This window comes from Stutzerimonas stutzeri (genome assembly GCF_000952685.1).
GTDB lineage: Bacteria > Pseudomonadota > Gammaproteobacteria > Pseudomonadales > Pseudomonadaceae > Stutzerimonas > Stutzerimonas stutzeri_E.
Genome location: NZ_JYHV01000001.1, coordinates 1 through 55790, shown reverse-complemented (window position 1 = coordinate 55790; position 55790 = coordinate 1). Strand labels below are relative to the sequence as shown.

The 55790-nt window shown below is 62.5% G+C and carries 56 protein-coding genes (1 of these 56 running past the window's edge); 26 read left to right on the top strand and 30 right to left on the bottom strand.

Annotated elements, in window-relative coordinates; all coding sequences use genetic code 11:
• The 3 genes from UF78_RS00275 to pnuC form a co-directional block, all read right to left on the bottom strand.
• Positions 1–439, bottom strand: partial view of an AAA family ATPase gene (locus tag UF78_RS00275; protein ID WP_045160011.1) — the 5' portion only. It extends 86 nt beyond the left edge of the window; the window shows 439 of its 525 coding nt (coding positions 1–439); its start codon is at positions 437–439; its stop codon lies beyond the left edge, outside the window.
• Positions 440–515: 76 nt separating this feature from the next.
• Positions 516–2351, bottom strand: a complete 1836-nt coding sequence (locus tag UF78_RS00270) for an ABC transporter ATP-binding protein (RefSeq protein WP_045160010.1) — start codon at positions 2349–2351, stop codon at positions 516–518.
• A gap of 268 nt (positions 2352–2619) precedes the next feature.
• Complete coding sequence (gene pnuC, locus UF78_RS00265; RefSeq protein ID WP_045160038.1) at positions 2620–3183, bottom strand: nicotinamide riboside transporter PnuC; 564 nt, start codon at positions 3181–3183, stop codon at positions 2620–2622.
• 164 nt (positions 3184–3347) lie between these two features.
• Between pnuC and UF78_RS00260 the strand changes: the two genes are divergently transcribed.
• From UF78_RS00260 to rbsD, 8 genes are all read left to right on the top strand, one after another.
• Positions 3348–3758, top strand: coding sequence for a hypothetical protein (locus UF78_RS00260; protein ID WP_045160009.1), 411 nt, complete (start codon positions 3348–3350; stop codon positions 3756–3758).
• 280 nt (positions 3759–4038) lie between these two features.
• The gene (locus tag UF78_RS00255) at positions 4039–5208 is read left to right on the top strand and encodes a patatin-like phospholipase family protein (protein ID WP_045160008.1); all 1170 of its coding nucleotides are present in this window, start codon (positions 4039–4041) and stop codon (positions 5206–5208) included.
• Between the two features lie 158 nt (positions 5209–5366).
• Entirely contained in the window at positions 5367–6323 is a 957-nt protein-coding gene (locus tag UF78_RS00250; RefSeq protein WP_045160006.1) for a sugar ABC transporter substrate-binding protein, read from the top strand.
• Complete coding sequence (locus UF78_RS00245; RefSeq protein WP_045160005.1) at positions 6320–7888, top strand: sugar ABC transporter ATP-binding protein; 1569 nt, start codon at positions 6320–6322, stop codon at positions 7886–7888. Before UF78_RS00250 ends, UF78_RS00245 begins: the two co-directional genes overlap by 4 nt.
• The gene (locus tag UF78_RS00240; protein WP_045160004.1) at positions 7885–8868 is read left to right on the top strand and encodes an ABC transporter permease; all 984 of its coding nucleotides are present in this window, start codon (positions 7885–7887) and stop codon (positions 8866–8868) included. The genes UF78_RS00245 and UF78_RS00240 overlap by 4 nt, the downstream gene beginning before the upstream one ends.
• 6 nt (positions 8869–8874) lie before the next feature.
• The gene (locus UF78_RS00235; protein WP_045160003.1) at positions 8875–9873 is read left to right on the top strand and encodes a LacI family DNA-binding transcriptional regulator; all 999 of its coding nucleotides are present in this window, start codon (positions 8875–8877) and stop codon (positions 9871–9873) included.
• Positions 9874–9937: 64 nt separating this feature from the next.
• Positions 9938–10846 (top strand): ribokinase, encoded by a 909-nt coding sequence (gene rbsK, locus UF78_RS00230; protein ID WP_045160002.1) that lies wholly within the window; start codon positions 9938–9940, stop codon positions 10844–10846.
• Positions 10843–11247 (top strand): D-ribose pyranase, encoded by a 405-nt coding sequence (gene rbsD, locus UF78_RS00225; RefSeq protein ID WP_045160001.1) that lies wholly within the window; start codon positions 10843–10845, stop codon positions 11245–11247. Before rbsK ends, rbsD begins: the two co-directional genes overlap by 4 nt.
• Positions 11248–11386: 139 nt before the next feature.
• On the opposite strand, the gene UF78_RS00220 is transcribed toward rbsD, so the two are convergent.
• The 7 genes from UF78_RS00220 to UF78_RS00195 all read right to left on the bottom strand — a co-directional run bounded on the left by UF78_RS00220 (position 11387) and on the right by UF78_RS00195 (position 16628).
• Entirely contained in the window at positions 11387–12076 is a 690-nt protein-coding gene (locus UF78_RS00220) for a class I SAM-dependent methyltransferase (protein WP_045160000.1), read from the bottom strand.
• 445 nt (positions 12077–12521) lie between these two features.
• Entirely contained in the window at positions 12522–13010 is a 489-nt protein-coding gene (locus tag UF78_RS00215; RefSeq protein WP_230623556.1) for a GNAT family N-acetyltransferase, read from the bottom strand.
• A 210-nt stretch (positions 13011–13220) separates the two neighbouring features.
• A complete protein-coding gene (locus tag UF78_RS22780) occupies positions 13221–13670 on the bottom strand; it encodes a hypothetical protein (RefSeq protein WP_155397576.1) in 450 nt (149 codons plus the stop codon).
• Positions 13671–13770: 100 nt separating this feature from the next.
• Positions 13771–14079: a hypothetical protein gene (locus UF78_RS00210; RefSeq protein WP_045159998.1), complete on the bottom strand. Its 309-nt coding sequence runs from the start codon at positions 14077–14079 to the stop codon at positions 13771–13773.
• 97 nt (positions 14080–14176) lie between these two features.
• Positions 14177–14593: a DUF4279 domain-containing protein gene (locus tag UF78_RS23255; protein WP_080890523.1), complete on the bottom strand. Its 417-nt coding sequence runs from the start codon at positions 14591–14593 to the stop codon at positions 14177–14179.
• Positions 14594–15234: 641 nt separating this feature from the next.
• Entirely contained in the window at positions 15235–16233 is a 999-nt protein-coding gene (locus tag UF78_RS00200; RefSeq protein WP_045159996.1) for an NAD(P)H-quinone oxidoreductase, read from the bottom strand.
• Positions 16234–16433: 200 nt separating this feature from the next.
• Positions 16434–16628: a DUF2934 domain-containing protein gene (locus UF78_RS00195; protein ID WP_045159995.1), complete on the bottom strand. Its 195-nt coding sequence runs from the start codon at positions 16626–16628 to the stop codon at positions 16434–16436.
• Positions 16629–16878: 250 nt separating this feature from the next.
• Here UF78_RS00195 and UF78_RS00190 point away from each other — a divergent pair, with 250 nt between their 5' ends.
• Entirely contained in the window at positions 16879–17691 is an 813-nt protein-coding gene (locus UF78_RS00190; protein ID WP_045159994.1) for an AraC family transcriptional regulator, read from the top strand.
• A 93-nt stretch (positions 17692–17784) separates the two neighbouring features.
• A complete protein-coding gene (locus UF78_RS00185; protein ID WP_045159992.1) occupies positions 17785–18171 on the top strand; it encodes a cupin domain-containing protein in 387 nt (128 codons plus the stop codon).
• Between the two features lie 51 nt (positions 18172–18222).
• On the opposite strand, the gene treS is transcribed toward UF78_RS00185, so the two are convergent.
• Positions 18223–20292, bottom strand: coding sequence for a maltose alpha-D-glucosyltransferase (gene treS / locus UF78_RS00180; RefSeq protein WP_045159991.1), 2070 nt, complete (start codon positions 20290–20292; stop codon positions 18223–18225).
• Positions 20293–20635: 343 nt separating this feature from the next.
• The gene (pbpG, locus tag UF78_RS00175) at positions 20636–21580 is read right to left on the bottom strand and encodes a D-alanyl-D-alanine endopeptidase (RefSeq protein ID WP_045160037.1); all 945 of its coding nucleotides are present in this window, start codon (positions 21578–21580) and stop codon (positions 20636–20638) included.
• Positions 21581–22032: 452 nt separating this feature from the next.
• Here pbpG and UF78_RS00170 point away from each other — a divergent pair, with 452 nt between their 5' ends.
• Together UF78_RS00170 and UF78_RS00165 are read left to right on the top strand one after the other, a co-directional pair.
• Positions 22033–22344 (top strand): glycine zipper domain-containing protein, encoded by a 312-nt coding sequence (locus UF78_RS00170; RefSeq protein ID WP_045159990.1) that lies wholly within the window; start codon positions 22033–22035, stop codon positions 22342–22344.
• A gap of 15 nt (positions 22345–22359) precedes the next feature.
• On the top strand, positions 22360–22971 hold the full coding sequence (locus tag UF78_RS00165; RefSeq protein WP_045159989.1) for an NAD(P)-dependent oxidoreductase: 612 nt from the start codon (positions 22360–22362) through the stop codon (positions 22969–22971).
• A 7-nt stretch (positions 22972–22978) separates the two neighbouring features.
• On the opposite strand, the gene aroE is transcribed toward UF78_RS00165, so the two are convergent.
• Together aroE and hemF are read right to left on the bottom strand one after the other, a co-directional pair.
• Positions 22979–23797, bottom strand: a complete 819-nt coding sequence (aroE, locus tag UF78_RS00160) for a shikimate dehydrogenase (protein WP_045159988.1) — start codon at positions 23795–23797, stop codon at positions 22979–22981.
• 46 nt (positions 23798–23843) lie between these two features.
• Entirely contained in the window at positions 23844–24761 is a 918-nt protein-coding gene (gene hemF / locus UF78_RS00155; RefSeq protein ID WP_045159987.1) for an oxygen-dependent coproporphyrinogen oxidase, read from the bottom strand.
• 155 nt (positions 24762–24916) lie between these two features.
• On the opposite strand from hemF, the gene UF78_RS00150 reads away from it, so the two are divergent.
• Entirely contained in the window at positions 24917–25894 is a 978-nt protein-coding gene (locus tag UF78_RS00150) for a quinone oxidoreductase family protein (protein WP_045159986.1), read from the top strand.
• A 20-nt stretch (positions 25895–25914) separates the two neighbouring features.
• On the opposite strand, the gene UF78_RS00145 is transcribed toward UF78_RS00150, so the two are convergent.
• The 3 genes from UF78_RS00145 to UF78_RS00135 all read right to left on the bottom strand — a co-directional run bounded on the left by UF78_RS00145 (position 25915) and on the right by UF78_RS00135 (position 28927).
• Positions 25915–26472 (bottom strand): L-threonylcarbamoyladenylate synthase, encoded by a 558-nt coding sequence (locus UF78_RS00145; protein ID WP_045159985.1) that lies wholly within the window; start codon positions 26470–26472, stop codon positions 25915–25917.
• A gap of 63 nt (positions 26473–26535) precedes the next feature.
• Entirely contained in the window at positions 26536–27627 is a 1092-nt protein-coding gene (gene dprA / locus UF78_RS00140) for a DNA-processing protein DprA (RefSeq protein ID WP_045159984.1), read from the bottom strand.
• A 274-nt stretch (positions 27628–27901) separates the two neighbouring features.
• Positions 27902–28927, bottom strand: a complete 1026-nt coding sequence (locus UF78_RS00135) for a LysM peptidoglycan-binding domain-containing protein (RefSeq protein ID WP_045159983.1) — start codon at positions 28925–28927, stop codon at positions 27902–27904.
• A gap of 148 nt (positions 28928–29075) precedes the next feature.
• Here UF78_RS00135 and def point away from each other — a divergent pair, with 148 nt between their 5' ends.
• The 4 genes from def (at position 29076) to trkA (ending at position 33338) form a co-directional block, all read left to right on the top strand.
• Positions 29076–29582, top strand: a complete 507-nt coding sequence (gene def / locus UF78_RS00130) for a peptide deformylase (protein ID WP_045159982.1) — start codon at positions 29076–29078, stop codon at positions 29580–29582.
• A gap of 42 nt (positions 29583–29624) precedes the next feature.
• Positions 29625–30569, top strand: a complete 945-nt coding sequence (fmt, locus tag UF78_RS00125) for a methionyl-tRNA formyltransferase (RefSeq protein ID WP_045159981.1) — start codon at positions 29625–29627, stop codon at positions 30567–30569.
• Between the two features lie 5 nt (positions 30570–30574).
• The gene (gene rsmB / locus UF78_RS00120) at positions 30575–31897 is read left to right on the top strand and encodes a 16S rRNA (cytosine(967)-C(5))-methyltransferase RsmB (protein WP_045160036.1); all 1323 of its coding nucleotides are present in this window, start codon (positions 30575–30577) and stop codon (positions 31895–31897) included.
• A gap of 67 nt (positions 31898–31964) precedes the next feature.
• Positions 31965–33338 (top strand): Trk system potassium transporter TrkA, encoded by a 1374-nt coding sequence (trkA, locus tag UF78_RS00115; RefSeq protein ID WP_045159979.1) that lies wholly within the window; start codon positions 31965–31967, stop codon positions 33336–33338.
• Between the two features lie 2 nt (positions 33339–33340).
• On the opposite strand, the gene UF78_RS00110 is transcribed toward trkA, so the two are convergent.
• The 9 genes from UF78_RS00110 to UF78_RS00070 all read right to left on the bottom strand — a co-directional run bounded on the left by UF78_RS00110 (position 33341) and on the right by UF78_RS00070 (position 44189).
• On the bottom strand, positions 33341–34720 hold the full coding sequence (locus UF78_RS00110) for an aspartate aminotransferase family protein (RefSeq protein ID WP_045159978.1): 1380 nt from the start codon (positions 34718–34720) through the stop codon (positions 33341–33343).
• Positions 34721–35214: 494 nt separating this feature from the next.
• Positions 35215–36678 carry an NAD-dependent succinate-semialdehyde dehydrogenase gene (locus tag UF78_RS00105; RefSeq protein WP_045159977.1) on the bottom strand — a complete coding sequence of 488 codons (1464 nt, stop codon included), beginning with the start codon at positions 36676–36678 and terminating at the stop codon, positions 35215–35217.
• A gap of 219 nt (positions 36679–36897) precedes the next feature.
• Positions 36898–37551, bottom strand: coding sequence for a 7-cyano-7-deazaguanine/7-aminomethyl-7-deazaguanine transporter (locus UF78_RS00100; RefSeq protein WP_045159976.1), 654 nt, complete (start codon positions 37549–37551; stop codon positions 36898–36900).
• 111 nt (positions 37552–37662) lie between these two features.
• Positions 37663–38169 carry an Lrp/AsnC family transcriptional regulator gene (locus UF78_RS00095; RefSeq protein WP_045159975.1) on the bottom strand — a complete coding sequence of 169 codons (507 nt, stop codon included), beginning with the start codon at positions 38167–38169 and terminating at the stop codon, positions 37663–37665.
• A gap of 117 nt (positions 38170–38286) precedes the next feature.
• The gene (gene doeB / locus UF78_RS00090; protein WP_045159974.1) at positions 38287–39291 is read right to left on the bottom strand and encodes a N(2)-acetyl-L-2,4-diaminobutanoate deacetylase DoeB; all 1005 of its coding nucleotides are present in this window, start codon (positions 39289–39291) and stop codon (positions 38287–38289) included.
• 3 nt (positions 39292–39294) lie between these two features.
• On the bottom strand, positions 39295–40485 hold the full coding sequence (gene doeA / locus UF78_RS00085; RefSeq protein WP_045159973.1) for an ectoine hydrolase DoeA: 1191 nt from the start codon (positions 40483–40485) through the stop codon (positions 39295–39297).
• Positions 40486–40586: 101 nt separating this feature from the next.
• A complete protein-coding gene (locus UF78_RS00080) occupies positions 40587–41570 on the bottom strand; it encodes a cyclodeaminase (protein WP_045159971.1) in 984 nt (327 codons plus the stop codon).
• A 60-nt stretch (positions 41571–41630) separates the two neighbouring features.
• Positions 41631–42602 carry a hydroxyectoine utilization dehydratase EutB gene (gene eutB / locus UF78_RS00075; protein WP_045159970.1) on the bottom strand — a complete coding sequence of 324 codons (972 nt, stop codon included), beginning with the start codon at positions 42600–42602 and terminating at the stop codon, positions 41631–41633.
• A 177-nt stretch (positions 42603–42779) separates the two neighbouring features.
• Positions 42780–44189, bottom strand: a complete 1410-nt coding sequence (locus UF78_RS00070) for a PLP-dependent aminotransferase family protein (RefSeq protein ID WP_045159969.1) — start codon at positions 44187–44189, stop codon at positions 42780–42782.
• A gap of 245 nt (positions 44190–44434) precedes the next feature.
• On the opposite strand from UF78_RS00070, the gene ehuB reads away from it, so the two are divergent.
• The 5 genes from ehuB (at position 44435) to UF78_RS00045 (ending at position 47906) form a co-directional block, all read left to right on the top strand.
• Positions 44435–45286 carry an ectoine/hydroxyectoine ABC transporter substrate-binding protein EhuB gene (gene ehuB, locus UF78_RS00065; RefSeq protein ID WP_045160035.1) on the top strand — a complete coding sequence of 284 codons (852 nt, stop codon included), beginning with the start codon at positions 44435–44437 and terminating at the stop codon, positions 45284–45286.
• An 82-nt stretch (positions 45287–45368) separates the two neighbouring features.
• Positions 45369–46028 (top strand): ectoine/hydroxyectoine ABC transporter permease subunit EhuC, encoded by a 660-nt coding sequence (ehuC, locus tag UF78_RS00060; RefSeq protein ID WP_045159968.1) that lies wholly within the window; start codon positions 45369–45371, stop codon positions 46026–46028.
• Positions 46025–46684: an ectoine/hydroxyectoine ABC transporter permease subunit EhuD gene (gene ehuD, locus UF78_RS00055; RefSeq protein WP_045159967.1), complete on the top strand. Its 660-nt coding sequence runs from the start codon at positions 46025–46027 to the stop codon at positions 46682–46684. The genes ehuC and ehuD overlap by 4 nt, the downstream gene beginning before the upstream one ends.
• A gap of 56 nt (positions 46685–46740) precedes the next feature.
• Entirely contained in the window at positions 46741–47520 is a 780-nt protein-coding gene (gene ehuA, locus UF78_RS00050) for an ectoine/hydroxyectoine ABC transporter ATP-binding protein EhuA (RefSeq protein ID WP_045160034.1), read from the top strand.
• Between the two features lie 68 nt (positions 47521–47588).
• Positions 47589–47906, top strand: a complete 318-nt coding sequence (locus UF78_RS00045; protein ID WP_045159966.1) for a tetratricopeptide repeat protein — start codon at positions 47589–47591, stop codon at positions 47904–47906.
• 40 nt (positions 47907–47946) lie between these two features.
• On the opposite strand, the gene UF78_RS00040 is transcribed toward UF78_RS00045, so the two are convergent.
• From UF78_RS00040 to UF78_RS00030, 3 genes are all read right to left on the bottom strand, one after another.
• Complete coding sequence (locus UF78_RS00040) at positions 47947–48213, bottom strand: PilZ domain-containing protein (RefSeq protein ID WP_045159965.1); 267 nt, start codon at positions 48211–48213, stop codon at positions 47947–47949.
• Positions 48214–48242: 29 nt separating this feature from the next.
• On the bottom strand, positions 48243–49130 hold the full coding sequence (locus tag UF78_RS00035) for a lysophospholipid acyltransferase (RefSeq protein ID WP_045159964.1): 888 nt from the start codon (positions 49128–49130) through the stop codon (positions 48243–48245).
• Between the two features lie 75 nt (positions 49131–49205).
• Positions 49206–49772 carry a DNA-3-methyladenine glycosylase I gene (locus tag UF78_RS00030; protein WP_045159963.1) on the bottom strand — a complete coding sequence of 189 codons (567 nt, stop codon included), beginning with the start codon at positions 49770–49772 and terminating at the stop codon, positions 49206–49208.
• A 136-nt stretch (positions 49773–49908) separates the two neighbouring features.
• Here UF78_RS00030 and glyQ point away from each other — a divergent pair, with 136 nt between their 5' ends.
• Genes glyQ through UF78_RS00010 form a run of 4 tightly spaced genes read left to right on the top strand, consistent with a single transcriptional unit; the run spans position 49909 to position 54188 of the window.
• Positions 49909–50856 (top strand): glycine--tRNA ligase subunit alpha, encoded by a 948-nt coding sequence (gene glyQ / locus UF78_RS00025; protein ID WP_045159962.1) that lies wholly within the window; start codon positions 49909–49911, stop codon positions 50854–50856.
• On the top strand, positions 50853–52907 hold the full coding sequence (gene glyS, locus UF78_RS00020; protein ID WP_045159961.1) for a glycine--tRNA ligase subunit beta: 2055 nt from the start codon (positions 50853–50855) through the stop codon (positions 52905–52907). Before glyQ ends, glyS begins: the two co-directional genes overlap by 4 nt.
• A gap of 4 nt (positions 52908–52911) precedes the next feature.
• Positions 52912–53454 (top strand): D-glycero-beta-D-manno-heptose 1,7-bisphosphate 7-phosphatase, encoded by a 543-nt coding sequence (gmhB, locus tag UF78_RS00015; RefSeq protein ID WP_045159960.1) that lies wholly within the window; start codon positions 52912–52914, stop codon positions 53452–53454.
• On the top strand, positions 53451–54188 hold the full coding sequence (locus UF78_RS00010) for a lysophospholipid acyltransferase family protein (RefSeq protein WP_045159958.1): 738 nt from the start codon (positions 53451–53453) through the stop codon (positions 54186–54188). Before gmhB ends, UF78_RS00010 begins: the two co-directional genes overlap by 4 nt.
• A gap of 69 nt (positions 54189–54257) precedes the next feature.
• Here UF78_RS00010 and ahpF read toward each other — a convergent pair.
• Positions 54258–55790, bottom strand: a 1533-nt coding sequence (gene ahpF / locus UF78_RS00005) for an alkyl hydroperoxide reductase subunit F (RefSeq protein WP_080890648.1), incomplete at its 5' end; no start/stop codon positions are given.

Here is a 55790-nt window from a genome sequence, read left to right as displayed (position 1 = left end):
GATGCTGCTGGAGCCAGCTGCGGCAGGCGTCATGAAAGATCCATCGCTGGGCGGCGTCCGGTTGGCAACGCTGGCCGTCCGCGTGCCACTCGGCGCCTTCGGGCGAAAGCAGGAGATGCTGGTTGTAGCGGCGCGCCAATAGTTCGGCTTCCAGCCACGCCGGGCAGCTGCCGAACAGCGTCTGGCTCCAGACCATGTTGCTCAGCAGGTGCGTATCGAGGACTAGCAGGCAGGGCCGCTGGATGCGCGCCGCGTCTTCCCAGGCCAGTTGGCCGCGGGCGATGGCCGGGATGTCAGCCAGGCAGGTGTCGCGCTGTTCGGAGTCGATGAAATGCCGGACGTACTCGCCCACCACCACCCCGCCGAAGCGCTGCTGCAGTCGCGCGGCGAGCCAGCTTTTGCCGGTCGATTCGGCTCCGGTGAGTACCAGCACCTTCATTGGCCCGCTCCCCTCGGCTGCCTGGCGTTTTCCCTGTTCATCCGTGAAGTCTTTCCCTCCGCCGTTACCCGTCCGTTCAATCCACGCCCACGAAGCCACCGGTCTGATGCTGCCATAGGCGCGCATAGAGGCCGCCGCGCTCGATCAGCTCGGTGTGGGTGCCGGTCTCGATTACCTGGCCCTTGTCGATCACCACCAGCCGATCCATGCGCGCGATGGTCGACAACCGGTGCGCGATGGCGATCACCGTCTTGCCTTCCATCAGGGTGTCCAGGCTCTCCTGAATCGCCGCTTCGACTTCCGAATCCAGCGCCGAGGTGGCTTCATCGAGCACCAAGATCGGTGCATCTTTCAGCAGCACCCGGGCGATGGCGATGCGCTGGCGTTGCCCACCGGAGAGTTTGACGCCCCGCTCACCGACCATGGCGTCGAAGCCCAGACCGCCCTGGCTGTCGTCCAGCGTGCCGATGAAGGCATCCGCCCGGGCCTTGCGGGCAGCGGCCCAGAGCTGATCGTCGCTGGCTTCGGGCTTGCCGTAGCGCAGGTTGTCGCGGATCGAGCGGTGCAGCAGCGAGGTGTCCTGGGTGACCACGCCGATGTTGGCGCGCAAGCTTTCCTGACCGACCTCGGCGACGTTCTGGCCGTCGATGAGGATCCGCCCGCTTTCCAGGTCATAGAGGCGCAGCAGCAGGTTGACCAATGTGGACTTGCCCGCGCCGGACGGCCCGACCAGGCCGATCTTCTCGCCGGGACGGATATCGATGCTCAGCCCGCTGATCACCCCGCCGCGCTTGCCGTAGTGGAAATGCACATCGTCGAAGCGCACACCGCCCTGCTCCACCTGCAGCGGTTGGGCGTCTTCACGGTCGAGCACATCACGGGGTCGAACGATGCTCTTCATACCGTCCTGCACGGTGCCGACGTTTTCGAAGATGCCGTTGACCACCCACATGATCCATTCGGCCATGTTGTTGATGCGGATCACCAGGCCCAGCGCCAGGGCGATGGCACCGGTGCTGATTAGCGCCTCGCTCCAGAGCCACAGCGCCAGCGCGCCGGTGCCGACGATCAACAGGCCATTCATGCAGGTAATCGCGAAATCCAGGCTGGTGATGATGCGCGACTGTAGACGGAATTTGCCGAGCAGCTCCTGCATGGCCTCGCGGGCGTAGCTTTCTTCCTCCCGGGAGTGGGCGAATAGCTTGAGCGTGGCGACGTTGCTGTAGCCATCCACCACCCGTCCCATCACCTTGGAGCGCGCAGCGGACGCCGCCGCCGAACGCGCGCGGATACGCGGCACGAAGTACCAGAGTGCGGCGCTGTAGCCGACGATCCACAGCAGCAAGGGCACGATCAAACGCAGATCGGCGGCGGCGAACAGGTACAGCGCGCTGCCGGCATAGACCACCACGTGCCACAGCGCGTCGATCACCTGCATGGCCGAATCACGCAGCGACGGGCCGGTCTGCATCACGCGCTGGGCGATGCGCCCGGCAAAATCGTTCTGGAAGAAATTCAGGCTCTGCTTGAGCACATAACGATGATTCTGCCAGCGGATCAGGTTGGTCAGCCCAGGGTTGATCGCCTGATGAGTGAGCAGGTTGTGCAGGCCGAACACCAGGGGGCGGATGATCAGCGCCACGGCCGCCATCCACAGCAGCTCGTTACGATGCTCGGCAAAGAATGTCCGCGCATCGCTGGTCGCCTGGGCCATGTCGATCAACTGCCCGAGAAAGCTGAACAGCGCCACTTCGATCACCGCCGCCGCGAAGCCAATCACCAACACCGCGATCATCAGCGGCCACACCTGCTTCAGGTAGTGGGCATAGAACCGCAGCATGCCGCTGGGTGGTGCTACATCGGGGCTTGGCTTGAAAACATCGATCAGGTTTTCGAAACGGCTGAACAACATGGGGCACGGTCTGCTCTGGCGAGTGGGCGGGCGTATTGCGTGTTGCGGTCGGCAGATGGAATAGCGCAGCAAGGGGCGGTAGTTGTGTTTCGGTGGTGCCCATATGCTCTGGCGCGTGGGTTACAGCCGGAGGTTGGCAGTATGGGAGGCACGTGGCGCCTTAACAATGACAGCGGGACCACTGGCCTGTTCGGCCAAGCAATGTCGACGGCAGTCGGTATTACGGCCACCCAGCGCCACCCGGCCTGCCAATTCGGCGCCGCGGGCCTCATTGCACCGCGAACTTCGACTGCCGCCACTCATGCAGGCCCATCACCGCCAGCACAGTGAATAACCCGTACAACCCCGCAGTGAACCAGTATTCCTGAAACACGAAGAACGCCACAAAGAGCACGTCCACTGCGATCCACAGCACCCAGCACTGCCACCGCTTGAGTGCCATCCACAGCTGCGCCAGCAGGCTGAACGCCGTCAACGCAGCGTCCGGCCAGGCACAAGCCGCTTCGGTAGCCATGGTCATCAACAAACCCAGCCCGACACTGCCGAGCGCCGCCACGGCAAGGCCCACACCCATCTCCATCGCCGTCGAGCCCACCACGGGCCGGCCACCGCCCTGCCCGCCGCCCCACGTCCACTGCCACCAGCCATACAACTGCATGGCGGCAAATACTCCGTTGAGCAACACCTGCGAATACAACCGCGCTTCGAAGAAGAACCAGGCATACAGCAGTACCATCACCAATCCGATGGGCCAGCACAGCGGGTTCTGACGCACGGTGAGCCAGACGGCGAGCACGCCGAGGGTGGAGGCGATCAGTTCGAGGGTAGTCATGGGCTGATGAAAGAAAACGGGGTGCGCATGATACGGCAAGCGGTGGCCACTGATGCGGTACCGGGCCAGATACAAACGAGGCGGAGACTTCCGCGTGTTTTCCGATCTGCTACGCGAACCCCTGCCACCTGGCACGCCCGCCATCACCCTGCCGAAACGCTGACATGAACAAAGCCATTCTCGCTGTATGCAGCCTTCTCGCCGCGCTCGCCCTGCTCTTTGGCTGGAGCCTGAGCGATGCGCTGAGCGCGCCGCCGTCGGTTTCGCAAGTCAGCCCGCAAGGTGGCCATTTGATCGAAAGCGTGCCGGTACAGGGCCTGCTGGCCCCTGGCGGAGGGCTGTCATATTTGCGCATCGTCGACCGTACGGATCGGTCGAAGGTATTTCGCAGCCCACTCTTTACCACGCGCTCAGTGGACATGCGGGCAAGCGAGGACAGCCAAAGCCTGGGCGTGACCTGGATCGCCTTCGACAAGCGCACCCAGGGCTTCACCCTGAGCATCCCTCAATGGCGCCCGGCCTGGCGCAACATCCTCTTCAGCAATACGCCCTACGAGGTCGTGCCGAACGGCTGAGCCACAAGAGAGGGAAGTTAAATTGAATGCAACAGGGTTGTATTCCATGCCGCGCGCCATGTCACATAGCCATGTCTGCTTGCAATACCCAACCCGATGGGCCAGCACAGGCGGTTCTGCCGCACGGTAAGCCAAACGGCGAGAACGCCAAGGTACAGATGCACGGCCGACCGGCTTCAAGCCATTCGCGGTCTCAATCGTCATGTGATAAGTACCCCGGACCAAATCATTAGTTCTGGCGAGCCCAAGCGCTACCGGAAACCCCGAACTGGAATCGATGATGGCCGAGGACACTGTGAACAACCCCGGTACCACTGGGCTCATCCTCTCGGGTGGCGGCGCGCGAGCGGCCTATCAGGTGGGCGTGCTGTCGGCGATTGCCGATCTGCTACCCGAGTCCTCAGACAACCCGTTCCCGGTGATCGTCGGCACCTCGGCGGGCTCGATCAATGCCGTCAGCCTGGCATGCGGCGCCCTGCATTTTCGCGAGGCAGTGGGGCGGCTGAGCTCCGTGTGGCGCAGTTTTCATACCGATCAGGTGTACCGCAGTGACTGGCCGGGTGTGTTGCACCAGGCCAGCCGTTTTCTCGGCCGCAGCGTGCTGGGTATCGGCAAGCAAGTGCCGGTTGCGCTGCTCGACAGTTCGCCGCTGGCCAAGCTGCTTGAGCGCGAGCTGGATTTTTCCGGTATCGCCGCGGCTATGCGACATCGGCAACTGCGCGCGATAGCGGTGACAGCATTCGGCTACGAGTCGGCCGAGGCGGTGACCTTCTATCAGGGACATGCTGCGATCGACCCATGGCTGCGCCATCGTCGGGTGGGTGTGCCGACCCGCCTGGCAATACCCCATCTGCTGGCCAGCACGGCCATCCCGCTGATCTTCGAGCCGGTGAAAATCAACCGTGAGTATTTTGGCGATGGCGCGGTACGCCAGACCGCACCGATCAGCCCCGCCCTGCACCTGGGCGCAACGCGTGTGCTGGTGGTCGGGGTCAGTGGCAACCCGGTGGGAGCTCAGGCCAAAACAGCGCCGATACCCAGGCCTGCCGGCACCATGCCAAGCCTGGCGCAGATCTCAGGGCACATGCTCAACAGCACGTTCATCGACAACGTCGAGACTGATATCGAGCTGCTGGAGCGCCTCAACCTACTGGGACGACTGGTGCCTATCGAACAGCGCAAGCGCGCCTATGGCCTGACGCCCGTCGAGGTGCTGGTAATTTCTCCCAGCCAACCGCTGGACAAGATCGCCGCTCGCCATCGGCGAGAGATGCCCGCGGCTCTGAGGCTATTCCTGCGTGGTTCGGGCGGCACGCGCGAAGGCGGCGGCGGGCTGTTGAGTTACTTGTTGTTCGAGCCCGGCTACTGCAGCGAGCTGATTGAACTGGGTTACCGGGATGCCATGGGCAAGAAATCCGAGCTCAAGGCCTTTCTAAAGCTCGATGTTTAGCGCACTTCCTAGCCCGCTGCTTCGCTAAGCACTCGCAGTTCTATTAACGACGAGTGGTGGCGCTACCTAATTTGACAAAATCCAGGCTATTTCATAGTTTTACATACACGCAAACGTTTGCGTATCCAAAATAATGACAATAACCGTGGAGTTTTCCCATGTTCGGTCTCTGTCCTGCCCGTCTCTGCGCCGCCATTGCTCTCGGTGCCGCCGCCCTAGTCAGTCTCTCCAGTGCTCAAGCTGCCGAAGGTGAAATGCCTCAGGTGGCACTGGTCATGAAATCCCTCGCCAATGAGTTCTTCCGCACCATGGAAGACGGCGCCAAGGCCTATCAGAAAGAGAACCCGGACCAGTTCACCCTGATCGCCAACGGCATCAAGGACGAGACCGATACTTCTGCGCAGATCCGCATCGTCGAGCAGATGATCGTCGCCAAGGTCGATGCGCTGGTCATCGCGCCAGCCGACTCCAAAGCCCTGGTGTCCGTGATCAAGAAGGCCAGCGATGCCGGGATCAAGGTCGTCAATATCGATAACCGTCTCGATCCGGACGTGGTGAAAAGCAAGGGCCTGAATGTGCCCTTCGTCGGCCCGGACAATCGCAAAGGCGCGCGTCTGGTCGGTGAATATCTGGCCAAGAACAAGCTGAAAGCGGGCGATGAGGTCGGCATTATCGAAGGTGTGTCGACCACTACCAATGCTCAGCAACGCACCGCAGGCTTCAAGGATGCGATGGAAGCCGCCGGCATGAAGGTCGTCAGCGTGCAGTCGGGCAACTGGGAAATCGATCGCGGCAACGCCGTGGCCTCCGCCATGCTGAACGAGTACCCGAACCTCAAGGCGTTGCTGGCTGGTAACGACAGCATGGCGCTCGGCGCGGTATCGGCGGTGCGCGCGGCCGGCAAGCAAGGCCAGGTACAGGTGGTCGGCTATGACAACATCAACGCCATCAAGCCCATGCTCGAGGACGGTCGTGTACTCGCCACCGCCGATCAGTTCGCCGCGCAGCAAGCCGTGTTCGGTATCGAAGCGGCGCTCAAGCTGGTCAAGGGCGAATCCACCGATGCCAAAGACGGCGTCATCGAAACCCCTGTCGAACTCGTGACCAAGCCGTGAGCCAAGCGGTAGCCGGTGGCGAGACCGTTCTCGCCGCCAGCAGCATCGGCAAGACCTATGCTCAGCCGGTGCTAGGCGGAATCGACCTGCAATTGCGCGCCGGCGAGGTGCTGGCACTGACCGGTGAGAACGGCGCCGGAAAGAGCACGCTGTCGAAGATCCTCTGCGGGCTGGAGCAGCCCACCACCGGCTCGCTGAGCTTTCTCGGCCAACCCTATGCCCCGGCGAGCCGTCGCGAAGCCGAGCGTCTTGGCGTACGCATGGTGCTGCAGGAGCTCAACCTGCTGCCGACACTGACCGTGGCGGAAAACCTGTTTCTCGACAATCTGCCCAGCCGTGGCGGCTGGATCGCCCGTGGTCGTTTGCGTGAGATGGCGCGCCAGGCCATGGCGCAGGTCGGGCTGGAGTCGGTGGATCCGGATACGCCGGTCGCGGCCCTGGGAGTCGGTCATCAGCAGATGGTCGAAATCGCCCGCAATCTGATCGGCGATTGCCGTGTGCTGGTGCTCGACGAGCCCACGGCCATGCTGACCGCCCGCGAGGTGGACCTGCTGTTCGCGCAGATCCAGCGGCTGCGCGAAGCCGGCGTCGCCATTATGTACATCTCTCATCGCCTGGAAGAACTGGCAAAAGTGGCGCAGCGCGTCGCCGTGCTGCGTGACGGTCAACTGGTGGCGGTGGAAGCCATCGACCGCTACAGCAGCGACGAGCTCGTCACCCTGATGGTCGGCCGCGATGTCGGCGAAGCCATCGACCTGGGCGAACGCCCGATCGGCGCGCCCTTGTTGCAAGTCGATAATCTCACCCGCCGCGGCAAGGTGGAGGATGTGTCGCTCACTGTGCGCGCCGGGGAAATCTACGGCATCTCCGGGCTGATCGGCGCGGGTCGCACCGAGTTGCTTCGCCTGATCTATGGTGCCGATCGCGCCGACAGCGGGCAGGTCTCGCTCGGTAACCCGCCCGTGCCGGTCCAGGTGCGCTCCCCCGCCGAAGCTGTACGCCACGGCATCGCGCTGATCACCGAAGACCGCAAGGGCGAAGGCCTGCTGCTGAGCCAGCCCATCGCCGCCAACCTGGCACTGGGCAACATGCCGGCCGTCTCACGCAACGGGCTGATGCGGCCAGCCGCGGAACGGGCCCTTGCCCAGCGGCAGATAGATTCCATGCGTATTCGCTGCAACGGCCCCCATCAGGCCGTGGTCGAGCTGTCCGGCGGTAATCAGCAGAAGGTCGTCATTGGCCGCTGGCTGGAGCGCGATTGCCGCGTGCTGCTGTTCGACGAGCCCACCCGTGGCATCGACGTCGGCGCCAAGTTTGAGATTTACCGCCTGCTCGGCGACCTGGCGCGCCAGGGCAAAGCGCTGGTGGTGGTGTCCAGCGACCTGCGCGAACTGATGCTGATCTGCGACCGTATCGGCGTGTTGTCCGCCGGCCGCCTCATTGAAACCTTTGACCGCGACGACTGGAGTCAGGACCGTCTGCTGGCTGCCGCATTCGCAGGCTACCGCAGCCGCGAAGCCATGCTCGGCGATGTCGCGCCCCCGTTACAGGAGCTTTCCCAATGACCGCTTCGTCCGCCACGCCTGCCGCCAAGCGCAGCGGCACGCACCAGGGCCTGGGCACTTACCTGGGCCTCGCTGGCGCGCTGTTGGCGATGATCGTGCTGTTCTCGTCCTTGAGCAGTCACTTCCTGTCCTACGCCACCTTCACCACCCTGGCCAACCAGATCCCCGATCTGATGGTGCTGTCGGTGGGCATGACCCTGATCCTGATCATTGGCGGCATCGACCTGTCGGTGGGTTCGGTACTTGCTCTGGCGGCGGCTGTGGTCAGCGTGGCGATGCTTGGCTTTGGCTGGGGCATCGTGCCGTCGGCGCTGCTCGGCATGGCCTGCGCCGCATTGGCCGGCACCGTGACCGGCACTATCACTGTCGCTTGGGGCATCCCCTCCTTCATCGTCTCCCTCGGTGTGTTGGAGATGGCGCGCGGCCTCGCCTACCAGCTTACCGACTCACGCACCGCCTACATCGGCGACGCCTATGCCTGGCTGTCGACGCCATTCGCGGCGGGTATTTCCCCCGCGTTCATCATCGCGCTGCTGGTGATCGTCGCGGCGCACCTGCTGCTGACCCGCAGCGTGTTCGGCCGCTACCTGGTGGCCATCGGCACCAACGAAGAGGCCGTGCGCCTGGCGGGCATCAACCCTAAGCCGTACAAGGTCTCAGTGTTCGCGCTGATGGGCCTGCTTGCTGGCCTGGCCGCACTCTTCCAGATCTCCCGCCTGGAAGCGGCCGATCCGAATGCCGGCTCCGGCCTGGAGCTGCAGGTGATCGCTGCCGTGGTGATCGGCGGCACCAGCCTGATGGGCGGGCGCGGTTCGGTGATCAGCACCTTTTTCGGCGTGTTGATCATTTCCGTACTGGCGGCCGGGCTGGCGCAGATTGGCGCCACTGAACCGACCAAACGCATCATCACCGGTGCGGTGATCGTGGTGGCGGTGATCCTCGATACCTACCGCAGCCATCGCGCCAAGCGCAGGGGCTGAAGGTTCATGGCCACCATCAAGGACGTCGCCGCGCGCGCCGGCATTTCCTACACCACCGTTTCCCACGTGGTGAACGGCACACGGCCGGTAAGCGACCCGGTGCGGGAAAAGGTCGAAGCCGCCATATCCGAGCTGGGCTATGTGCCCAGCGGCGTGGCGCGCTCGTTACGCGCACGCGCAACCGGCACCCTTGGGTTGCTCGTGCCGAACGCCAGCAACCCCTATTTCGCCGAACTGGCACGGGGCATCGAGGACCATGCCGAGCGCAACGGCTACAGCGTGATCCTGTGCAACTCCGATGACGATATCGACAAGCAGCTACGCTACCTGCGGGTGCTGGTGGAGCGTCGTATCGACGGTCTGATCGTCGCCACCGTGGCCAGCGACACGGCGTTCGCTCAGGCGCTCGCCGGTTTGAAAGTGCCGCTGATGCTGGTCGACCGCTCCCTCGATGGCGTCACGGCTGACCGCGTGCAGGTCGACCATGAACGCGGCGGCTTTCTCGCCACGCAGCACCTGCTCGAGCTGGGCCATCGCCGTATCGCCTGCATCGGGGGGCCGGCCAGCACGCAAGTCGTGCAGCTACGTGCGGCGGGGTATCGCCGCGCCCTGGCAGGCGCCCGCGTGGAACCGCTTCCCGTAGTGGACTGCGCCTTCACCAGCCCCGCGGGATATTCCGCTGCCCTGGCCCTGCTTGCGGGTAAAGCGCCGCCGACCGCGATCTTCGCCGGCAACGACATGATCGCCTTGGGTGTGCTGCGTGCCGCGGCGGAACGAGGCGTTCGCGTGCCGGAGCAGCTATCGGTGGTGGGTTTCGACGATATCGAAGTCAGCCGCTACCTGTATCCGGCCCTGACCACGGTCGGCCAATCCATCGGCCAGCTTGGTGAAACGGCGGCCGCGCGCCTGCTCGCGCGCATCCGCGAGCCCGAGCTGAGCGCCGCACATCAACTCGTCGAACCCACCCTGGTGCTGCGTGAATCCAGCGCGGCACCAGCGGCTTGAACGGCGCCACCGGTTGAAGAGCCATGAGCCGTCTGCGTATCGCCGCGAAAGAGGAACAACAGCAATGCAAGCAAAGGTAGTTGTGGTGGGCAGCCTGAACATGGACCTGATCGTTCGGACCCCTCGCCTTCCCGTCGGTGGCGAAACCCTCGCCGGCCACGGTTTCGCCACGGCGCCCGGCGGCAAGGGCGCCAACCAGGCTGTCGCCGCCGCGCGCCTGGGCGCCGATGTCGCGATGATCGGTTGTGTTGGCGATGACGCCTACGGCGCTGATCTGCGCGCGGGCTTGATGGCCGAAGGCATCGATTGCAGCGCGGTCATGAGTGCGCCCGGCGTCCCCACCGGCATTGCCACGATTCTGGTGGACGATGCCGGCCAGAACGCCATCATCATCGCCGCGGGCGGTAACGGGGAATTGACGCCGGAGCGTCTGGCCGCTCACGATGCATTGCTGCAGGCAGCCGATATCGTCATCGCGCAGCTGGAAGTGCCGCTGCCGACCGTCGAGACCACGCTGTACCGGGCCCATGAACTGGGCCGCACGGTCATCCTCAACCCGGCGCCGGCCACCGGCCCCCTGCCCGCTCACTGGTACGGCCTGGTGGATTACCTGATCCCCAATGAAAGCGAGGCCGCGTTGCTCACGGAAATTAAGGTCGACTCGCCGCAAAGCGCGCTGCTCGCAGCACACAAGCTGTTGAGGCGTGGCGCAAGACGCGTACTGATCACCCTTGGCAGTCAAGGCGTGCTCTACGCCGATGCCACACGTCATCTTCATCTGCCCGTCGACCCGGTTGTGGCAATCGACACCACCGCGGCCGGCGATACCTTCGTCGGTGGCTTCGCCGCGGCCCTGGCGGCCGGACAGCCACTGGAAGCGGCCATCGGCCTCGGTCAGCGAGCGGCTGCGCTGGCCGTCACCCGTCCGGGTGCGCAACCCTCCATCCCCTACCGCCATGAGCTGCCCACATGAAGAAGACACCCCTGCTCAACGCCGCCCTCTCCGCCGCCATCGCCCGACTCGGGCATGGCGACATCATCGTCATCGGCGACGCAGGCATGCCGGTTCCGCCCGGCACACCCTGCATCGACCTGGCGCTGACCGCCGGCGTGCCGGATTTCGCCACCACCTTGCAGGTCGTGCTCAGCGAAATGCAGGTGCAGGGTCATCTACTGGCCCGCGAAACCCTGGAGGTCGCGCCTTCGGGGCTCGGCGCCATCGAGGCGCTGTACGCCGCCGGCGAACTGGGCGAGCGCCAGCTGGTCAGCCATGACGAACTCAAGGCCGCATGCGCCAAGGCTCGTGTGCAGATACGCACCGGAGAATGCCGGCCCTACAGCAATATCGGCCTAATCGCAGGCGTGACGTTCTGAAGATCTATCGGTGCCACGTCAGAATCGCCCAACGCTCACACCCCATCTGGTCGGGCTTTGATAAAAGACGTGTGCCGGGCAAAACAAGTCGGCCGCTTCAAGCGGTGGTGTGCCCGGCTAGTTACACGAGCCTGGCCCCCTACTCCCCGGCGGCGACCGCAATCCAGCCACGAAATGAAAACGCGGCATAAAACAGCGCGACATCACTGAACCCCGTCTCACGGAGCAGTGCTTCATCCTCCTCCGGCGCGAGCAACGGCAGCCGCTCGTTCATCGCCTTACCCGTAGCTTCCGCTTTTGCCCAATCGATGCCGCTGTGGTCGCCGAAAGCGACCGAGCGTGTCATCCAGCGCTCAGGGTCTGGATCGGGCGCCGAGTGATGAGCGATCACAAGGTGCGCGCCCACTTTCAGGCGACGACGGATTTCCCGCAGCGTGTGCAACCGCTCGCTTCGGTCGAGGAAATGCAGCGTGAGAAGGCAAGTGGCGCCATCGAAAGGGCCAGCCGGTGCCTGATCAACAGTGCCCTCCAAGAGCTCGACGCGATGCGCAAACGGCAGGACGGCCTGGCGCGCAAGGTCCAGCATGGCAGACGCTGGATCGACGCCTGTGAAGCGCCAGCCGGGCCGAGCCTCGGCCATGGCCTTCGTTTCCAACCCGCCGCCCGCCCCGATAACGAGAATGTGCGTCTCGTTTGGCGCGTGCTCGGATAACAGCAAGGTCGTCATGCGATGGAGATCGGTCAGTCCAGGCACCTTACGCGGCGTGTCCTGCGCATAGGTCGCGACTGCAGCCTTATTTGCAAAGGGCGATCGGTTGTCCTGGCTCATGGCCGTTTACCGAAACTTAACTTCGAGCATATCTGGTCATGCATAGTGCTTCCTTGAGCGTATAACGGCTTGTTGGCTAACGTGCTGAGGCTGCCCAGTTCGCGGCGTATAATTCAAGACTGCCTTATTTTTAGTATCTTTTGAAGTTACTTTAACAGACGTTTTAGCAAATATCGCTCTGGTCGGTGCCGCCGCGCACAGGAGCAGGCAGACACTGACCGCATGGAAAGATCGGAAAACGGAACAGGTGCGCTCGTGAAGCGAGCCATTGCCAGAAATAGCCCTGCCCCCTTTCCGTTTCGCTTGTCAGCTTCCAGGGCGTCGCGCCCATCCCTGACGTATTTTGAGCACTTACCAGCTTCGCCTCTGCGGTAAATAGACAGTACTCTGCGATACCCCTATACATAAGTCGGATTAACAAAAGTGTTCCGTAACAAACAAACGACTAGCAGCTTTCTCTTTCATTACCCTCCTTGGTCCCCAAATAACGCAGCGTGAGGCGCAGCATGTCGAAGTGCTGTATGCCATCCTCAAAAAGAGGCTCGGGATAGTGTTTGATAAAAAAATCGTGGTCAACGCGTGTCACCCGGAAGCCGTGCCGCTGATAGAACGCGAGCTGATAGCCAAACGTGCCGGTGCCCACCTCTAGCTGCCGCGCGCCGCGTGCGCGGTAGAACTCGATGACCCATTTCAAGAGCGCTGCGCCATGACCCGCCCGCTGATGGTCGGGGTGAATGGCGATGCTCATCAACTCGTACGTCTCGTTGATAAGCGGCTGCACGACGCAGGCCCCAACCACGCATTCGCCCGCCAGCACAACGAAGCACTTCGACAGTGAAAGATAAGAACGTATTTTGTCTTCAGAGGGGTCTGCCAACAGCAACAACTGCATGGGAGCCTTTGATGCCGGGATTTCTTTAATCAGTAGCGACATACTGCTATCAGCCGTCTAACCATGCCGTTATGTGTGTACTGCGGTTTGGTGAGTGAACATCAACGCTCCTGCGATAAATGAGAAAGGGGGACAGATCTATTTAGCGCACAGAAAGATGTGCGAAATAAATAAATCTGCCCCTTTTCTTATCAAAGGGCGGGCTTTAGCCCGTCCCAGTGAGCGAAGCGAACGGTTTGAACCCTAGTTAGATTAAACATTGCCGCCATCGTTAATTTTAAGCGCTTTTGCGATAGCTTCTCTGAGCGCTGTTATTTCTTCGATGTGTTGTTTTGGCGATACTGGGCTTTGGTTAAATTTTGCTAGCTTTAAGTGCTCGCCCCTACGTCCACTTAGGTGCAAAGACCTACTTGCGTAACTTTCGACTTGTGTATAAATTCTTGAAAGAATTGAAAGATCGATATCCTGCTGACGCCGAAACGCGTACGCTTTTCGGTAAACATATCTTAAAGTTTTTCGTCGTGCGTCTACCAAGGCTGCTACTGGCCTCGCCAACATAAAATCGTTAAAGATTAATACCACAGCGACTGCAACTGCGGCTCCAGCTAATTTCAATATAACTGTAAATAATGCTGCTGAATAAAATGCTTGCAGCAGCCACTGCCGGGAATCTACAGGGAACTCGATGATTTCTTCAGCCATGCGAATTAACTAACGTTTGGTTAAGGGGCAGGCTTTAGCCCGTCCCAGTGAGCGAAGCGAACGATTTGAACCATTTGTTAGGCGGTTGATGAAGAGATTTTTATTCATAGGCCTCTTCGGTCGTACCAAATGCATATTCATGGAATTGAGGGCCGTTAGGCTCAATAACAAATGATGGCTGTTCAGCATCGTCTGTGAAAGCGACAAATGGCCTGTAACTGCCACCCTTGTACTCGATCTCGCCTTGGTCAAAGAGCATTGATAAGTCGAAGCTAAATTCACCGCAGATTGATTTGGCGATTTCGTTGGGTACGTTGTGCTTCTTTAGCGTGTCTCGCAATATGGCGATCCACTGTCTTTGGAAATCACCACAAAGAGATTCAAGTTTCTCGTACGCTGCGTCGTCCATGTACTTTTCCTTTGTGTGCCTAACGTTTGGTTAAGGGGCTGCGGAACGCAGTCCCGAACGAGCGAAGCGAGTGACTTGAACCAGTTGTTAGGCGCACCTAGGTTCCCTCGCGTGCGTCAGACCATAGATTGTAAAAATCAAAATCTACAGCCAAGTGAAATTGTGCGAGACCGTAAACAATATCTTGCTCAAATGTGAGGCCAGGGTATCCGTCATGGAAAAATCCAACGAGTTGCATGCAGCCTGAATGCTCTTTAGATACCGCTGAGAATGCGGCTGCGTTGCTTTGTAGCTGAGAGAGTACGTCATGGATATGTGCCTCGATAGGCTCTGACTCAGCAAGCCTTGACCTCAGAGACCAGTGGCTAAATTTACGCTCGAACTTACGAATAGGGTGAACATCACCCTTGCGCCATGCCTCACTTGGCTGAGTGCTCACAGCGGTCGTGATCTCGTCAGGATCAAATTGACCATGTAGTGAGAAATATGCGTACTGTCGGTTGGGTTCTGACATGGTGTGCCTAACATTTGGTTAAGGGGCGAGCTTTAGCCCGCCCCAGTGAACGAAGTGATCGGCTTGAACCGGTTGTTAGGCCAGGTTGTCATTATGAACCATAGGGTTCCGTATGGCCTTTATCGTCTTGAAGTGCCGGATCGCTACTCGAAAAAGCAAACGGACAACGCTCCCTGTTGAATAAACTAAAATAGCGGCTCCGATGACTACCGAGCCAGAAATTATTCCTTCTTCAACATGATTTAGCTCGTTATTCAGATATGCGAATAAAACAGCCCATAATGTAAACCAGATAACCAGCCAAGCGGCGATGAATATCTTCCTCCACGGTGCTAGGAGTGGATACGCCACTAATACAAGCGCTATGAACCAAGCTATGCCGCTCTCCATCTATTTCCGCCTAACTATAATTAGACACCAGTTGGTGTATAAGACGCCGGACGGGCGTGCTGTATAATATCCCACCATCGCCAGGCTGAGCTGCTCTAACACAAGTGCTGCGGCGTTATCGGCGCCCGTTCGGCGTGTTATCTCCCATTCAGCTCACCAGTTGATTGCACGAGATTCTGCGTACATCAGAGTTGCGAAACACCGCAAGCGTTGCTCCTGCGGTGCGGGCGTTTGCACCTGACCGCGAAGGATTACGGAGCAACCTTCAGCATGATCTTGCCGATGTGCTTGCTGCTTTCCATCAGCCGGTGCGCTTCGGCGGCTTGTTCGAGGGGGAAGGTGGCGTGGATCACGGGGTGGCAATGGCCTTGGTCCAGTAGCGGCCAGACCTTGTCGTGCAGCGCTTTGGCGATGGCTGCCTTTTCTTCACGGCTGCGTGGGCGCAGGGTCGAGCCGGTGAAGGTGAGGCGTTTACGCATGATCGGCGAAGTGTCGAGTTCGACGCGGCTGCCTTTGAGAAAGGCGATTTGCACCAGGCGGCCTTCCACGGCGAGGGATTTGATATTGCGAGGAATGTAGTCGCCGCCGACCATGTCGAGGATGACGTTGACGCCGTCGCCATCGGTGGCCTGCTTCAGCACGTCGACGAAATCTTCTTCGTGGTAGTTGATCACCCGATCCGCGCCGGCGCGGCGGCAGGCGCCGGCCTTTTCGCTGCTGCCGACGGTGGTGTAAACGGTGGCACCGAACTGTTTGGCCAGTTGAATTGCTGTCAGGCCGATGCCGCTGGAGCCACCATGCACCAGGAAGGATTCACCGGGCTGCAGGGCACCGCGCTCGAACACGTTGCTCCAGACGGTGAAGTAGGTTTCCGGTAGCGCGGCCGCTTCCAGCAGTGACAGCCCGGCGGGCACCGGCAGGCAATGTTCGGCCGGGGCTACGCAATATTCAGCGTAACCACCTCCCGGTGTCAGCGCGCAGACCTGATCGCCCAGTTTCCAGCCGTTCACTTCGTTGCCGAGCGCGACGATTTCCCCTGAGACTTCCAGGCCGAGCAGGGGCGACGCATCCGGCGGAGGCGGGTAGCTGCCGGAGCGCTGGAATACGTCCGGCCGGTTGATCCCGGCGTAAGCCACCCGTATCAGCACATCGTGCGGGCCAGGCTCGGGGACCGCTCCTTCGGCCAGCCTCAGGCATTCGGCGTCGCCGCCTGGACGATGCTCTACATGACGCATGGTTTGTTCACTCATGGATTGCCATTCCTTTCAAAGACCAGATAGCGCATTCGCCTTAACGAAGGCAGCTCGTCGGACACGGTAGTGCCCAGCAGCCACAGCGCCAACCCCCAGGTGGGGTCGGCGTGGCCTCAGGGGTTTCGGTGAGATGACGGCCGGCCTGCGCGGATGCGGTCAAGATAACGGCAGACCGGCGTCTACTTCGATGGGTGATTTCATTCCTCCGTCCGTTTCGGCATCGGGATGGCGACGCTGCTTTCCACGCTGCCGGCCAACGGGTCGCCTTCCTTGTAGAAGGGTTCGATCTCGTCACGGGCCCGCATCCAGTATTCGACATCCTGTCCCTCGGGGCGGCCAGCGGCCTCCCAGAGCTGATAGGCCCGTTCGCGTATGCGTTGCTCGTCGCTCATGTCTGTCACCTCTCTGATTGAACCGGCTCCAGCCGGATATGCAGGGCCGTCTTGGACGGAGCTCCTGTTCAGGAGAGGCGGCCGGTTCGAGGTTGGTTCCAGCTTTTCCTGTCGTGGCCGACGAATCGACCTGCGCTGGCAGCTAACGAGAATGGAAGCTGCTTGCCGCTGGTGAAAGCAGACGAGCCGCAAGACCTAGGCCACCTCGATGGGTATATTTCAGCCTTGGCTCTCAGGATGGCCTTGTTCGATGAGCACGACCCGCACCGACCGCGACTGGCTTGCCCGCGCCACTCCATCGATGAAGATGGAGCGCATCGAGGCCTATTTTCGCGGGCACGGCTATACGCCCCATCGACACGACACCTACGCCATCGGCCATACACTTGCGGGCGTGCAGAGCTTCCATTATCGGCAGTCGAAACGGCATAGCCTGCCGGGCGGCACCATCGTGCTGCATCCAGACGAGATCCACGATGGCGAGGCGGGCACCCGGGCCGGATTCCATTACCGAATGCTGTACATCGAGCCGTCGTTGATCCAGAAGGTGCTGGGAGGCGAGCCGTTGCCTTTCATCGCTGGCGGGCTGTCACGGGATCCTCGGCTGTTTTCAGCCACCCGACGCTTGCTGTACAGCCTGGACAACGCCCTAGATCCACTGGAAGAAGATGATGCGATCTATGACCTGGCCCAGGCACTCAGGCTCGCCGCCGGCACGCATCGCGGCCGTCGTGCGATCGATTATCCCGCGGCGGAGCGGGCACGCACGTTCATCCATGACGCCCTGGAGAAGGCCATCACGCTGGATGATCTGGAGCGGGCAAGCGGTCGCGATCGCTGGAGCCTGTCGCGGGACTTCCGTGCGCTGTATGGCACCAGCCCGTATCGCTACGTCACCCAGCGGCGCCTGGCAGCGGTGCGCACTCGGCTGCTGGCCGGCCAATCGCTGAGCGACGCGGCGCTGACCAGCGGGTTTTTCGATCAAAGCCACATGACCCGTCTGTACACCCAAACCTTCGGCATCTCGCCTGCACGCTGGCTGAAGATGCTTGCGAGCCGGTAGCGGCCGCAGACGGAACTTGCACGATCATGCAAGACGGGCGTCGGAGGCAACACTAACGTAGTCGCCTACTCCGCAACGAGAGCGAGCCACGCCATGACATCCCAAGCGACACCCACCCGCTATACCTCCATCAATTTCGCCGAAAAATACGCGCTGTTCCACGAGCAGTGGGCGCCGAAAGTCGTGGCCGAGATGAACGACTACCAGTTCAAAATCGTCCGGCTCGAAGGCGAGTTCGTCTGGCACAGCCACGCCGACACCGATGAGACCTTCATCGTGTTGGAGGGCGAACTGGTCATTCATTTTCGCGACGGTGAGGTAACCGTGGCGGCGGGCGAGATGTATGTGGTGAAGAAGGGCGTGGAGCACAAACCCAGCGCCGCGCGGGAGACCAAGCTGTTGCTGATCGAGCCGCGGGACGTATTGAACACCGGCGATGAAATCAACGAGCGGACCGCCGTGAACGACGTCTGGATCTGATCACTTTGCACCGGCCGCGACGCGAAGCATTTGCGCCGCGACCGTTCACCATTACAGCACCGGGGACGCAGCACTCACCACACGCAGGGCTAGCCCCTCATAAGGGTCGAGGTTGAAGGTCATCTCGCCGTTCTCGGTCAAATCGCCTTCGACGCTTTCGTGAATGATGTCGACCACCGGACCGGGCGCGATGCCAGGCAGCGTGATCGTCTCGCTGACGGTCTCGGCGCTGAAGTTCAGCGCTGTGATCTGCACGCCCTTGCCGGCGGGCAGCTCGTGCACCATGACCAGCAGCCCCGGAGCCTGGACGTCGGGAATCAGGATCTGCTTGCTCGCGGCAATGTCGTAGGCGCGGCGGACACTGAGGATGTGCTTGAGCTGGCAGGCGAAGGAGCCCGGAGTCTTCAATTGTTCCACCAGGCTGCCATAGAGCGAGCGCGCCTTGGGCAGCCCCTCGCTGGACGTCTCGGCTTCGGGTGCGATATCGGCCAGGTCGTAGCCGCCGCGGTGCAACCAGCGGGTATCGCCGTCGCCCATCAGGTGCTCGACCTGTTCGGCCTTCAGGGGCAGGGCGCCGACCAGGTCCCAGCCGGAGAGGGCGAACACACCGGGCTGCATGGCGTTGAACATCACCAGCAGGATGTGCAGGCGCTGAATCTGTTCGATGTCGGCCGGCTTGATGGCGTCCAGGTCACGAATGCCAAGCGCTGCGGTGATCACGCTGACCGTGGTGCAGGACACGCCGTTGGTGACGAATTTGAGGTTGTAGGGCGCGTGCTCTCCGGTCAGCCGCTCATACATTTCCTCGCGGATGTGCTCGCGAAGAATGCCGCCGGACAGGGTCTGGCCGTGATAGTGGTAATGGTCGTAGGCGTGCAGCGTCCAGAAGTGCACCAGCTCCAGGGTCAGCTCGTCGTGGTTCTGCATGGCGTGGATCAGTGATGCCGGGTCGATACCGAACGCGTGCACCTCGCGCAGCATCAGCCGCAGGAACTCGGTGTCGCCGGTGAGCAGGGCGTGCTGATAGGCGGGGCGGGTAATGAAGTCATAGGACAGGTCGGCGCCGCCGTGGGACATCGAGGCGATATCGTCGATGGTCAGGTTCAGCTCCTGGAAGCTGAAACCGCCGGCCTTGCGGATGGTGCTGGCGATCAGTTGATTACCGGTCACCGACAGCGGATGCCCCTCGGACCAGGCGGTGCCCTCGGCGCGGCGCTCGACACCGAGGAAGCCGTTGGCATCCAGACGCAGCACGCGCGCGCCGGAGATGTCGATGGCATGCAGGGCATCGCCGATGATCAGTTGCTGGGCGGCGAAGGTCGGGTCCAGCCAGTTCAGCGAAGGCTGGCCTTCCTTGAAATAGTGCAGATAGACCCAGCGCCGACGCTTGCCATCGACGCCGGTGACCACGCCGGTGGCGCTCCAGTCGGTGTCCTTGATGCCGGGTTCGAAGAAGATCACCCGCTGCAGCTGACCGACGATGTAGTGCTTGTCCTTGAGCTGGTCGACCACGATCGGCGAGAGGTTGACCGAGTCGCGCCCCTTGGGCACGTCGGGCAGCAGGGGCCAGTCCTCCTCGTTGATCTCGACCATGTGGTAGAGGCCCGGATAGTCGCCGTAGGCCATCTCGGCGAGTCGGAAGTCCGCGCCCTTGCCGGTATGCGCGGGCACGATGTCGTCGATGACGATGGCGTTGTGCGCGGCGGCCATGCGGCTGAGCTGCAGCATCTCGGCCTCGGTGCCGAGGTTGGGGTCGATGTCGAAGCTGATGCGGTCGAAGTTGCCATCGATCGTCGGCGTGAACTCGCGCCCACGCAGGCCGCCGGAGCGCTTCATCGGGCCATTGTGAATGCCCTGCACACCGAGTTCGGACAGCGCGCTCCAGAGGCGGTCGTCACCCAACGCTTGCAGCACCGAGCCGCCCTCGGGAGTGATGATCGCGGCGGGGTAGGCGGTGAACCACACAGAGGAAATCGCGCTCGCGTCGCGCGGCCGCGCCTGGGCGTAGGGACGCTGCCAGAGCCGCGCCTGGCCAGCATAGAGGCGGGCCCGCTGACGGGCTGCGTGGAGCATGGATTGGCTTTCCAGCCATTCGATGTAGGCGTTGTCTGGTGTGCTCATAACGACGTTGGGTTCCCGGTGCGCTGAAGGGGAAGGGTAGTCGTTTGAGTCGAACGCACCGGCATCGTTGCATCGATCGGCGTATCGATGTCTGGAGGTGCCGTAGCAGGGCGGCTTACATCTCTCTCACCCTTGCGAATCGTGGTGCGTAGGGTGGATGTCGCTCTTTACATCCACCGTGACGGTGCTCGGTGGATCGGTGGGGCGTGATCCACCCCACGCCGCTTCGACCATCCCAGCCGGCAGCAGCGTGGTGTCGGGGCGATAGAAGCGGGCGGCTCGCCTTACAGCAGGCTCCGCGAATGAAGTCGCAGGCACCGAGGCCCCATCGTCCTGCGGTGCTTCAGCGCGCGCCGGCGACCACCGTAGCCGAATTGTCCGGCTGAGGGGTCAGCTGCCGCTTGGCCATTCTCTGCTGCTTGTAAGCCAGTGCGGCGGGCGCCACCGGGGTGGTCTTGCCGGTCTCCAGCCATTTCTTCAGACGGCTGGCATCGGCCATATGGGTGTACTTGCCGAACGAATCCAACACAACGAAGGCCACGTCGCGACGGTTCATCACGGTACGCATCACCAGGCAGTGGCCCGCGGCATTGGTGAAGCCGGTCTTGGTCACGTGAATGTTCCAGTCGGGCTTGCGTACCAGCGCGTTGGTGTTGCGAAAACCCAGCGTGTAGTTGGGCTTGCGAAAGGCGACGGTCTTTTCCGAGGTGGTGCTGAACTGCTCTATCAGCGGATAGGCCTGGCTGGCCTTGAGCAGCTTGACCAGATCGTTGGCGCTGGACACGTTCTGCTCGGACAGGCCGGTGGGCTCGACGTAACGCGTATGACTCATTCCCAGCGCCCGGGCCTTGGCGTTCATGGCCTGAATGAAAGCGTTGTAGCCACCTGGATAATGGTGCGCCAGGCTCGCCGCGGCGCGGTTTTCCGACGACATCAGCGTCAACAGAAGCATCTCGCGCCGGCTGATTTCGCTGCCGATGCGCACCCGTGAATACACGCCCTGCATTTCCCGCGCATCGCGAATGGTGATGGGCAGGCGCTCGTCGAGCGGCGGCTTGGCGTCGAGCGCGACCATCGCGGTCATCAGCTTGGTGACCGAGGCAATCGGCACCACCAGGTTGGGGTTGCTCGAATAGAGCACCTCGTTGCTCTTCAGATCGATCAACAGCGCGCTGCCGGACGCCAGCTCCTGCTGGGTGGTCGCCTTGGAAGCAGCGATAACGGAAGGAGTCAGGATGACGCTGCTGCATGCGAGCAGCAGACCGAGAATGGATTGGCGAAATTTCAAGATGAACACCGATGAATTGGCAGTGAAAAAAGACGCGCCCGAAGCCGACGAACGCGACGCGCATTATAGGTAAACCCAGGCCACGCATAAGGCCCCTGCAGCGTTATATTTCGGCTCGTTCAGGGCCGTTTCGACCCGTTCCGTACAAGCCGTTTCGCTCGTTGCCCAGATTGGCGCCCGGGTATCCGACTGTGCTGAGCGGGCCCAGGGCGCTGCGTTCTGAGTGTAGAAGAACATCGACTGCTGCGCTTTCCACACCCTCCGAGCCGATACAGCGAAGCCGCAACACGAAACCACCGTGGAGGCCTCTCCCCGGCTATCGGCAGCGATGCGCGCCGAATCAATCAGCCCGACGGACGGGAACCCGTACGCCTGCTGCTGGTCCGCTGCCTGTCAGGATCTTTGCCGTAACCATGGGGTCCAACGAGCACATTCAAAAGGGGAGAACCGATATGTCCCGTTTCAGCCGCAAGCCCACCACCCGCGACGAAATCGAAAGCGAAATCCACGACTTGATGACCGCGCTCGATGAGCTCAAGCACGACGCGGCGCGCGGCTCACGACATCGCTTCGACTCCCTGCGCGCACGCGCCGAATCGCTATGGCACGACGCCGACTGGGACGCGCACTGCCGCGACCTGTCCAAGCGGGGGCGTGATGCCGGTCGCATGGCCAAGGAATGCGTACGCGAACACCCGCTGAGCACCGTTGCATTGGCCGCCGGCGCGGTCGCGCTGATCGGTTATCTGGTCACCCGGCGCTGACCGGCTCGTCCCGCCATGCTCAACGCCGAGACGCCCAGGCTCAAGTTCGCACTGTACGGGGCGCACTCAAGTCTGGGCAATGCCTTGCTGTGTGAATTACTGAGCCGGCAGCACGAGGCCGTGGCGCTGGTGGACGATCTGAATTCGATGACCGTCCGCCCAGGGCTGCGTGCCAAGACCGGCGATCTATTCGATGCCGTCAGCGTATCGCAGAGTGTCGCCGGCATGGACGCGGTGGTCTGCCTGTACGACAGCCAGTCGGTGCCCACCGCCTCCGGTACCGCAGCGGCAAAGCAGCCGCACGATCTATATCAGGCGGTCGATGCCTTGTTGTCCGGGCTACCGAAGGTCGGCGTCGAACGGCTGCTGCTGGTGGTCGACTTCAGCGCCCATGGCGGAGAGCCGGAGGTGGCGGCGGCGCTGCAGCGGATCGCGGAGCACCCACTGAAGTGGACCCTGGTGGATGCTGAAAGCAGCGGCGAGGACCTGTCGATCGAGGATTTCAGCGTCCTCGACGGGCTGGAAACCGATGACCGCCGCGTGCAGCTTCGGCGCATGGCCGCCGGCATGGTCGACGAGCTGGAAACGCCACAGCATTTGCATCAGCAGATCCACTTCCGCCTTTGAGCGGCACTCAGCCGGCGAGTTGCTGACGCAATTGCGTCAACACCGGAACTGCATCCGGACGTACCCCGCGCCACAACTCGAAAGCCGCCGCGGCCTGTTCAACCAGCATGCCCAAACCATCCCGGGTCTGCGCGCCAAGGTCAGCGGCCCATTGGCAGAAGGGCGTCGGCTTCGCGCCATACATCATGTCGTAGCAGAAGGTCGTGCCCGAGCGGATCAGGCTGTCGGCCAGCGGCGGCAATTCGCCGCCGAGACTGGCCGAGGTGCCGTTGATGATCACATCGAACGGACTTTGCAATTGCTCGAACGCGCTCGCGCTCACAGGGCCCAGCTCGCCGAACTCATCGGCCAACTGCTCGGCCTTGCCCAGCGTGCGGTTGGCAATGACCAGCGTTGTCGGCCGCTGTGTCAGTAACGGCTCGAGCACACCGCGTACCGCGCCGCCCGCACCCAACAGCAAGACGCGCTTGTCTTGCAGCACCACGCCGGCGTTATCCAGCAGATCGCGCACCAGACCAATGCCGTCGGTGTTGTCGCCCAGCAGGGGGCCGTCTTCGAGCTTCATCAGGGTGTTCACCGCGCCGGCGCGCCGTGCGCGTTCGGTCAGCTGATCGGCCAGGCGAAAGGCCTCTTCCTTGAACGGCACGGTGACATTGGCGCCCAGCCCGTGGGCGAAGAATTCACGGGCGAAGCCGGAGAAATCATCCAGCGGGGCCAGCAATGGCTCGTAGCTCAGCGCCTGGCCGGTCTGCTCGGCGAACAGGCGGTGGATCTGCGGTGATTTGCTGTGGCCGATGGGGTTGCCGAAAACGCCGTAGCGGTCCATGAAAGCTCCTGAATGTCGTAGCAAGTGCAGCAATGGCGAGCCGTGCTCAGGGCTGCTCGCCCAGCCAGTCGCGATCCTGCAGGAAATAATCGGTCAGTCGCGCTTCCGGCGTGCCGGGCTCCGGCTGCTTGTCGTAGCCCCAACGCACCAACGGCGGCAGCGACATCAGGATCGATTCGGTACGCCCGCCAGACTGCAGGCCGAACAAGGTGCCGCGATCGTAGACCAGGTTGTATTCCACGTAGCGGCCGCGGCGCAGCTCCTGGAATGCCCGTTCGCGCTCGCCGTAGGCCATGGCCTTGCGTTTCTGGACGATGGGCAGATAGGCCTCGATGTAGGCATCGCCAACCGCACGCATGAAGGCGAAGCTGGTGTCGAAATCCCACTCGTTGAGGTCATCGAAGAACAACCCGCCAACGCCACGCGGTTCGTTACGGTGCTTGATGTGAAAGTAGCGGTCGCACCATTCCTTGTAGCGCGGGTACACATCCGCGCCGAAGGGCGCACAGGCATCGCGGGCCACGCGGTGCCAGTGGATGCAGTCTTCCTCGTTGCCGTAATAGGGCGTCAGGTCGAAACCGCCACCGAACCACCACACCGGCTCTTCGCCTTCCTTTTCGGCAATGAAGAACCGCACGTTGGCATGCGAGGTTGGCACATAGGGGTTTTCCGGGTGTATCACCAGCGACACGCCGAGCGCCTCGAAGCCACGGCCGGCCAGTTCAGGGCGGTGCGCGCTGGCCGAAGGGGGCAGACCACTGCCGTGAACATGCGAGAAGTTCACGCCGCCCTTCTCGATCAGCGCACCGTTCTCGATCACCCGAGTTCGGCCACCGCCGCCGGCCGGGCGGGTCCAGGCGTCTTCAACGAAGCGGGCACCGCCGTCTTCGGCTTCGAAGGCGGCGCAGATACGGTCCTGCAGGTCGAGCAAATAGGCTTTGACGGCTTCGGTACGCTCGTTCACGAAATTCACCTTGGCAAATAACCGCACAGGTCCGGCGTTATTGGCTGGCCGGGCCGTGCTTCAGCAAAAGGGCCGGCAAGCATATCACCCAGCCGATTGACGGACGCGTCCGGGAAGCGTTGGATAGGCTCCTTTGCATTTGCCCAGGAGTCGATATGTCGCAGCGCATCCAGTTCAGCCAGCACGGTGGTCCCGAGGTTCTCGAACAAGTAGACGTGCCCGTCACAGCGCCGGGGGCCGGCGAAGTTCGGGTGCGTAACCATGCGATCGGGCTGAACTTCATCGATACCTATTTCCGCAGCGGCCTCTATGTACCGCCGAGCCTGCCGTCCGGCCTGGGTGCCGAAGGTGCGGGTGAAGTCGAGGCCGTTGGCGAGGGCGTCAGCGGATTTCAGGTCGGCGATCGCGTCGCCTATGGCACCGGCCCATTGGGCGCCTATGGCCAGCATCACACCTTGCCGGCGCGGCACCTGGTGAAACTGCCGGACGCCATCAGCTACGAGCAGGCCGCCGCCGTAATGCTCAAGGGCCTGACCACGCAGTATCTGCTGCGCCAGACTCACGCGTTGCAGGCCGGCGAAACCGTGCTGTTCCATGCCGCAGCCGGTGGTGTCGGTTCGATCGCCTGCCAGTGGGCCAAGGCCATCGGCGCGAAACTGATCGGTGTCGTCGGCTCGGCGGACAAGGCCGAACGGGCCAAGGCGCTGGGTGCCTGGGCGACCATCGACCGCACCCGCGAGGACGTTGTCCAGCGCGTGCTGGAACTCACCGAGGGTAAGAAATGCCCGGTGGTCTACGACTCGGTGGGCAAAAGCAGCTGGGAGATCTCGCTGGATTGCGTCGCACCGCGCGGCCTGCTGGTCAGCTTCGGCAATGCCTCAGGCGCCGTCACTGGGGTGAACCTCGGAGTGCTGGCGCAGAAGGGCTCGCTGTATGTCACCCGACCGACGCTCGCCGGCTACGCGGACACCGCCGAGCGCCTGCAGGCGATGGCGAGCGAACTGTTCGAGATGATTGCCAGCGGCAAGATCAAGGTCGAGATCGACCAGCGCTACCCGCTTGACGAGGCGGCCGAGGCACAGCGCGTACTGGCAGCGGGCCAGACCACAGGATCGACCATTCTGCTGCCCTGAGGTTGGCCGTCCGGCTGTCTTCAGGACGGCCGAATGACCTCGCCGTTGCGCACATCGCGAATGGTGCTGGGGTTGCGCCGCCCACCCAGGTAGCCGCCGAGCACCGCGTCGAGCTGGTCGGAGAAATACTGCTCGACGCGCAAGCGCGATCGCGCTGCGGGGCGGCCGGCGGGGTTCGCCGAGGTGGATACCAGCGGCCCGGTCAGCGCGCACAGTCGGGCAACCAACGGATGATCGCTGACGCGCAGGGCCACGCTGTCGTGCTTGCCGGTAATCCAATCCGGCAACCGCTGGCGATGTGGTACCAGCCAGGTATTCGGCCCAGGCCAGGTGCCGGCCAGACGATCCAGCCAGCGCTCGGGCAGGTCCTCCAGGAGGAAGTCGAACTGCTCGACGCAGTCGGCCACCAGGATCAATCCCTTCTCCACCGGCCGCTCCTTCAGAGCCAGTAACCTATGCACCGCATCGCTGTCCCAGGGATCGCAACCCAGCCCCCAGACCGCTTCGGTCGGATAGGCGATGACGCCGCCCTGTCTGACCACCCGAGCCGCCTGCTGCACACGCCAGTTTCCGATCATTAGCACCCCCGCTGAGACTGATCGGCGCAGTGTACCCAAGCACATGCGACTGCACAGCCGCGCTCAACCGGTTCGCGCGACCCAGAGCCCATTTTCACAGGCGACCAACCCTTCGATTTCCAACTCGGTCAGTTCCGCCAGTACCTGAGCCAAGGGCTGCGCCACCGCCCCGGCGAGGGACTCACTGGTCATCGAGCCGGCAATCAGTTGATCGAGCAAGGCATGTGCCGGCCGCTCTGGTTGCGGCTCGTCGGCTGCAGTCGTCTGTTGCCAGCCCCGGAGGGCCTGAAGAATATCGTCGACGCTTTCAACCAGTGCCGCGCCCTGACGGATCAGCTGGTGGCAGCCACGAGCGCCGGGATGATGAATCGAACCGGGGATGGCGTAGACCTCGCGGCCTTGCTCGGCTGCCAGGCGCGCGGTGATCAGCGAGCCACTCGAAGGGCTGGCCTCGACCACCAGCACGCCGAGCGAGAGCCCGCTGATGATGCGGTTGCGACGGGGAAAGTTGGAGGCGTGCGGTGCGCAGTCCAGCGGCAGTTCGGACACCAGAGCGCCGCCGCTCTCAATGATGCGCCCGGCGAGACCGACATGCCGGCGCGGATAGAGCTGTTGCAGACCGGTACCCAACACGGCGATCGTTCGGCCGCCTACGTCCAGCGCGCCCTGGTGCGCGGCGCCATCGATGCCGAGGGCCAGGCCACTGGTGATTACAAAGCCGCCGCCCGCGAGGCTGCGGGCAAAGGCAGTGGCATTGTCCAGGCCCGGGCGCGAGGCTCGACGGCTGCCGACCATGGCCAGCTGTGGTTGCTCCAGCAGGGTGGAATCGCCGTGAACGAACAACAGCGGCGGCGCATCCGGCAGCTCCGCCAGCAATGCCGGGTAGCCAGGGTCGTCCCACATCAGTAACTGATGGTCTGGCTGCTCCAGCCAGGCCATTGCCTGGGCGGCCCGTTCGCGTATCGCAGGACTGCGTCGGGGTTCAGCGCAGCTCGCCGGCAGCCCCAGCGCACGCCAGGCGGTCGCCGGTGCACTGAGCGCAGAGGTGGCATCGGGGAAGGCGCTGAGCAGTTTATGCAGACGCCGCGGGCCGAGCTCCGGCAGCAGATGCAGGCGCAGGCGGGCTTCCAGTTCGGCAGGGGAAATCGCAGGCATGGGTGAGCATTCCTTGTCTCGTCGCACCGCATCCATGCGGTGGTGTCGGCTGTAAAAAAAACCCCGCATTCAGGCTGCGTGAAAACGTAGCGAGCGAAGGTTAAGCAAGAACTAGGCGTCCCCACAAAAACAGGCGAGGAAGCGGACTGGGCTCGCACTCGAGTTTACGAGCTGTAAATGAGCATTCCGACTGGGCTCGCATCCGAGCCTGTTTTTAACGCGGCATAACCGAGCGCAGTAGTTTTCACACAGCCTGATCAGCGGGGCTCGGGAATCAAGGATTGCGGACCTTATCCATCACCGACAGCGAGCGCGTGGCCTGGAGGACCAGGCCATAGCTGAGCTTTTCATAGGTGCGGAAGACCATCAGCAACCCCGAACGCTCATCGGGAATCTTGACGTTTTCACCGGTCACCCGGTCGCGCACGGTTTCACCGGTCTTGTACACCGCCAGCACATTGCCGACGCTCAACCCGTCGCGGGCGCCCTTGTTCAGGGTCACCACATCGAACTGGCCGATCTGGGTCACGCCGCGCGGCACGTCGAGGATCACGCCTTTGATCTCGCCTTCCGGTTCGCTCGGCATGAACGTCGAGTTCACCGCGCGCTCCTCGCTGGGGAACATGCGGTCGCCGAGACGGGCTTCCTGGGTGACGCGCGTGAGCATCATGGTGGCGATGTCACCTTCCATGTCGAGCAGCTCGGCGGTGCCTACGTCATCGGCGTTGATGCCGAGGAATTCCTCGGTCTCGGGGTCTACATAGGTCTTGCCCTGACGAAAGATACCGTAAACCTTGATGTCATCTTGGAAGTTGCCGCGCCCGTAGACGCGATCGCCTGCACCACTGATGACTCGCTCGGCATTGCCGGCGACGATATAGGGTGCAGCCTCGAATTCGGCGGCGTTATTGACGATGCGGTTGCTCAGCAGAAAGCTGTTGATCGCTTCCAGCGGGATGGTGCTGATGGCTTCGGCTATGGGTGTGGTGCGGACGGTTGGTGACAGTTTGATGGTGCCGCGCGATGCTCCGCGATTGAGCACGACACGCGGCTGGCCGTCGATGTAGACCAGACTGAGGCTGTCGCCGGGATAGATCAGGTGCGGGTTTTCCACTTGGGGGTTGGCGTGCCAGAGCTCCGGCCATTTCCAGGGTTCGCGAAGGAAGCGACCGGAAATATCCCAGAGCGTGTCGCCTTTCACTACGGTGTACTGCTCCGGATGGTCATCCTTGAGCTGCACAGCGGCCTGTGCCATGCCGCCAACCGCCACCAGCAGCAGGGCGAGTAGTGATTTCCTCATGTGGTGAATCCCTTTATGATGTGCCTTCACGTAAAGCGCCCTAGCGCCGCAGAAACCCTTGTGGAAAGCGGCGTTAAGCCGTTTACAAGCTGCTCGGCATCTTAGCAGCGGCTTTTGACTTTATTCCATAAGTGCATCACAAACGCATATGGCAATCCTGAACATCCTAGAATTTCCCGATCCCCGGCTGCGCACCATAGCCAAACCGGTGGACGTGGTCGACGATGGCATCCGCCAGCTGATCGACGACATGTTCGAGACCATGTACGACGCCCCCGGCATCGGCCTGGCCGCGACACAGGTCAATGTCCACAAGCGTGTGGTGGTGATGGATCTGTCCGAGGACAAGTCCGAGCCGCGAGTTTTCATCAACCCCGAGTTCGAGTTCCTGACCGACGAGATGGAGCAGTACCAGGAAGGTTGCCTGTCGGTGCCCGGTTTCTACGAGAACGTCGACCGCCCGCAGAAGGTCAAGATCAAGGCATTGGATCGCGACGGCCAACCCTACGAGCTAATCGCCGAAGGCCTGCTTGCGGTGTGCATCCAGCACGAATGCGATCACCTCAACGGCAAACTCTTCGTCGATTACCTCTCCACTCTCAAGCGCGACCGGATCAAGAAGAAGCTGGAAAAGCTTCACCGTCAGCAGGCTTGATCACCGACCCGAAGGCTTGCAGCAGCAAGCCTTTTTTATTTATTGACGAGTCCTTCCATGCGCATCGTTTTCGCCGGAACGCCGGAATTCGCCGCTCAGCATCTGCAAGCCCTGCTCGATGCCAATCGCCAGGTAGTGGCGGTCTACACGCAGCCGGATCGGCCGGCCGGACGCGGGCATAAGCTGATGCCCAGCCCGGTCAAGCAGCTCGCTCTACAGCACGGGATTGCCATCCATCAACCGCAGACCCTGCGCGACCCCGCGGCCCAGGCCGAACTGGCTGAACTGAACGCCGACCTCATGGTGGTGGTGGCCTACGGATTAATCCTGCCGCAAGCCGTGCTCGATCTGCCGCGCCTGGGCTGCATCAACAGTCACGCCTCGCTGCTGCCACGCTGGCGCGGCGCCGCGCCGATCCAGCGCGCGGTCGAAGCTGGTGATGCCGAATCCGGAGTGACCGTGATGCAGATGGAAGCCGGGCTGGATACCGGGCCCATGCTGCTGAAAGTCCGCACGCCGATCGCCGCCGACGATACCGGCGGAACCCTGCATGACCGGCTCGCCATGCTGGGTTCGGAGGCGGTGGTCAAGGCCGTCGCCGCCCTCGAAGCCGGCACGCTCCGCGGCGAGGAGCAAGACGACAGCCAGGCCACCTACGCACACAAGCTGAACAAGGACGAGGCGCGCCTCGACTGGAGCCGCCCGGCTGTCGAGCTGGAGCGCCTGATACGGGCGTTTCACCCCTGGCCGATCTGCCATAGCCGGCTGGACGAGGCCGCTGTGAAGATTCACGCCGCTCGCCTGGCTTCAGCACAGGGCGCGCCCGGCCAAATCCTCGATGCCGGCAAGGACGGCCTGCAAGTCGCTTGCGGTGAGGGCTCGCTGCTGCTCACCCGACTACAACTGCCCAACGGCAAGCCGCTCAACTTCAGCGATCTGTACAACAGCCGACGTGAGCAGTTCACGCCTGGCAAGGTGTTCGTCTGATGTCGATGAATCCGCGTCTGGCCGCCGCGCGCGCGCTCAGCGCCGTGCTGTCCGGCAAGGCCTCGCTGAACAGCAGCCTGCCCGAGGTGCTGAGCAAGGTCGACGCCCGTGATCGTGGTCTGACCCAGGAATTGGCGTTCGGTGCTGCTCGCTGGCAACCGCGCCTGGCTGGCCTTGCCGAGCGCCTGCTGCAAAAGCCATTCAAGGCCGCCGATCGCGACGTCGAAGCCCTGCTGCTGGTCGGTCTCTACCAGTTGTTCTATACCCGCATCCCGCCGCACGCAGCCATCGGCGAAACCGTCGGCTGCGTGGAAAAGCTGAGAAAGCCGTGGGCCAAGGGCCTGCTCAACGCGGTGCTGCGCAATGCCCAGCGCGATGGCGAAGCCTTGCTCGCCGAACTGGAACACGACCCGGTGATTCGCTTCGCCCATCCGCGCTGGCTACAGAAATCGCTGAAGGCGCACTGGCCCGAGCACTGGCAGGCCATCTGCACCGCGAACAACGTTCATCCGCCGATGATGCTGCGGGTCAACCATCGTCAGACCCAGCGCGACGCCTACCTTGGCGAGCTGCAGAGCGCCGGCCTCGAAGCCTTTTCCTGCGCCCACAGTGAAGACGGCATCCGCCTGGCCGCGGCCTGCGACGTCAACCAATTGCCGGGCTTCGCCGAAGGGCGGGTCAGTGTGCAGGACGAAGCCGCGCAGCTCGCGGCCGGGCTGCTCGATCTCGCCCCGGGGCAGCGCGTGCTGGACGCCTGCTGCGCGCCCGGAGGCAAGACCTGTCACATCCTCGAGCGCGAGCCGGCGCTGGCCGAGGTCATCGCGTTGGATCTTGAGCCTAAGCGCCTTCAGCGCGTTCAGGAAAACCTCAGCCGCCTGCAATTGCAGGCCAAACTGGTCGCGGCCGATGCCCGCGCGACCGAGGTTTGGTGGGACGGCCAACCGTTCCAGCGCATCCTGCTCGATGCCCCCTGCTCGGCGACTGGGGTCATCCGCCGCCATCCGGACATCAAGTTGGCCCGCCAGGCCGACGACATCGCGCCATTGGCGATCCTGCAGGGCGAGATGCTCGACGCGCTGTGGCCGACGCTGGCAATCGGTGGCGTGCTGTTGTACGCCACCTGCTCGGTGCTGCCGACCGAGAACCGCGAGGTGATCGAGGCCTTCCTGGCGCGCATGCCTGGCGCCCGTGAGCTGGATTTGCCGAGCGGTTTCGGTGTCGAACAGTCCCATGGGCGTCAGTTGCTGCCGCAGGAAAACGGCCACGACGGCTTCTACTACGCCAAACTGATAAAAATCGCGGCCCAACCCAATGGCCATAATTCGTAAATGAGCCAGGCAGCATGCTTCGGCCAATCATGGATGCGGCGGCCTGCCGCCTTTCAGGAGTGATCGCGTGAAGATCATTATTCTCGGTGCAGGGCAGGTGGGCGGCACGCTCGCCGAAAATCTCGCCAGCGAAGCCAACGACATCACCGTGGTCGACACCGATGCCGATCGTCTGCGCGATCTTGGCGACCGCCTGGACATTCGCACCGTGGTCGGCCGCGGCTCGTTTCCCACCGTGCTGCGCCAGGCGGGTGCGGACGATGCCGACATGCTGGTGGCGGTGACCAACAGCGACGAAACCAACATGGTCGCCTGTCAGGTGGCCTACACCCTGTTCCACACCCCGACGAAGATTGCGCGGGTACGCGAGTCGGCGTACCTGACCCGCTCAGGTCTGTTCAGCAACGAGGCGATTCCGGTCGACGTGCTGATCAGCCCGGAGCAGGTGGTGACCAACTACATCAAGCGTCTGATCGAGCATCCCGGCTCGCTGCAGGTGATCGACTTTGCCGAAGGCAAGGCGCAATTGGTGGCGGTGCGCGCTTACTACGGCGGACCGCTGGTAGGCCAGGAATTGCGCCAACTACGCAAGCACATGCCCAATGTCGACACCCGCGTGGCGGCGATCTTCCGCCGCAACCAAGCGATCATGCCGCAGGGCGATACGGTGATCGAGGCCGACGACGAGGTGTTCTTCATCGCCGCCCGTGGGCATATTCGCGCCGTGATGAGCGAGATGCGCCGCCTCGATGATTCCTATCGGCGGATCGTCATTGCCGGCGGCGGGCATATCGGCGAGCGACTGGCCGAAGCCATCGAAAGTCGCTACCAGGTGAAGATCATCGAGATGAACCCGGCGCGCTGCCGCTACCTTTCGGACACCCTCGACAGCACCATCATTCTTCAGGGCAGCGCCTCGGATCGCGATCTACTGGTGGAAGAGAACATCAATGACGCCGATGTCTTCCTCGCGCTGACCAACGACGACGAAGCCAACATCATGTCGTCGTTGCTGGCCAAGCGTCTCGGCGCGCGCAAGGTGATGTGCATCATCAACAATCCAGCCTATGTCGATCTGGTCCAGGGCGGCGAGATCGACATCGCCATCAGCCCGCAGTTGGCCACCATCGGCACCTTGCTGACCCACGTGCGTCGCGGCGATATCGTCAGCGCCCACTCGCTGCGTCGAGGCGCGGCGGAGGCCATCGAAGTGATCGCCCACGGCGATTCGCGCTCGAGCAAGGTGGTCGGCCGCGCCATCGGCAAGATCGGTCTGCCGCCAGGCACCAGCATCGGCGCGGTGATTCGCGACGAGGAGGTGCTGATCGCCCACGACAACACCGTCATCGAATCCGGCGATCATGTGATCCTGTTCCTCGTCGACAAGAAGCATATCCGCGATGTAGAACGGCTGTTCCAGGCCGGCCTGACCTTCTTCTGAATTCAGAGCACCTCGGCAGCCACCGCGTCCACCGCACTTTTGGCGATCTCGACGACCTGATCCGCTTCCGCCTGGGTCAATACCAGGGGCGGGGCGAAGCCGAGGATGTCGCCCTGCGGCATGGCGCGGGCAATCATACCGCGCTCCAGGCAAGCGGCCGAGACCCGCGGGCCGACCTTCAGTGCCGCATCGAACGGCGTACGGCCCTTGCGGTCAGCCACGAACTCGAGCGCCGCGAGCATGCCGATGCCGCGCACCTCGCCGACCAGTGGATGGCGCTCGAAGGTCTGGCGCAGCTGAGCATTGAGATAGGCACCCACTTCAGCGGCATTGCCGGGAATGTTCTCCTTTTCCAGGATGTCCAGATTCGCCAGCGCCGCGGCGGCACAGATCGGGTGCCCAGAGTAGGTCCAGCCGTGCCCCATGGCGCCGTCACGGGTCGAGGCTTCGTCTATCGCATCCCATACTTTTTCGCCGACGATCACCGCCGATAACGGTGCGTAGGCACTGGTCAGGCCTTTGGCCGTGGTGATCAGGTCCGGCTTCATGCCGAACAGCTGGCTGCCCATTGGCGTACCCAGACGGCCGAAGGCACAGACCACCTCGTCGGCGATCAAGAGGATGTCGTATTTCGCCAGCACCGCCTGGATCGCCTCCCAGTAACCCTTGGGTGGGACGATGATGCCGCCAGTGCCCATCACCGGTTCGCCGATGAAGGCAGCGACCGTGTCAGGCCCTTCGCGCTCGATCAGTTGCTCCAGGTCATCTACGCAATGGCGCACGAAGGCCGCTTCGTCCATGCCGGCCGGGGCTTTGTAGAAGTGCGGGCAGGCGGCGTGCTTGATGTCCGCGTGTGGCAGATCGAAGTGCTGATGGAAACTGGCCAGGCCGGTCAGGCTGCCGGTCATGATTCCCGAGCCGTGATAGCCGCGCTGACGGGAGATGATCTTTTTCTTCTGCGGGCGGCCGAGCACGTTGTTGTAATAGCGCACCAGCTTGATCTGGGTCTCGTTGGCATCCGAGCCGGAGAGGCCGTAATAGACCTTCTTCATACCCTCGGGCGCCCAGTCGATGATGCGCCGCGACAGTTCGATGATGGCCTCGGTCGAGTGGCCGACGTAGGTGTGGTAGTAGGCCAGTTCCTTGGCTTGCTGGTAGATGGCCTCGGCCACCTCGGTGCGGCCATAACCGATGTTCACGCAGTACAGCCCGGCGAAAGCGTCGATCAGCTCGCGGCCTTCGTGGTCACGGATACGGATGCCCGAGGCGCCGGTAACAATGCGCCCTTGGAGCGCCCCGCTGGCATGGTCGTGGGCATGGGTGGACGGGTGCATGAAGTGGGCACGATCCTGGGCGAAGAGGGTGTCGTAGTCATGGCTCATGGGCTTCTCCTTTTGCGGTGATGGATGGGGCTCGGATTCCGCTTCCCTCATCCTGACCCACCCTTAAGGGCGGAAATGGCTCGGCTTGTCTGGCAGGCTGTTTTCGGTCCGCCAGTTTGGTGTTGGCTCTTCGGCTAGTGGCCAGGTTCTGTGGGAGGCGCGACCCGCGGCGAGCGGCGCCAACCCGGAGTCCGAAAAGCTTCGGCCCGGGGTCGGGCCTCCCACGAAAAAAGCAATGCATGGCGCCCCCCTTGTGGGAGGCGCGACCTCGCGCCGAATGGCGCCAACCCGGCGCCCGAAAAGCTTCGGCCCGGGGCCGGGCCTCCCACGAAAAAAACAATGCACGGCGCACCTTTGTGGGAGGCGCAACCTCGCGCCGAATGGCGCCAACTCAGAGTCCGAAAAGCTTCGCCCCCGATGCCGGGAGCTCCCGCGCAAGCGACCCGAGCATTGCGCCAACTCAGTGCCACAGCTTCGCCCGACCCACCAGGCCATCAGTAACGCTGACCTTGATGGTGGATGCAGACGTACTTGGTCTCGACGAAGGGCTCGAAGCCCTCGCTGCCGCCCTCACGGCCGAGGCCGGAGGCTTTCATGCCACCGAACGGGATCGGGTGGCCGGTGAATTTGGTGCCGTTGACCGCGACCATCGCGTGATCAAGCCGACGGATGAGTGGGTGAACGAGGTCCAGCCGATTCGAGCAGATGTAGGCCGCCAGCCCGTATTCAGTGTCGTTGGCCATGCCGACCGCCTCATCCAGGCTGTCGAACGGCAACACACCGGCGATCGGAGCGAAATTTTCTTCGCGGTAGATCCGCATGTCGGTGGTGACATCAGCCAGCAGCGTCGGCTGCCAGAACCAGCCGCCGAGCGCGTGGGGCTCGCCGCCGGCCAGCAACCGAGCGCCTTTGTCGAGCGCGTCGGCGACCCGCGCGGCGGTGGCGTCGAAGGCCGCCTGGTGCATCAACGGGCCGATCTGACTGCGCTCATCCGCGCCAGGGCCAACGCGCAACTCACGCACGGCGCGGGCAAAGCGCATCAGGAACGCTTCATAAACGGGTCGCTGGACGAGGATGCGGTTGGCTGCGCAACAGTCCTGACCGGATGTTTGGAACTTGGCGTCCAGCGCCACCTGCACGGCGTGCTCGAGATCGGCATCTTCGCAGACGATCAGGGGCGCATTACCGCCCAGTTCCAGAGCCACTTTTTTCACCCCGGGGGCGGCAGCCTCCAGTATCAAGCGACCGACCCGGGTCGAGCCGGTGAAGCTCACTGAACGCACACGCGGGTCCCGTACCAGGGTTTCCATGACCGTTTGCGGTTCGCCCAGTACCACATTGAACACGCCAGCCGGCAGGCCCGCCTCTTCGGCGAGCTGAGCCAGGGCGAAGGCCGAGTAGGGCGTTTCATGCGCTGGCTTGACCACCACCGTACAGCCGGCCGCGAGCGCCGCAGCGGCCTTGCGGGTGATCATCGCGCTGGGGAAATTCCATGGCGTGAGCAGGGCGCAGACGCCGACCGGCTCCCTCAGAGTGCTCAACTCGGCATCGACGATATGGCTCGGGATGGTCCGCCCATAGAGCCGCCGGGCTTCCTCGGCGAACCAGGGAATGAAACTGGCGGCGTAGCGAATCTCGCCTCGCGCCTCGGCCAGCGGCTTGCCTTGTTCCTCGCAGAGGATCGCCGCCAGGTCCTCCTGGTGTTGCAGGATCAGCGCGGCCCAGCGCTGCATAAGGGCCGCCCGCTCATCCAGGCTTCGCAGGCGCCAGGACGCAAAGGCCCGTTCGGCGGCATCCACCGCGGCGACGATCTGCTCGCACTCAAGCATCGGTACATGACCGATCTCGGCCTGGCTGGCCGGGTTGTGCACGGCGATGCTGGCGCCGCTGGGGTTGTGCACCCATTGCCCGTCCACGTAGCAAAGCGATTTCAGCAGCAGGGGGTGTTTGAGCGACATGGCAGTGTCTCCGGGCCGATGGGCATGGGAGACATGCTAGGGAAGGGCGGCTTGGGAGTTTTTCTGTAGCGGCTCGATTGGCGGGTGGATTTTTCTGTTTGGCGATGGGCAAACAAGAAAAGCCTGGAGGCTGGAGGCCTGCGGTGGAAAAGGCTTCGCCGTTTTCCACCCTACGGGTAGGAGCCAAAGCGCTTTTTGCGCTTTGGCCGAGGCGGCCGTTTATGCGGTAGCGGTCTTCTGCTGCGGCAGCATGCGCACGATGGCATTGAGCAACACGCCGTAAAGCGGCACGAACAGCGCCAGGCTGACGGCCAGCTTGATCACATAGTCGACGCTGGCGATCTCTACCCAGTTGGCCGCCATGAACGGATCGTCGCTGTGCCAGAAGGCAATGGAGAAGAACACAAAGGTGTCCAGCAGATTGCCGAATATGGTCGAGGCACTGGGCGCTACCCACCACTGGCGCAGTCCCCGCAGCCGGTCGAATACCTGAATGTCGAGAATCTGACCGAAGACGTAGGCGAGAAAGCTGGCAATGGCGATGCGGAACACGAACAGGTTGAACTCGCCGAGCGCCGCGAAACCACTGAACGCCCCCTGGTGGAACAACACCGAGACCACGTAGGACGCCACCAGCGCCGGGACCATGACCCGCGCTATCACCTGCCGCGCCGGGCCCTTGCCGAGCAGGCGCACGGTCAAGTCGGTGGCCAGGAAGATGAACGGGAAGCTGAACGCGCCCCAGGTGGTATGCCAGCCGAACAGGGTGATCGGCAACTGCACCAGGTAGTTACTGGCGATGATGATGAGGATGTGGAAGGCGATCAGACCGGCGAGGGTGACCCGGCGGACCGACGAAGGGATCTGCAGCATGGTATGTCCTTTTTGAACGTGATGGGGTGAGGGAACCCATTTGCCGAGCCAACAGGGCCGAGGCGGCGCGCATTCTAGGGGCAAACCGACCCTGCGGTACAGACGCGCTGGTCAGAACGCCTCGCTGTTCGGCGCCGAGCGCTCATCATCGAGCCCTGCCGGCGGGCCTCCTTCGTCGCGCTTTACGCTCTTGGTAACGATATAGGTGTAGTAGCGCTCGATGCCCAGATCCTCCAGCAGTAACTGGTCGATGAAGCGCTGGTAGTGGTCGACATCGCGGGCGCGGATCATCGCGATGTAGTCGATACCGCCGCCGGTGGCGTAGCAGAAGGCGACCTCCGGAGCCTCGGCCAGGCGCTGCTCGAAGCGACGCATGTCCTGTGCGGTGTGCCGCGCCAGGCTGATCTCCACCAGCACCTGCTGCGTCCGGAACAGTGCGCCCCAGTCGATCAGCGCACGATAGCCGCGCACCAACCCGGCGGCCTCGAGTTTGCGTACCCGCTCCCAGGCCGGGGTCACCGACAGGTTGATGGCCTCGGCCAGCGCCGACTTGGTGATGCGGCCATCCCCGGACAGGATGCGCAGGATCTTCAGGTCATAGCGGTCGAGCTTGTGCATGAACTCTCCTTCTCGATGCCCTGGCCGTTAGCGCTGCAGTTGACGTTCGCCCTCCGGCAAAAAGGCGAATGAGGATGGCCGCCACAGCGGCGGGCGAAGGGCCGCTGCACAGCGCCCTCACCCTACCACCTCGGCGATCACCGCCAACGTATCGCCGCTTTGCACTCGTCCCGGAAAGTGTCGGGCGCTGATCAGGCCGCTGCGCCGTGCTCGGTACTCCACCGGCGCGGCACCGGTACGGCGCACATCGTGCACCCGCGCCACCAGCTCGCCTTGCTGCACGGTTTCGCCCAGATCCTTACACAGCTCGAGCAGCCCGTCGCTCTCGCTGCACAGGTAGCAATCGCCGTCCGGCATATCCAGCATCACCGACTCGGCCGGCTCGAACTCGCCGTCGAGCAGTTCGAAATGGATCAACAGGTTTCGCACGCCACGTTCGGCGATGGCCAGACTCCAGGCGCTGATGGAGCCGCCACCGCCGAGCTCGGTGGTGACGAAAACCTTGCCCTGCGCCTCGGCCGCGGTGTCGTACATGCCCAGCGCATCCTGCTCCAGCATGCGCATGCAGTAGGGCGCCGCGAAAGCGCGCATGCCGGCCTCGCAGCGCGCCTGCTGGGCCTTGTCCGGCAGCACGTGACAGGCGGCGAAGGGCAGGAAGTCGAGGGTTTTACCACCGGAATGGATATCCAGCACGAGATCCGCCAGCGGTAGCAGGCTGCGCTGGAAGTAATCAGCGATCTTCTGCGTCACGCTGCCATCCGGGCGGCCGGGAAAACTGCGGTTCAGATTGCCCTGGTCAATCGGCGAGGTACGAGTACCGGCCCATACCGCTGGCGCATTCATGAACGGCACGATGATCACCCGCCCTTGCACGCGCGCCGGGTCGAGGCTTGCGGCCAGCTTGCTTAGCGCCAGCGGGCCTTCGTACTCGTCGCCGTGGTTGCCACCGGTGAACAGCGCGGTGGGCCCCACGCCGTTCTTCACCACACTGATCGGGATCATCACCGCGCCCCAGGCCGAGTCGTCGCGCGAGTAGGGCAGGCGCAGATAGCCGTGCTGCACGCCGTCACGCTCGAAGTCGACGGTGGGGCTGATGGGATTGCGCAGCAGCGTTTCGCTCATGGCTCAGTCCTTGACGTAAAGCTTGCGGGGCAAGTCGCAGAAGGTTTCCATCCCGGTCTCGGTGATCAGGATGCTCTCGGTGATTTCCAACCCCCAATCGTCCATCCACAACCCGGGAATGAAATGGAAGGTCATGCCCGGCTCGAGCACGCTTTCATCGCTCGGGCGCAAGCTCATGGTCCGCTCGCCCCAATCCGGCGGGTAACTGATACCGATGGGGTAGCCGCAGCGGCTGTCCTTCTGGATGTCGAACTTGTCGAGCACCTTGAGGAAGGCGCGGGCGATATCGCCGGTGGTATTGCCCGGACGCGCCACTGCGAGGCCCGCGGAGATACCCTCGACCACCGCCTGTTCGGCCTCGAGAATGTGCGCCGGCGGTTTGCCCAGGTAGATGGTGCGCGACAGCGGGCAGTGGTAGCGCTTGTAGCAGCCGGCTATCTCGAAGAAGGTGCCGGCGCCCAGTCGGAACGGGTTGTCGTTCCAGGTCAGATGTGGCGCACTGGCGTCGGCTCCGGTCGGCAGCAAGGGCACGATTGCCGGATAGTCACCACCGTGGCCCTCGACCCCGAGGATGCCGGCGCGGTAGATATCGGCGACCAGCTCGTTCTTGCGCAGCCCCGGTTCGATACGCTCATAAATCGTCTCGTGCATGCGCTGGACGATCCGCGCGGCGACGCGCATGTACTCGATCTCCTGCGGCGATTTGACCGCTCGTCGCCAGTTGACCAGGGCGGTGGCGTCGAAGAATTGCGTGTGCGGCAGGTGCTGCTGCAGCGAGCGAAAGGCGGCCGCACTGAAGTAGTAGTTGTCCATCTCCACGCCGATGGCCAGTCGGTCCCAACCGCGCGCGGCGATCACGTCGCGCGAAAGATAGTCCATCGGATGACGTACGCTGGACTGCACGTAGTGATCCGGATAGCCGACGATATCGTCATCACCCATGAACACCGTGCGGCGTGCGCCGTTGGCGTCCTGGTCGCGACCGAACCACAGCGGGTCGCCTTCGAGCGCCAGCAACACGCATTGGTGCACGTAGAACGACCAGCCGTCGTAGCCGGTCAGCCAGGCCATGTTCGACGGGTCGGTGATGATCAGCAGCTCGATACCGCGGGCGGCCATGGCCTGGCGAACCCGCATGATGCGCACCGCATATTCCTCCCGGCTGAACGGGAGATTGACGACGATTTCGGACATCTTCTTTGCCCTCGTGGATGGACCGCGCTTGCTCTGCAGGGGCGAGCTGGCTCGCGAGCCGCAGCGTGCGGCCCGAGCGCGAGTAGGCTCGCGTCTGAAGATCAGGGGTTGAAGATGAATCCCCTTCCAGCCGCACGCGCCCGGTCGAAGGCGAAGCTGGCGATGGCGGTGTCCTGTGCGCCGGTGCCGGTCAGGTCGCAGAGGGTGACCTGGCCGACCGAGGTGCGCCCGGGGTGCTGCCTGGCGATCACCTGGCCGAGTTCGGCGAAATCAGACTCGTCGTCCACCACACCTGCTGCCAGCGCGTGGTGCAATTCACCGAGCCCCCGGGTCTGGCTCAGACGGTCGGCGACATAGAGATCGCAGGCGGCGAGGGCGGCGGCGGCGATCTCGTTCTTGTGCTCGGCGTCCGAGCCCATGGCGGTGATGTGCAGGCCCGGCTGCAGATGATGCGCCTGGATCAGTGGCGTGCGGCTGGGCGTGGTGGTGATGGCAATGTCAACGCCGTCCATGGCGGCGTCGACATTATCCGCGACCCGCGCCTCGACGCCCTCCAGCTCGCCGGCGAACACCGCCGCCTTCGCCGGATCGCGCGCCCAGATGCGCACTTCGCGAACGTCGCGCACCAGCCGCAAGGCCGCCAGCTGCAAACGCGCCTGTTCGCCGGCACCGAGAATGGCGACGCGGCTCGAATCCGCCCGGCTCAACCATTTCGCGGCTATTGCGCCGGCCGCGGCCGTGCGTACCGCCGTGAGGAAGCCGTTATCCAGCAACAGAGCGTCGAGCAGGCCGGTACGCGCCGAGAACAGCATCATCAGCCCGTTCAGGCTCGGCAAGCCGAGCGCCGGATTGTCGAAGAAGCCGGGGCTGACCTTGATGGCAAAACGCGGCAGACCGGGCAGGTACGCGGTCTTCACGTCGACCTCGCCGTTATGCTCGGGAATGTCCAGGCGCAGGATCGGCGGCATCGCCACCGCCGCGGTGGCGAGCAGACGGAACGCTTGTTCGACCGCGTCGAGGCTGGCCAAATCGAGTGCCAGGCAGGCGCGGAGATCGGTTTCGCTGAGCAGGACGGTCTCGGCCATGTTGATCTCCATCGGAGTACACCGGACGCACCGGTAGCAGGGTTGAGGGGCTTGGATTGTTTATTCGTTGCTGCCGTTGAGCACGCGTAAGTGCTGTCCGGTATCCACGTTACGGCCGCTGATGACAATGACCACCGATCCGCGCGGCTTGATCGAATGCTCGAGCAGAGCGGCGATGCCGACGGCCGCGGCGCCTTCGATCACCAGCCGTTCCTCGTGGTAGGCATGACGGATGCCAGCGGCAATGGCCGGCTCGTCGAGCAAATGGATTTGGTCGGCCAGCTCGCGAACGAGGCCGAAGGTGTAGCGATTGTTCAGGCCGATGCCGCCGCCGAGTGAATCGGCCAGGCTGGGGCGCTCTTCGACCTCGACCGGATGGCCAGCCTCGAGGCTGGCGTGCATCGCCGCGCCACGGCGCATGCTGATGCCATGAACGCGGATCTCCGGTCGCTGACGCTTGATGCCCAGGGCGACACCGGCAAACAATCCACCGCCGGACAGCGGCACCAGCACTTCAGCGACTTCGGGGCACTGCTCGAGGATTTCCAAGCCGAGCGTGCCCTGGCCGGCAATGACGTGTGGATGGTCGAAAGGCGGGATGAAGGCAGCGCCCTGCTCACGGGCGATGCGTTCGGCCTCGACCTGGGCGTCGTCCTGGCTGTGACCGACAATGACCACTTCGGCGCCCAGCTCGCGGATCGCCTGCACCTTGTTTTGCGGCACCAGTTGCGACAGGCAAACGATCGCTCTGACCTCCTGCTGCGCCGCCGCGAAGGCGAGCGCCCGACCATGGTTGCCGGTGGAGGCGGTGACCACGCCGAGGCGCTTCTGCGTTTCCGACAACTGCGCGACCGCATGACTTGCGCCACGGAGCTTGAAGCTTCCGGTCGCCTGCTGCGATTCCAGCTTCAACCACACCGGTACGCCGGCCAGCCGGCTGAGCGACGCCGAACGCTCCAGAGGTGTTTCCCGGACGAGGCCGCAAATGAGCTCGCGTGCGTCGAAGAGGTGGTCGAGAAGAATCGGCTGCATGGCGAACATTCCGATGGTGAATGCGGCCGAGTGTAGGAGCGCTGATTTCACCAGCCCAATGTACTAGGACTCTTTTTTTTTCGCCCCTCATATTGTGCCGATCTAAGCCCTGATGCGCCCTGATCTCGGGCTCTAAAGCCTGCGAGCGCGACCCGTTGGTGCACGGTGGGCTCGCTTTCAACGCGCGCCGCGAAATTCGTGAATCTCCGGGAACTGCTCGAAGACTTCGCGGATGCTGCACAATCCCTCACGCAGCCGTTCTTCGTCGCATTCGGCGCCTACGCAAAGACGCATCGCCCGGGGCCGTCGGGTACCGGGCGGCAGAAAGGGGTCAGGCAGAGTCAGGGCAATCTCGCGGCGGCGCAGTTCATGCTGCAGCGCATCCAGCTCCCAATGTTCAGGCACATTGAGCCAGGCGCTGAGGGAGGCCGGATGGCTGCCGCGCAGGTAATCGCCCAACTCGGCGGTCACCGCGGCCTGACGGGAGGCGATCAGCTCACGCTGCAAACGCACCAGTTCGTTGGCCTGACCACGCTCGATCCAGCGTGTGGCGATCTCGCCCAGCAGTGGCGCGGCCATCCAGCTGTTCACCCGCAGGATGCTCTCGGTGCGCAGGGCCAATCGCCGAGGCATGGCCAGGTAACCGATGCGCAGGCCGGTGAGCACCGACTTGGTCAGGCTGGTGCAGTAGAACGACAACTCAGGCAGGTAATGGCTGATCGGCAAGGCGTCGCGGTGCTCGCCGAGCAGCGGGCCGTAAACGTCGTCCTCGATCACATAGACGCCGTAGCGGCGGGCGATCTCGGCAATTTCGCGGCGACGCACGTCCGGCATTATGGTGCTGGTGGGGTTGTTCAGGTTCGGCGTGCAGACCAGCGCGGTGACTCGCTCGTTGCCGCACAGGTCTTCGAAATGCTCCGGATCGAGACCATGGCGGTCGGTCTCGACACCTTGCAGGGTGAAGCCGAGCACCTGGGCGGTACCGATTACGCCGTGATCGGTACAGTTTTCGCAAAGAACCAGATCGTCCGGTCCAGCCAGTGAGGCGAGGGCGAGAAAGATGGCGTGGGAGGTTCCATTGGTCAGCAACAGATCCTGCAACTCTACCTTCAAGCCCAGCCCAGCGAGCCATTGCACGCCGACTTCGCGGTGATGCTCGAAGCCAGCGATCGGCCGACAGGCGTGAATCCAGGGTTGCTCGTGCTCGGCCGCCAGCTCCTCGCAGGTCTGCCGCCACAGGCGGTCATGGGCCTCGGTGCGAACGATGCGCGCCGTGGAGAAGTCCAGCAGCGAATTCTCGCCGCGGTCGAGCATGGAGCTGGCGACGCGTTCGCTGATGCGCCGACTGACGAAGCTGCCGCGCCCGACCTCACAGCGCACCCAGCCCTGACGCTCCAACTCTTTGTAGGCATTGGTCACCGTTTGCACGCTGATATCCAGCTGCTCGGCGAGCAAGCGCTGCGGCGGCAGGCGCTGGCCGTCGTGCAGGTTACCCTGCTCGATGTCGGTTGCGATGGCGGTAACCAGCAGCTTGTATTTCGACGCGCCGCTACGGGCAGCGAGCAAGGCCTGTTTCCAGTTGCGCATGACGATCCACCTTCAGTCGAGCCGACAGGATCGACGCAAGCGCAGTGTCATGCAATTGTCCTAGTGCAATCCCATGAAGAAAACGGCTTTTGCTATGCTCGGTCGGCGAAACGCGGCGCACGCCTCTACGAAAAAGAAGTCCAAAGCCGCGCTGAGGCAGGGAATGCCCTGTCCTGATGCTCTTGAAACTGCCCTCCTAATAGCAGGCCTGCCTGCGTCCCATAAAAAGCACAGGAGAATTCATGATGAATCGCGCACATCCATTCCGTTTCGGCAAAGTTCTGCTGACCTCCGCTGTACTGGCCGGTCTATCCCTTGCTGGCTTGGCCCAGGCCGACACCCTTGATGAAATCAAGGAAAAAAACAGCGTTCGCATCGGCTATGCCAACGAAACCCCCTTCGCCTACACCGCCACTGACGGCAGCGTCACTGGCGAATCGCCGGAAATCGTAAAAAAGGTCTTCCAGCGGATGGGCATCGAAACCGTCAATCCTGTGCTCACCGAATGGGGCTCGCTGATTCCCGGCCTGCGTGCCGGACGCTTCGACCTGATCGCCGCCGGCATGTACATCACACCCGAGCGTTGCAAGCAGGTGATTTTCACCGACCCGCAATATCAGTTGCCCGACACCCTGCTGGTCAAAGCGGGTAACCCGAAGAACCTGCATAGTTACGAGGACATCGCCAAGAGCGGGGCCAAGCTGGCGATCATGTCCGGGACGGTGAACCTGGCCTACGCCCGCGACGGCGGTATCAGCGATGACCACATCCTCCAGGTACCCGATACCACCGCACAACTTCAGGCGGTGCGCAGCGGTCGCGCCGATGCCGCGGTGGGCACTCAGCTGACCATGAAAGGTCTGGCCGAGAAGGGTGGCGACTCGCTCGAAGCGGTCAGTGAATTCAAGGACGATCCGTCACACACCGGCTACGGTGCGCTGGCGTTCCGCCCCGAGGACACCGCACTGCGCGACGCCGTGAATGCCGAATTGAAGAAGTGGCTCGGCAGCGAAGACCATCTGAAGACCGTCGAACCGTTCGGCTTCGATGAGTCCAACGTCACCGACAAGACCGCCGCGCAGCTCTGCGCCCAGTGATCCACGAGCGGAGCGCCGCGCCCTAATCGGTGCGGTGCCATCCGTTCGTGTGGTTTCGTTCCTGCACAGAGGTATCGAACCTATGGGCGAACTTCTCCCCCTCATGTTTCAGGGCGCCTGGGTGACATTGCAGATCACCTTCTGGGCCTCGCTACTGGCGATTGTATGCGCCGTATTCGGTGCGCTGGGGCGCCTGTCACCGTTCGCTCCGCTGCGCTGGTTCTCGATTGCCTATATCGAGGTGTTCCGCGGCACTTCCCTGCTGGTCCAGCTGTTCTGGTTGTATTTCGTGCTGCCGATGCCACCGTTCCACGTGGAACTATCGGCTTTTACAGTCGCCGTATTCGGTCTTGGCCTGCATATCGGGGCCTACGGCGCGGAAGTCATGCGCGGCACCATCCGCTCGGTGGCACGCGGGCAATATGAAGCCTGCGTGGCGTTAAACATGTCTCCACTCAAACGCTTTACCCGGATTATCCTGCCGCAGGCGCTGCTGGCTGCTATCCCTCCTGGCACCAACCTGCTGATCGAGCTGTTGAAAAACACTTCGCTGGTCTCGCTGATCACCATTTCCGATCTGGCGTTCCGTTCGCGCCAGCTGGATCAGGCGACCTTCATGACACTTGAAATCTTCGGCATGGCGCTGGTGATGTACTTCGTCATGGCCCAGGCGATCAACCTCGGCATGCGCCTGATTGAACGGCGCCTCAGCCGCGGTAGGATCAAAGGAGGCCTGGCATGAACTTCTTTGATTGGCAGTTCGCCTGGGAGATCCTGCCTCAGCTGCTCCAGGCTTCGCTGAAGACGATTGGCATCACCATCAGCGGCTTCGCCATTGCAGTGGTACTCGGCCTGTTACTAGCCGTAGCCCGCCGCAGCAAGCGAGTCTGGTTGTCCTGGCCGGCTACCGGCCTGATCGAATTCATCCGCAGCACGCCGTTGCTGATCCAGGCCTACTTCCTGTTTTACGTCTTTCCCAATTACGGCATCAACCTCAGCGCACTACAGGCCGGCATCGTCGCCATTGCTGTGCACTATGCTTGCTATACGGCAGAGGTCTACCGGGCCGGGCTCGATGCCGTGCCTCGGGCCCAATGGGAGGCGGTAACTGCGCTGAATATGAAGCCGACGACCGCCTACCGCGATGTCATCCTGCCCCAAGCACTGCGCCCGATACTGCCAGCACTGGGCAACTATCTGGTGGCGATGTTGAAAGACACCCCGGTGCTTTCGGCGATCACCGTGGTCGAAATCATGCAGCAGGCCAAGAACATCGGCTCAGAGAGCTTTCGCTACCTGGAACCGATCACCATGGTCGGCCTGTTCTTCCTGATCCTAAGCCTGGCCCTGGCCTGGTGCGTCCGCCGCCTCGAAAACCGCTTGGAGCTTGCCCGATGAACACTTCACCGCATTTCGACGCCAATCCGAACACCTCCTTCAATGGCAACCCTGAGATGGCCGAGCCACTGGTGCGCTTCGACCAGGTGACCAAGCGCTACGGCGACCTCACCGTACTCGACCATCTCGATCTGGAGGTCGCCAACGGCGAGAAGGTCGCCATCATCGGCCCCAGCGGCTCGGGTAAATCGACCCTGCTGCGGGCGCTGATGACCCTGGAGACGATCGATGATGGCGTCATCGAAGTCGACGGTGAGCCATTGACCCATATGCCGGCATCCGATGGTCATTTGGTGCCGGCCAGTGGCCGTTACCAACGCCATGTGCGCGGCAAGGTGGGCATGGTATTCCAGAGCTTCAACCTGTTTCCGCACATGAACGCTCGGCAGAACGTGATGGAAGCACCGGTACAAGTCCTCGGGCTATCGAAAAACGAAGCCCGTGAACGCGCGGATGAATTGCTGGCCATGGTGGGACTGGAGGACAAGCTCGAGCATTACCCGGCGCAGCTGTCAGGCGGCCAGCAGCAGCGTGTCGCCATTGCCCGCGCCATGGCCATGCGGCCACGGGTGATGCTGTTCGACGAGGTGACCTCGGCGCTGGATCCGGAGCTCTGCGGAGAGGTGCTCAATGTCATTCGGCGGCTGGGGGACGAGCACAACCTGACCATGTTGATGGTCACCCATCAGATGGGCTTCGCCCGGGAGTTCGCCGACCGGGTATGCTTCTTCAACGAGGGCCGCATTCACGAACAGGGCACGCCGGACGAGCTGTTCGGCAATCCGCGGGAACTGCGCACTCAGGAATTTCTTAGCGCGGTCACCCAGGCAAGCTAGCTTTCGGCGACGGTGGGCCGGCCCGCGCCTTTGCACCGGTACTGCCGCCCCGCGGCCAAGAGGAAGCCATGCTCGAATCGCTGGAAAAGATGCTCGCCAAAGGTATGGATAATTCCATGCTGCGCTTTGGCCTCGGCAAGGGTTATCTGGACGCCGGTGACGCGGCTCGGGCCGCTGACCATCTGCAGCGCTGCGTCGAGCAGGATCCCAAATATTCGGCTGCCTGGAAGCTGCTCGGCAAAGCGCTACAGGCCGACGGCAACCTCAATGGAGCCCGTCATGCCTGGAAGCAAGGCCTGATCGCCGCGCAAGCGCACGGTGACAAGCAGGCCGAGAAGGAAATGACGGTATTCCTGCGCAAACTGAACAAGCAGGCCGGGGCCTAGCGTCGCTGGCGAGACCCGCCGTGCGGCAGCATCACCTCGTTCAGGTGTCCTGAATGAAGCGCAAGCCGACCCCCTCGGCATCGACGCGCATCACTTCCATCTGCAGAACAGGCGCCGGGATAGGCAGATCCTGCACCTGACCAGTGACGACCATCCCGAGCCGCAACTCAGTCAGCTGCGGATGTTTGACGTAGACACCGCCATCCGATAAATCGCGGGTATGCGCAAACACCTCGCCAAAGGATTCATGGGCGATGCGTATTCGACATTTCATGGGTGAGCGCGGGTGCTGTCGCTGGTTTGACATCTGACGTTCCCTTGTTCGTTAGCTGGTGGTCAGTACCAGCGGCGTTCGCCTGCCGGGCGTTTCTTGAAACGTTTCATGGTCCACATGTATTGGCTCGGCCAGGTGCGCACGTAGCGCTCGATGACGCCGCTCATGGCAGCGACCGCGACCTCGACGTTCTCGTCGTACATCGCCGGCGGCGCCGCTTCGAGAATCACCTTGTAGCCTGAACCATCCTCCAGGCGCAACGCATGGAGAAATACCCCGGTGGCCTTGCCACCCGTGAGCATACCGGGCACGAACTTGCTGGTCAGCGCCTGCGTGCCGAGAAAGGGCACGAATACACCGGCACCTTCACTGGGTTCCGGATCGGCCGGAATGCCGACGGCGCCCCCCCTGCGGACTTCCTTGATGACGCTGATGATGCCCTCGCGAGTCGAAGGCGCAACCTTGTTACCCAGCTGGACCCGTTGGCGCTGCAAAAGGTCATCCACAGCCTTAAGCTTCGGCGGACGGTAGAAAATGATCGGCTTGCACTGCGCGCAATAGAAGTGATTGAGCACTTCCCAATTACCCAGATGGCTGGTGATACCCACGACCCCCTTACCGGATGCCAAAGCATTTTCCAGCACCTCCAGTCCTTCGACCTGCCTGACCAGACGCAACGTCTTTTCCGCTGGCCAGATCCAGGCACAGGCACTTTCGGTGAAGGTTCTGCCGATCTGCTGCAGACCGTGCCGCAACAGCCGTTCCTGTTCGGCGGCGTCAAGCTCGGGAAAGCACTTGCTCAGGTTGGTTCGGGCAACCTCACGAGAACGGTTGGGCAACTTCCACATCAACCAGCCGATGAAGCCGCCCAGACCCTGTACCGCACGCCAGGGCAGCAGCGCGAACAGGCGCAGGAAGCCGACCACCAGCGCACCTTTGAACTTGTCCAAGGATCTCTCCCGAAAAATCAAAGCCGCTAGTGTAACTGCTTCGGGCGCTGCGCTACTCGTCCGCCCGCCTGGCCGCTACGTACGGGTCGATGTATCGGTCAGCAGCGCGTAGCGATCACAGTTGGTGGTGTGGTCCATGACCATGCCGCAGGCCTGCATGTAGGCGTAGCAGATCGTCGGGCCCACGAAGCTGAAGCCGGCCTTCTTCAATGCGCGACTCATCGCCTCGGCTTCGGCTGTCACCGCCGGTACCTGCTTGATCGACTCGAAATGGTTGACCTTCGGCCGCCCACCGACGAACGACCACAACCAGCCGACCGGATCCTCCAGCTCAAGCCACAGCTGGGCGTTGCGCCGTGCCGCTTCGAGTTTTCGTCGGTTGCGAATGATGCCGGGGTCGAGCATGCGCTCATCGATTTCAGCATCCGTCATCTGTGCCAGGCGCTGGGGGTCGAAACCGAACAGGACCTGGCGATAGCGCTCGCGCTTGCGCAGGACCGTGATCCATGACAGCCCGGCCTGAAAGGCCTCAAGAATGAGAAATTCGAACAGGACCTGGGGGTCGCGGGTCGGAACACCCCACTCACTGTCGTGATATTGGATATACAGCGGATCATCGCTACACCAGGCGCAACGCGGCATTTTTCTAGTCCTTCGAAGGGCGACGAGCAGAGGGGGTTGTTTACCAACGCCTGCCAGAAGGCACGCGCTACAACGGGCCGGAGCCGTTATCGGGTATACTCCGAGGCTTTCTGTCGAAGCCAGCACAGGTGAAATTTTGACCCAGCCTACGCCTGCCGTGCGCACCTTCCAAGACCTGATCCTCGCCCTGCAAAGCTATTGGGCAGAGCAGGGTTGCATCGTTCTGCAACCCTATGACATGGAAGTGGGCGCCGGTACATTCCACACCGCCACGTTCTTGCGTGCCGTGGGTCCAGAGACCTGGAACGCAGCCTATGTCCAGCCTTCGCGCCGTCCGGCCGATGGCCGTTACGGTGAAAACCCCAACCGCCTGCAGCACTATTACCAGTTTCAGGTAGTGCTCAAACCGAATCCCGACAATATCCAGGAGCTGTACCTCGGATCCCTGCGCCACATCGGCGTAGATACGTTGGTGCACGACGTACGCTTCGTTGAGGACAACTGGGAATCGCCGACATTGGGCGCGTGGGGGCTCGGCTGGGAAGTCTGGCTGAACGGCATGGAAGTCACCCAGTTCACCTACTTCCAGCAGGTCGGCGGGATCGAGTGCTACCCGGTCACCGGCGAGATCACCTATGGCCTGGAGCGTCTGGCCATGTACCTGCAGGGCGTCGACTCGGTCTACGACCTGATCTGGACAGACGGCCCGTTCGGTACCGTCACTTACGGCGACGTGTTCCACCAGAACGAAGTGGAGCAGTCCACCTATAACTTCGAACACGCCAACGTAGACAAGCTGTTCGAGCTCTTCGATTTCTACGAGTCGGAGGCTAACCGGCTGATCGAACTGGAGCTACCGTTACCCACCTATGAAATGGTGTTGAAGGCCTCGCATACCTTCAATCTGCTGGATGCGCGGCGCGCCATCTCGGTGACGGCGCGTCAGCAGTACATCCTGCGCGTACGGGCGCTGGCGCGGGCAGTAGCGCAGAGCTACCTGCAGGCACGTGCCAAACTCGGCTTCCCCATGGCCACCCCCGACCTGCGTGACGAAGTACTGGCCAAGCTGGAGGCTGCAGAATGAGTGCACTGGATTTCCTGGTCGAGCTCGGCACCGAAGAGTTGCCACCCAAGGCCTTGGGCAAGCTGTCTGACGCCTTCCGCTCAGGCATCGAAAAAGGCTTGAAAGACGCCGGCCTCTCGCATGGGCGGGTACAGGCATTCGCTGCGCCACGACGTCTCGCCGTGCTGATCGAGCAGCTCGAAAGCGAGCAGCCGGATCGCAGCATCAACCTCGACGGGCCACCGTTGCAGGCCGCTTTCGACGCCGAAGGCGAGCCCACTCAGGCCGCGTTGGGTTTTGCCCGTAAATGCGGCGTCGACCTCGCTGAGATCGATCGCAGCGGTCCGAAACTCAGATACAGCCGCTCGATACCCGGCCAGGCGACTGCTGAGCTGTTGCCCGGTATCGTCGAAACCTCGTTGAGCGAGCTGCCGATTCCCAAACGCATGCGCTGGGCCGCACGCAAGGAAGAGTTCGTCCGGCCGACCCAGTGGCTGGTGATGCTGTTGGGTGACCAGGTCATAGACTGCACGATCCTCACCCAACGCGCCGGTCGCGAATCCCGGGGCCATCGTTTCCATAGCCCCGGCCCGGTGCGCATTTCCAAGCCGACAAGCTATCTGGAAGATCTGCGCGGCGCCCGGGTAATCGCCGATTTCACCGAACGCCGTGAGCTGATCGCCAAGCGTGTCGAGCAACTGGCTGGCGAGCAGAACGGCAGCGCCATCGTGCCGCCGGCGCTGCTGGACGAAGTCACCGCACTGGTCGAATGGCCGGTGCCGCTGGTGTGCTCGTTCGAGGAGCGCTTCCTTGAAGTTCCGCAGGAAGCGCTGATCACTACCATGCAGGACAACCAGAAGTACTTCTGCCTGCTAGATGCCAATGGCAAGTTGCTGCCGCGTTTCATCACCGTGGCCAACATCGAATCCAGAGACCCGGCGCAGATCGTCGCGGGTAACGAGAAGGTCGTCCGTCCACGTCTGACCGATGCGGAGTTCTTCTTCAAACAGGACAAGAAGCAGCCGCTGGACAGCTTCAACGAACGGTTGAAGAACGTAATCTTCCAGGCGCAACTGGGCACGGTGTACGACAAGGCGGTGCGGGTTTCAAGGCTCGCCGCCTTTATCGCCGAGCGCACGGAGGGCAACGCGCAATGGGCGGCCCGTGCCGGACTGCTCAGCAAGTGTGACCTCGCAACCGAAATGGTCGGTGAGTTTCCGGAAATGCAAGGCATCGCCGGTTATTACTATGCCCTCAATGGCGGCGAGCCCAACGATGTGGCCCTGGCGTTGAACGAGCAATACATGCCGCGCGGTGCGGGTGCCGAGCTGCCTTCTACCCATACCGGCGCGGTACTGGCAGTCGCCGACAAGCTGGACACCCTGGTCGGCATTTTCGGCATCGGCATGCTCCCCACCGGCAGCAAGGACCCTTACGCGCTTCGTCGCGCGGCGCTGGGTATCTTGCGCATCCTGATCGAAAAACAGCTTGATCTCGATCTGGTGGAGGCGGTGCGCTTTTCCATCGGCCAGTTCGGCAATCAAGTCAAGACCGCTGGGCTGTCCGATCAGGTCTTGGAGTTTGTCTTCGATCGCCTGCGGGCACGCTACGAGGACGAAGGCGTCGATGTCGCCTCGTACCTGTCGGTACGCGCCGTGCAGCCCGGATCGGCGTTGGATTTCGATCAGCGAGTGCAGGCGGTACAGGCGTTCCGCAATCTACCGGAAGCCGAAGCCCTGGCGGCGGCAAACAAGCGTGTGTCGAATTTGCTGAGCAAGTTCGAAGCGAAACTGCCGGAAACCGTCGAGCCTCGCTATTTCGACAATGCCACCGAGTTTTCACTGTACTCGGCGCTGCAGCAGGCCGAGCAGGCCGTGCTGCCATTGGCCACCGCGCGTCAGTATCGGGAAATGCTCGAACGGCTGGCGCACCTGCGCGGACCGGTGGACGCGTTTTTCGAAGCGGTACTGGTCAATGCCGAAGACGCTTCGGTGCGAGCCAACCGCTATGCCTTGCTAGCCAGGTTGAGGGGGTTGTTCCTTGGCGTTGCCGATATTTCCACACTTGGCTAAGCCGGTGAAACTGATCGTTCTCGACCGCGACGGCGTCATTAACGAAGACTCCGATGCGTACGTCAAAACTCTGGACGAATGGATCCCCATTCCGGGTTCACTGGAAGCCATAGCACGATTATGCAAAGCCGGCTGGACGGTGGCGGTCGCCACCAACCAGTCCGGCCTGGCTCGCGGCATGTTCGACGCCTCCACACTCAGCGACATGCATTTCAAAATGCAGCAGCTGGCAATGGAGCAGGGCGGACACATTGACCTGATCGTGCATTGCCCCCATGGCCCGGATGACGGCTGCGATTGTCGTAAGCCGTTACCTGGGTTATTCCAGACAATCGCCGAGCATTTTCATTTGGAAGATCTCAAGGGTGTGCCGGTCGTTGGTGACAGCCATCGGGACCTTCATGCAGGAATGTGCCTCGGGGGCGTGCCTTATCTCGTGCGCACCGGTAAAGGCGTCAAAACCCTGGAAGGAACACTGCCACCGGGAACGCAGGTGTTCGATGATCTTGCGGCAGTGGCCGATCATTTACTGAGAACCAAACGATGAGCGTTTTGCTGCCTGTACGCATCGCGCTGTTCTACTTCTTATTGGCGTTCACCGCCTTCGCCTGGTGTCTGGTCAGCCTGGTCTTCGCGCCGTTCATGTCGTTCCGTACGCGCTACCGATTCGTGGTGCAGACTTGGTGTCGCAGCGCCGTCTGGTTGGCTAAGACCGTTATTGGCTTACGTTACGAAGTGAGCGGTCAAGAAAACATTCCAGACAGGCCCTGCGTGATCCTCTCCAAGCACCAGAGTACTTGGGAAACCTTCTTTCTCTCGGCGTATTTCGAACCGCTGAGCCAGGTACTCAAACGTGAACTGCTCTATGTGCCGTTCTTCGGCTGGGCGATCATGCTGCTCAAACCCATCGCCATCGACCGCGACAACCCCAAGGCGGCGTTGCGCCAGGTCGCCAAGCAGGGCCAGGAGCGGCTGGAGCAGGGCGCCTGGGTGCTGATATTCCCTGAGGGCACTCGCGTTCCGGTTGGCCAGGCGGCCAAGTTCTCTCGCAGCGGAGCGGCGTTGGCGGTCAACGCCAAGCTGCCAGTGCTGCCGATCGCACATAATGCCGGGACCTTCTGGCCGAAGTCGGGCTGGGGCAAGCGGCCTGGGACCATTCGGGTGGTCATCGGTCCGGCGATGCAGGCCGAAAGCGAAGGACCGCGCGCGGTCGCCCAGCTCAATCAGCGCGCCGAGGACTGGGTCAACCAACAGGTCATGGAACTTGAAAGCAGCGCCTGAGCCAGGACGGGAAGCAAAAAAAGGGGAAGCAGACGGACGTCTGCTTCCCCTTTTTCGTTAGCGCTGTGCTCAGTCGTCGACGGAGCTGCGGATCAGGTGGTCGAAGGCACTCAGCGAGGCCTTGGCGCCTTCGCCGACGGCGATGACGATCTGCTTGTACGGCACGGTGGTGACGTCGCCGGCGGCAAAGATGCCCGGCAAGGAGGTCTCGCCACGCGCATCGACGATGATCTCGCCACGTGAAGTCAGCTCCACGGTGCCTTTCAGCCAGTCGGAGTTGGGCAACAGGCCGATCTGTACGAAGATGCCTTCCAGCTCCAGCTCATGAAACTCGCTGGAGTTGCGGTCCTTGTAGATCAACCCGTTGACCTTCTGGCCGTCGCCGGTGACTTCGCTGGTCAGCGCGCTGGTGATCACGCTGACGTTCGGCAGGCTGTAGAGCTTCTTCTGCAGCACGGCATCGGCGCGCAGTTGGCTGTCGAACTCGAGCAGGGTCACCTGAGCGACGATGCCGGCCAGGTCGATGGCCGCTTCGACACCCGAGTTGCCGCCACCGATCACCGCCACGCGCTTGCCCTTGAACAGCGGGCCGTCGCAGTGCGGACAGTAGGCGACACCGCGCCCACGGTATTCCTGTTCACCGGGCACGTTCATCTCGCGCCACCGCGCACCGGTGGCCAGGATCAGGGTCTTGGCCTTCAGCGAGCCGCCATTCTCCAGTTTGATCTCATGCAGGCCGCCTTGGTTCGAGGCCGGGATCAGCTGGGCTGCGCGCTGCAGGTTCATGATGTCGACGTCGTATTCGCGCACATGGTTTTCCAGCGCACGGGCCAGTTTCGGGCCTTCGGTCTCGTTCACCGAGATGAAGTTCTCGATGGCCATGGTATCGAGCACCTGACCACCGAAACGCTCGGCCGCGACACCGGTACGGATGCCCTTGCGCGCGGCATATATGGCCGCTGCGGCACCGGCTGGTCCACCACCAACGACGAGTACGTCAAACGGTTCCTTGGCGCTGAGCTTCTCGGCATCACGCGCCGAAGCGCCGGTGTCGAGCTTGGCGAGGATTTCTTCCTCACCCATGCGCCCCTGGCCGAACAGCTCACCGTTGAGATAGATGCTCGGCACGGACATGACCTGGCGCACCGTGACCTCTTCCTGGAACAGTGCACCATCAATGGCGACATGATGGATGTTGGGGTTGAGCACCGCCATCAGGTTCAGCGCCTGGACCACGTCCGGGCAGTTCTGGCAGGACAGCGAGAAGTAGGTTTCGAAACGGTACTCGCCGTCGAGGTTCTTGATCTGTTCGATGATCTCCGGCGCAGTCTTGGACGGATGACCGCCGACTTGCAGCAGGGCGAGGACCAAGGAGGTGAATTCATGTCCCATCGGGATGCCAGCGAAGCGCAGGCTGATATTGCCGCCGATACGGTTGAGCGCGAACGAGGGGCGACGCACGTCATCGCCGTCAGTACGCAGGGTGATCTTGTCGCTCAGGCTGGTGATCTCTTCCAGCAGCTCGAGCATTTCCTGGGACTTCTCGCCGTCACCGAGGGACGCGACGATCTCGAACGGCTGGGTGACCTTTTCCAGATAGGT

What these genes read in the sequence shown, in the direction of transcription:
- UF78_RS00270 (WP_045160010.1), bottom strand. Translation starts at nt 2,351, where the DNA reads ATGTTGTTCAGCCGTTTCGAAAACCTGATCGATGTTTTCAAGCCAAGC.
- pnuC (WP_045160038.1), bottom strand. Translation starts at nt 3,183, where the DNA reads ATGACTACCCTCGAACTGATCGCCTCCACCCTCGGCGTGCTCGCCGTC.
- UF78_RS00260 (WP_045160009.1), top strand. Translation starts at nt 3,348, where the DNA reads ATGAACAAAGCCATTCTCGCTGTATGCAGCCTTCTCGCCGCGCTCGCC.
- UF78_RS00255 (WP_045160008.1), top strand. Translation starts at nt 4,039, where the DNA reads ATGGCCGAGGACACTGTGAACAACCCCGGTACCACTGGGCTCATCCTC.
- UF78_RS00250 (WP_045160006.1), top strand. Translation starts at nt 5,367, where the DNA reads ATGTTCGGTCTCTGTCCTGCCCGTCTCTGCGCCGCCATTGCTCTCGGT.
- UF78_RS00240 (WP_045160004.1), top strand. Translation starts at nt 7,885, where the DNA reads ATGACCGCTTCGTCCGCCACGCCTGCCGCCAAGCGCAGCGGCACGCAC.
- UF78_RS00235 (WP_045160003.1), top strand. Translation starts at nt 8,875, where the DNA reads ATGGCCACCATCAAGGACGTCGCCGCGCGCGCCGGCATTTCCTACACC.
- rbsK (WP_045160002.1), top strand. Translation starts at nt 9,938, where the DNA reads ATGCAAGCAAAGGTAGTTGTGGTGGGCAGCCTGAACATGGACCTGATC.
- rbsD (WP_045160001.1), top strand. Translation starts at nt 10,843, where the DNA reads ATGAAGAAGACACCCCTGCTCAACGCCGCCCTCTCCGCCGCCATCGCC.
- UF78_RS00220 (WP_045160000.1), bottom strand. Translation starts at nt 12,076, where the DNA reads ATGAGCCAGGACAACCGATCGCCCTTTGCAAATAAGGCTGCAGTCGCG.
- UF78_RS00215 (WP_230623556.1), bottom strand. Translation starts at nt 13,010, where the DNA reads ATGTCGCTACTGATTAAAGAAATCCCGGCATCAAAGGCTCCCATGCAG.
- UF78_RS22780 (WP_155397576.1), bottom strand. Translation starts at nt 13,670, where the DNA reads ATGGCTGAAGAAATCATCGAGTTCCCTGTAGATTCCCGGCAGTGGCTG.
- UF78_RS00210 (WP_045159998.1), bottom strand. Translation starts at nt 14,079, where the DNA reads ATGGACGACGCAGCGTACGAGAAACTTGAATCTCTTTGTGGTGATTTC.
- UF78_RS23255 (WP_080890523.1), bottom strand. Translation starts at nt 14,593, where the DNA reads ATGTCAGAACCCAACCGACAGTACGCATATTTCTCACTACATGGTCAA.
- UF78_RS00200 (WP_045159996.1), bottom strand. Translation starts at nt 16,233, where the DNA reads ATGAGTGAACAAACCATGCGTCATGTAGAGCATCGTCCAGGCGGCGAC.
- UF78_RS00195 (WP_045159995.1), bottom strand. Translation starts at nt 16,628, where the DNA reads ATGAGCGACGAGCAACGCATACGCGAACGGGCCTATCAGCTCTGGGAG.
- UF78_RS00190 (WP_045159994.1), top strand. Translation starts at nt 16,879, where the DNA reads ATGAGCACGACCCGCACCGACCGCGACTGGCTTGCCCGCGCCACTCCA.
- UF78_RS00185 (WP_045159992.1), top strand. Translation starts at nt 17,785, where the DNA reads ATGACATCCCAAGCGACACCCACCCGCTATACCTCCATCAATTTCGCC.
- treS (WP_045159991.1), bottom strand. Translation starts at nt 20,292, where the DNA reads ATGAGCACACCAGACAACGCCTACATCGAATGGCTGGAAAGCCAATCC.
- UF78_RS00170 (WP_045159990.1), top strand. Translation starts at nt 22,033, where the DNA reads ATGTCCCGTTTCAGCCGCAAGCCCACCACCCGCGACGAAATCGAAAGC.
- UF78_RS00165 (WP_045159989.1), top strand. Translation starts at nt 22,360, where the DNA reads ATGCTCAACGCCGAGACGCCCAGGCTCAAGTTCGCACTGTACGGGGCG.
- aroE (WP_045159988.1), bottom strand. Translation starts at nt 23,797, where the DNA reads ATGGACCGCTACGGCGTTTTCGGCAACCCCATCGGCCACAGCAAATCA.
- UF78_RS00150 (WP_045159986.1), top strand. Translation starts at nt 24,917, where the DNA reads ATGTCGCAGCGCATCCAGTTCAGCCAGCACGGTGGTCCCGAGGTTCTC.
- UF78_RS00145 (WP_045159985.1), bottom strand. Translation starts at nt 26,472, where the DNA reads ATGATCGGAAACTGGCGTGTGCAGCAGGCGGCTCGGGTGGTCAGACAG.
- dprA (WP_045159984.1), bottom strand. Translation starts at nt 27,627, where the DNA reads ATGCCTGCGATTTCCCCTGCCGAACTGGAAGCCCGCCTGCGCCTGCAT.
- UF78_RS00135 (WP_045159983.1), bottom strand. Translation starts at nt 28,927, where the DNA reads ATGAGGAAATCACTACTCGCCCTGCTGCTGGTGGCGGTTGGCGGCATG.
- def (WP_045159982.1), top strand. Translation starts at nt 29,076, where the DNA reads ATGGCAATCCTGAACATCCTAGAATTTCCCGATCCCCGGCTGCGCACC.
- rsmB (WP_045160036.1), top strand. Translation starts at nt 30,575, where the DNA reads ATGAATCCGCGTCTGGCCGCCGCGCGCGCGCTCAGCGCCGTGCTGTCC.
- UF78_RS00110 (WP_045159978.1), bottom strand. Translation starts at nt 34,720, where the DNA reads ATGAGCCATGACTACGACACCCTCTTCGCCCAGGATCGTGCCCACTTC.
- UF78_RS00105 (WP_045159977.1), bottom strand. Translation starts at nt 36,678, where the DNA reads ATGTCGCTCAAACACCCCCTGCTGCTGAAATCGCTTTGCTACGTGGAC.
- UF78_RS00100 (WP_045159976.1), bottom strand. Translation starts at nt 37,551, where the DNA reads ATGCTGCAGATCCCTTCGTCGGTCCGCCGGGTCACCCTCGCCGGTCTG.
- UF78_RS00095 (WP_045159975.1), bottom strand. Translation starts at nt 38,169, where the DNA reads ATGCACAAGCTCGACCGCTATGACCTGAAGATCCTGCGCATCCTGTCC.
- doeB (WP_045159974.1), bottom strand. Translation starts at nt 39,291, where the DNA reads ATGAGCGAAACGCTGCTGCGCAATCCCATCAGCCCCACCGTCGACTTC.
- doeA (WP_045159973.1), bottom strand. Translation starts at nt 40,485, where the DNA reads ATGTCCGAAATCGTCGTCAATCTCCCGTTCAGCCGGGAGGAATATGCG.
- UF78_RS00080 (WP_045159971.1), bottom strand. Translation starts at nt 41,570, where the DNA reads ATGGCCGAGACCGTCCTGCTCAGCGAAACCGATCTCCGCGCCTGCCTG.
- eutB (WP_045159970.1), bottom strand. Translation starts at nt 42,602, where the DNA reads ATGCAGCCGATTCTTCTCGACCACCTCTTCGACGCACGCGAGCTCATT.
- UF78_RS00070 (WP_045159969.1), bottom strand. Translation starts at nt 44,189, where the DNA reads ATGCGCAACTGGAAACAGGCCTTGCTCGCTGCCCGTAGCGGCGCGTCG.
- ehuB (WP_045160035.1), top strand. Translation starts at nt 44,435, where the DNA reads ATGAATCGCGCACATCCATTCCGTTTCGGCAAAGTTCTGCTGACCTCC.
- ehuC (WP_045159968.1), top strand. Translation starts at nt 45,369, where the DNA reads ATGGGCGAACTTCTCCCCCTCATGTTTCAGGGCGCCTGGGTGACATTG.
- ehuD (WP_045159967.1), top strand. Translation starts at nt 46,025, where the DNA reads ATGAACTTCTTTGATTGGCAGTTCGCCTGGGAGATCCTGCCTCAGCTG.
- ehuA (WP_045160034.1), top strand. Translation starts at nt 46,741, where the DNA reads ATGGCCGAGCCACTGGTGCGCTTCGACCAGGTGACCAAGCGCTACGGC.
- UF78_RS00045 (WP_045159966.1), top strand. Translation starts at nt 47,589, where the DNA reads ATGCTCGAATCGCTGGAAAAGATGCTCGCCAAAGGTATGGATAATTCC.
- UF78_RS00040 (WP_045159965.1), bottom strand. Translation starts at nt 48,213, where the DNA reads ATGTCAAACCAGCGACAGCACCCGCGCTCACCCATGAAATGTCGAATA.
- UF78_RS00030 (WP_045159963.1), bottom strand. Translation starts at nt 49,772, where the DNA reads ATGCCGCGTTGCGCCTGGTGTAGCGATGATCCGCTGTATATCCAATAT.
- glyS (WP_045159961.1), top strand. Translation starts at nt 50,853, where the DNA reads ATGAGTGCACTGGATTTCCTGGTCGAGCTCGGCACCGAAGAGTTGCCA.
- UF78_RS00010 (WP_045159958.1), top strand. Translation starts at nt 53,451, where the DNA reads ATGAGCGTTTTGCTGCCTGTACGCATCGCGCTGTTCTACTTCTTATTG.